The organism is Pseudomonas pseudonitroreducens, assembly GCF_021603645.1.
GTDB lineage: Bacteria > Pseudomonadota > Gammaproteobacteria > Pseudomonadales > Pseudomonadaceae > Pseudomonas > Pseudomonas pseudonitroreducens.
The window spans coordinates 168,533-226,203 of the sequence record NZ_BQHJ01000008.1 but is presented as its reverse complement, the minus strand read 5'-3'; the positions used below and the strand labels follow the sequence as shown (position 1 = coordinate 226,203).

The 57,671-nt window shown below is 61.8% G+C and carries 45 protein-coding genes and 2 pseudogenes (2 of these 47 running past the window's edge); 25 read left to right on the top strand and 22 right to left on the bottom strand.

Annotated features, from left to right (window positions below):
* Together L6D89_RS20505 and L6D89_RS20500 are read left to right on the top strand one after the other, a co-directional pair.
* Window positions 1-467 carry the 3' portion of an SDR family oxidoreductase gene (locus L6D89_RS20505; protein WP_236200991.1) on the top strand. The gene continues 328 nt to the left of window position 1, outside the view, so only the last 467 of its 795 coding nucleotides appear in the window; its start codon lies beyond the left edge, outside the window; its stop codon occupies window positions 465-467.
* Between the two features lie 23 nt (window positions 468-490).
* Window positions 491-2,032 carry a class I adenylate-forming enzyme family protein gene (locus L6D89_RS20500; protein WP_236200990.1) on the top strand — a complete coding sequence of 514 codons (1,542 nt, stop codon included), beginning with the start codon at window positions 491-493 and terminating at the stop codon, window positions 2,030-2,032.
* 37 nt (window positions 2,033-2,069) lie between these two features.
* Here L6D89_RS20500 and L6D89_RS20495 read toward each other — a convergent pair whose 3' ends face one another.
* Entirely contained in the window at window positions 2,070-2,681 is a 612-nt protein-coding gene (locus tag L6D89_RS20495; protein ID WP_236200989.1) for a cysteine hydrolase family protein, read from the bottom strand.
* Window positions 2,682-2,811: 130 nt separating this feature from the next.
* Here L6D89_RS20495 and L6D89_RS20490 point away from each other — a divergent pair, with 130 nt between their 5' ends.
* The 3 genes from L6D89_RS20490 to L6D89_RS20480 all read left to right on the top strand — a co-directional run bounded on the left by L6D89_RS20490 (window position 2,812) and on the right by L6D89_RS20480 (window position 7,157).
* The gene (locus tag L6D89_RS20490) at window positions 2,812-5,151 is read left to right on the top strand and encodes an acyl-CoA dehydrogenase family protein (protein ID WP_236200988.1); all 2,340 of its coding nucleotides are present in this window, start codon (window positions 2,812-2,814) and stop codon (window positions 5,149-5,151) included.
* 18 nt (window positions 5,152-5,169) lie between these two features.
* The gene (locus tag L6D89_RS20485; protein ID WP_236200987.1) at window positions 5,170-6,354 is read left to right on the top strand and encodes an acetyl-CoA C-acyltransferase; all 1,185 of its coding nucleotides are present in this window, start codon (window positions 5,170-5,172) and stop codon (window positions 6,352-6,354) included.
* 68 nt (window positions 6,355-6,422) lie between these two features.
* Entirely contained in the window at window positions 6,423-7,157 is a 735-nt protein-coding gene (locus L6D89_RS20480; RefSeq protein ID WP_236200986.1) for an alpha/beta fold hydrolase, read from the top strand.
* 94 nt (window positions 7,158-7,251) lie between these two features.
* Here L6D89_RS20480 and L6D89_RS20475 read toward each other — a convergent pair whose 3' ends face one another.
* The 5 genes from L6D89_RS20475 to L6D89_RS20455 all read right to left on the bottom strand — a co-directional run bounded on the left by L6D89_RS20475 (window position 7,252) and on the right by L6D89_RS20455 (window position 12,415).
* Complete coding sequence (locus L6D89_RS20475) at window positions 7,252-8,400, bottom strand: acyl-CoA dehydrogenase family protein (protein ID WP_236200985.1); 1,149 nt, start codon at window positions 8,398-8,400, stop codon at window positions 7,252-7,254.
* A gap of 5 nt (window positions 8,401-8,405) precedes the next feature.
* Entirely contained in the window at window positions 8,406-9,605 is a 1,200-nt protein-coding gene (locus L6D89_RS20470) for an acyl-CoA dehydrogenase family protein (RefSeq protein WP_236200984.1), read from the bottom strand.
* Between the two features lie 76 nt (window positions 9,606-9,681).
* Complete coding sequence (locus L6D89_RS20465) at window positions 9,682-10,884, bottom strand: acyl-CoA dehydrogenase family protein (RefSeq protein WP_236200983.1); 1,203 nt, start codon at window positions 10,882-10,884, stop codon at window positions 9,682-9,684.
* 6 nt (window positions 10,885-10,890) lie between these two features.
* Window positions 10,891-11,997, bottom strand: coding sequence for an acyl-CoA dehydrogenase family protein (locus L6D89_RS20460; RefSeq protein WP_236200982.1), 1,107 nt, complete (start codon window positions 11,995-11,997; stop codon window positions 10,891-10,893).
* 10 nt (window positions 11,998-12,007) lie between these two features.
* Window positions 12,008-12,415, bottom strand: a complete 408-nt coding sequence (locus tag L6D89_RS20455) for a Zn-ribbon domain-containing OB-fold protein (protein ID WP_236200981.1) — start codon at window positions 12,413-12,415, stop codon at window positions 12,008-12,010.
* A 248-nt stretch (window positions 12,416-12,663) separates the two neighbouring features.
* Here L6D89_RS20455 and L6D89_RS20450 point away from each other — a divergent pair, with 248 nt between their 5' ends.
* A complete protein-coding gene (locus tag L6D89_RS20450) occupies window positions 12,664-13,359 on the top strand; it encodes an SDR family oxidoreductase (RefSeq protein ID WP_236200980.1) in 696 nt (231 codons plus the stop codon).
* An 889-nt stretch (window positions 13,360-14,248) separates the two neighbouring features.
* Here the strand turns inward: L6D89_RS20450 and L6D89_RS20445 are convergent.
* The 3 genes from L6D89_RS20445 to L6D89_RS20435 form a co-directional block, all read right to left on the bottom strand.
* The gene (locus L6D89_RS20445) at window positions 14,249-14,536 is read right to left on the bottom strand and encodes a hypothetical protein (protein WP_236200979.1); all 288 of its coding nucleotides are present in this window, start codon (window positions 14,534-14,536) and stop codon (window positions 14,249-14,251) included.
* 160 nt (window positions 14,537-14,696) lie between these two features.
* Window positions 14,697-15,797 (bottom strand): NAD(P)/FAD-dependent oxidoreductase, encoded by a 1,101-nt coding sequence (locus L6D89_RS20440; protein WP_373874981.1) that lies wholly within the window; start codon window positions 15,795-15,797, stop codon window positions 14,697-14,699.
* 26 nt (window positions 15,798-15,823) lie between these two features.
* Window positions 15,824-16,639: a helix-turn-helix domain-containing protein gene (locus L6D89_RS20435; RefSeq protein WP_236200978.1), complete on the bottom strand. Its 816-nt coding sequence runs from the start codon at window positions 16,637-16,639 to the stop codon at window positions 15,824-15,826.
* Window positions 16,640-16,746: 107 nt separating this feature from the next.
* Between L6D89_RS20435 and L6D89_RS20430 the strand changes: the two genes are divergently transcribed.
* Entirely contained in the window at window positions 16,747-17,073 is a 327-nt protein-coding gene (locus L6D89_RS20430; RefSeq protein WP_236200977.1) for a DUF2834 domain-containing protein, read from the top strand.
* Window positions 17,074-17,190: 117 nt separating this feature from the next.
* Here the strand turns inward: L6D89_RS20430 and L6D89_RS20425 are convergent, their stop codons facing one another.
* Window positions 17,191-18,906: a response regulator gene (locus L6D89_RS20425; RefSeq protein ID WP_236200976.1), complete on the bottom strand. Its 1,716-nt coding sequence runs from the start codon at window positions 18,904-18,906 to the stop codon at window positions 17,191-17,193.
* A gap of 763 nt (window positions 18,907-19,669) precedes the next feature.
* Between L6D89_RS20425 and L6D89_RS20420 the strand changes: the two genes are divergently transcribed.
* Both L6D89_RS20420 and L6D89_RS20415 read left to right on the top strand, forming a co-directional pair.
* Window positions 19,670-23,050 (top strand): YadA-like family protein, encoded by a 3,381-nt coding sequence (locus tag L6D89_RS20420; RefSeq protein WP_276574819.1) that lies wholly within the window; start codon window positions 19,670-19,672, stop codon window positions 23,048-23,050.
* 50 nt (window positions 23,051-23,100) lie between these two features.
* Window positions 23,101-23,523 carry an outer membrane protein assembly factor BamE gene (locus L6D89_RS20415; RefSeq protein WP_236200974.1) on the top strand — a complete coding sequence of 141 codons (423 nt, stop codon included), beginning with the start codon at window positions 23,101-23,103 and terminating at the stop codon, window positions 23,521-23,523.
* Window positions 23,524-23,796: 273 nt separating this feature from the next.
* Here the strand turns inward: L6D89_RS20415 and L6D89_RS20410 are convergent, their stop codons facing one another.
* Window positions 23,797-25,233: an IS1182 family transposase gene (locus L6D89_RS20410; protein WP_236200973.1), complete on the bottom strand. Its 1,437-nt coding sequence runs from the start codon at window positions 25,231-25,233 to the stop codon at window positions 23,797-23,799.
* A 448-nt stretch (window positions 25,234-25,681) separates the two neighbouring features.
* On the opposite strand from L6D89_RS20410, the gene L6D89_RS20405 reads away from it, so the two are divergent.
* From L6D89_RS20405 to L6D89_RS20370, 9 genes and pseudogenes are all read left to right on the top strand, one after another.
* Window positions 25,682-28,501, top strand: a complete 2,820-nt coding sequence (locus L6D89_RS20405; RefSeq protein WP_236200972.1) for a TrlF family AAA-like ATPase — start codon at window positions 25,682-25,684, stop codon at window positions 28,499-28,501.
* A gap of 280 nt (window positions 28,502-28,781) precedes the next feature.
* Window positions 28,782-28,868: pseudogene (locus L6D89_RS20400) on the top strand (cupin domain-containing protein); the annotation flags it as partial.
* Between the two features lie 338 nt (window positions 28,869-29,206).
* Entirely contained in the window at window positions 29,207-30,109 is a 903-nt protein-coding gene (locus tag L6D89_RS20395; RefSeq protein ID WP_236200971.1) for a hypothetical protein, read from the top strand.
* A 254-nt stretch (window positions 30,110-30,363) separates the two neighbouring features.
* A complete protein-coding gene (locus L6D89_RS20390) occupies window positions 30,364-30,798 on the top strand; it encodes a hypothetical protein (RefSeq protein ID WP_236200970.1) in 435 nt (144 codons plus the stop codon).
* A 94-nt stretch (window positions 30,799-30,892) separates the two neighbouring features.
* A pseudogene (locus tag L6D89_RS32825) lies at window positions 30,893-31,033 on the top strand (ESPR domain-containing protein); the annotation flags it as partial.
* Between the two features lie 282 nt (window positions 31,034-31,315).
* Entirely contained in the window at window positions 31,316-34,291 is a 2,976-nt protein-coding gene (locus L6D89_RS20385; RefSeq protein ID WP_236200969.1) for a YadA-like family protein, read from the top strand.
* 64 nt (window positions 34,292-34,355) lie between these two features.
* Window positions 34,356-35,177 carry an OmpA family protein gene (locus L6D89_RS20380; protein WP_236200968.1) on the top strand — a complete coding sequence of 274 codons (822 nt, stop codon included), beginning with the start codon at window positions 34,356-34,358 and terminating at the stop codon, window positions 35,175-35,177.
* 73 nt (window positions 35,178-35,250) lie between these two features.
* Entirely contained in the window at window positions 35,251-36,147 is an 897-nt protein-coding gene (locus tag L6D89_RS20375; RefSeq protein WP_236200967.1) for a hypothetical protein, read from the top strand.
* Between the two features lie 260 nt (window positions 36,148-36,407).
* Entirely contained in the window at window positions 36,408-37,967 is a 1,560-nt protein-coding gene (locus L6D89_RS20370) for a class I SAM-dependent methyltransferase (RefSeq protein ID WP_236200966.1), read from the top strand.
* A gap of 134 nt (window positions 37,968-38,101) precedes the next feature.
* Here the strand turns inward: L6D89_RS20370 and L6D89_RS20365 are convergent, their stop codons facing one another.
* The 3 genes from L6D89_RS20365 to L6D89_RS20355 are packed head-to-tail and all read right to left on the bottom strand — an operon-like array spanning window position 38,102 to window position 43,830.
* Window positions 38,102-39,514, bottom strand: coding sequence for an efflux transporter outer membrane subunit (locus L6D89_RS20365; protein WP_373874980.1), 1,413 nt, complete (start codon window positions 39,512-39,514; stop codon window positions 38,102-38,104).
* 5 nt (window positions 39,515-39,519) lie between these two features.
* Window positions 39,520-42,651 (bottom strand): efflux RND transporter permease subunit, encoded by a 3,132-nt coding sequence (locus L6D89_RS20360; RefSeq protein ID WP_236200964.1) that lies wholly within the window; start codon window positions 42,649-42,651, stop codon window positions 39,520-39,522.
* A gap of 27 nt (window positions 42,652-42,678) precedes the next feature.
* Window positions 42,679-43,830, bottom strand: a complete 1,152-nt coding sequence (locus tag L6D89_RS20355) for a MexC family multidrug efflux RND transporter periplasmic adaptor subunit (protein WP_236200963.1) — start codon at window positions 43,828-43,830, stop codon at window positions 42,679-42,681.
* A 172-nt stretch (window positions 43,831-44,002) separates the two neighbouring features.
* On the opposite strand from L6D89_RS20355, the gene L6D89_RS20350 reads away from it, so the two are divergent.
* Both L6D89_RS20350 and L6D89_RS20345 read left to right on the top strand, forming a co-directional pair.
* Complete coding sequence (locus L6D89_RS20350) at window positions 44,003-44,566, top strand: TetR/AcrR family transcriptional regulator (protein ID WP_236174103.1); 564 nt, start codon at window positions 44,003-44,005, stop codon at window positions 44,564-44,566.
* 100 nt (window positions 44,567-44,666) lie between these two features.
* On the top strand, window positions 44,667-46,112 hold the full coding sequence (locus L6D89_RS20345) for a SulP family inorganic anion transporter (RefSeq protein WP_236174102.1): 1,446 nt from the start codon (window positions 44,667-44,669) through the stop codon (window positions 46,110-46,112).
* 112 nt (window positions 46,113-46,224) lie between these two features.
* Here the strand turns inward: L6D89_RS20345 and L6D89_RS20340 are convergent, their stop codons facing one another.
* From L6D89_RS20340 to L6D89_RS20320, 5 genes are all read right to left on the bottom strand, one after another.
* On the bottom strand, window positions 46,225-47,922 hold the full coding sequence (locus L6D89_RS20340) for a response regulator (protein WP_236200962.1): 1,698 nt from the start codon (window positions 47,920-47,922) through the stop codon (window positions 46,225-46,227).
* A gap of 51 nt (window positions 47,923-47,973) precedes the next feature.
* Complete coding sequence (locus tag L6D89_RS20335; protein ID WP_236200961.1) at window positions 47,974-48,486, bottom strand: DUF2938 domain-containing protein; 513 nt, start codon at window positions 48,484-48,486, stop codon at window positions 47,974-47,976.
* A 58-nt stretch (window positions 48,487-48,544) separates the two neighbouring features.
* Window positions 48,545-49,738 (bottom strand): MFS transporter, encoded by a 1,194-nt coding sequence (locus tag L6D89_RS20330; RefSeq protein ID WP_236200960.1) that lies wholly within the window; start codon window positions 49,736-49,738, stop codon window positions 48,545-48,547.
* A gap of 110 nt (window positions 49,739-49,848) precedes the next feature.
* A complete protein-coding gene (locus L6D89_RS20325) occupies window positions 49,849-50,064 on the bottom strand; it encodes a tautomerase family protein (RefSeq protein WP_045207268.1) in 216 nt (71 codons plus the stop codon).
* Between the two features lie 30 nt (window positions 50,065-50,094).
* Window positions 50,095-50,829, bottom strand: coding sequence for an SDR family NAD(P)-dependent oxidoreductase (locus tag L6D89_RS20320; protein WP_236174098.1), 735 nt, complete (start codon window positions 50,827-50,829; stop codon window positions 50,095-50,097).
* A gap of 132 nt (window positions 50,830-50,961) precedes the next feature.
* Between L6D89_RS20320 and L6D89_RS20315 the strand changes: the two genes are divergently transcribed.
* On the top strand, window positions 50,962-51,870 hold the full coding sequence (locus L6D89_RS20315; RefSeq protein ID WP_236200959.1) for a LysR family transcriptional regulator: 909 nt from the start codon (window positions 50,962-50,964) through the stop codon (window positions 51,868-51,870).
* A gap of 311 nt (window positions 51,871-52,181) precedes the next feature.
* Window positions 52,182-54,587 carry a TonB-dependent siderophore receptor gene (locus tag L6D89_RS20310; protein ID WP_236200958.1) on the top strand — a complete coding sequence of 802 codons (2,406 nt, stop codon included), beginning with the start codon at window positions 52,182-52,184 and terminating at the stop codon, window positions 54,585-54,587.
* A 311-nt stretch (window positions 54,588-54,898) separates the two neighbouring features.
* Here L6D89_RS20310 and L6D89_RS20305 read toward each other — a convergent pair whose 3' ends face one another.
* The 3 genes from L6D89_RS20305 to L6D89_RS20295 form a co-directional block, all read right to left on the bottom strand.
* Complete coding sequence (locus L6D89_RS20305; protein WP_236200957.1) at window positions 54,899-55,411, bottom strand: thioredoxin family protein; 513 nt, start codon at window positions 55,409-55,411, stop codon at window positions 54,899-54,901.
* Window positions 55,412-55,470: 59 nt separating this feature from the next.
* Window positions 55,471-55,914: a nuclear transport factor 2 family protein gene (locus L6D89_RS20300; RefSeq protein WP_236174094.1), complete on the bottom strand. Its 444-nt coding sequence runs from the start codon at window positions 55,912-55,914 to the stop codon at window positions 55,471-55,473.
* A gap of 107 nt (window positions 55,915-56,021) precedes the next feature.
* On the bottom strand, window positions 56,022-56,525 hold the full coding sequence (locus L6D89_RS20295; RefSeq protein WP_236174093.1) for a GNAT family N-acetyltransferase: 504 nt from the start codon (window positions 56,523-56,525) through the stop codon (window positions 56,022-56,024).
* A 143-nt stretch (window positions 56,526-56,668) separates the two neighbouring features.
* Between L6D89_RS20295 and L6D89_RS20290 the strand changes: the two genes are divergently transcribed.
* The 3 genes from L6D89_RS20290 to L6D89_RS20280 all read left to right on the top strand — a co-directional run.
* A complete protein-coding gene (locus L6D89_RS20290; RefSeq protein ID WP_236200956.1) occupies window positions 56,669-57,100 on the top strand; it encodes an Rrf2 family transcriptional regulator in 432 nt (143 codons plus the stop codon).
* A 104-nt stretch (window positions 57,101-57,204) separates the two neighbouring features.
* Complete coding sequence (locus tag L6D89_RS20285) at window positions 57,205-57,591, top strand: DUF1360 domain-containing protein (RefSeq protein ID WP_236174091.1); 387 nt, start codon at window positions 57,205-57,207, stop codon at window positions 57,589-57,591.
* Window positions 57,592-57,607: 16 nt separating this feature from the next.
* Window positions 57,608-57,671: the start of a class I SAM-dependent methyltransferase gene (locus L6D89_RS20280; RefSeq protein WP_236200955.1), read on the top strand. 626 nt of this gene lie beyond the right edge of the window; 64 of the gene's 690 nt are visible here — the first part of the coding sequence; its start codon is at window positions 57,608-57,610; its stop codon lies off the right edge, out of view.

Here is a 57,671-nt window from a genome sequence, read left to right as displayed (position 1 = left end):
ACTCTTTCCAGGGGCTGGTGATGAGCGTGGTGCACCTGGCGCGCGCGACCCTGCCGCATATGCGTGAGCAACGCTGGGGCCGCCTGTTGACAATCGGCACCGCCGCTGCAAAGGAGCCAGCCCCCGGTTTGCGCCTTATGGCGGCCAATACTGCGCGTGCAGGTGTTGTGACCTTGAACAAATCGCTGGCCGACGAGTTCGCCGCGTTCGGGATCACCGTCAATACCCTGGCCACCGGCTGGATCGCCACCGAGCATATGCGTGAGCAGGTAGGGATGATGGCATCGGCTCGGGGAATGCCAATCGACGACCTGTTACAACGACTCAGCCGGGGTGTGCCGGTACAACGCATGGGGCGGCCCGAGGAAATCGCGTCCCTGGCGGTTTACCTGTGTTCTGAACTGGGCGGTTACCTCACGGGTTGCCTGATTCCCGTGGATGGTGGTGCCCATCGGGCTGCCTGGTAAGCGCGTATCTCACGAGGACGACAATGAGCGCTCAATTGCTCGAAGCGACGACGTTGTGGGGCTTGCTCGAGGTTCGCGCAGCCTTGACCCCCGAGGCCCCTATGCTCATCGACGGCCAACGTGGCCTGCGCATGACCTTCCGCCAGGCTCGGGAAATCTCCGAACGCCTGGCTGCTGGCCTGCTCGGGCGCGGCATTGTTCCCGGCAGCATCGTCACCTGGCAACTACCGACCGGACTGACTGCAGTGATGACCGCCCTGGCGCTCGCCCGACTGGGAGCGGTGCAGAATCCGATTATCTCTTTATACGGCGAACGTGAAGTGGCGGCGCTGCTGGCGCGCAACGGCTCGGATTTCTACCTGATTCCTGGGGCTGGCGAGCGTGACTACCCGGCTATGGCCGAAGGTCTTTGTGCTGGCCTGGCGCGGCCGCCGCAGCGGATCGTCTTGGCGGGTGATCTTCCGCAGGGCGCACCTTCGAGTCTGCCGCGGGCGCCGGTGGACGGCGATGCGGTGCGCTGGGTCTATTACACCTCCGGAACAACCTCGGAGCCCAAAGGCGCGCGCCATACCGATCGCACGCTTTTGCTCGGCGGGCTGAACCTCGCACGGGCGATGCGGGTCACTTCGACCGATATCGGTACGCTGGCGTTTCCCTATGCCCACATCGGCGGTGCCATGTACACCGCCATGCTGCTAGCCAGCGGGATGTCAGCGGTGTTGCTCGAGCGGTTTCAGGCGGAACAGGCGGCGGAAATCTTCCGCCGCCACCGTGTGACCACCACTGGCGGTAGCACAGCACACTATGAGGCTCTGCTCGCCGAGCAGCTGCGCCAGCCGGAGCAACCGTTGATTCCCAGTCTGCGCCTGCTGTGCGGAGGTGGGGCGGCGAAACCGGCAGCGTTGTACTACCAGGTGAAAAGGGCGATCCGCTGCGCTCTGACTCATAACTACGGAATGACCGAAGTGCCACTGATCTGCGCGGGATCTCCTGATCATCCCGACGAGGCGCTTGCCTGTTCCGAAGGATTGCCAGTCGCTGGGATTGAACTGCGCATTGTGCGCCTGGATGGTCAACTGGCCGCACCTGGTGAAACGGGCGAGGTGCGGGTGCGTGGGGAGGGGGTATTCAAGGGATATACCGATACTCAGCTGGACAGCGAGGCGTTCGACTCCGACGGCTTCTTCCGCACCGGCGACCTGGGCCTGTTGCGCGACGATGGCCGGGTGACGCTGACCGGTCGCCTCAAGGACGTGATCATTCGTAAGGGCGAGAATATTTCGGCGAAGGAAATCGAAGACCTGCTCTATGCCCACCCCAAGGTAGCTGCCGTCGCGGTCATTGGCCTGCCCGATAGCGAGCGTGGCGAGCGCGTCTGCGCCGTGATTGAGGCGAAGGAAGGGCTGGCACCGTTGCAGTTTGCGGAAATGGTGGCTTACTTCGAGCAGGCTCGGGTGATGCGCCAGAAGATTCCCGAGCAATTGGAGGTGGTCGAACGCCTGCCGCGCAGCGAGAGCCTTAACAAAGTTCTCAAGAGCGTCCTGCGAGAGCGCTTCAAGCACTGACCACTGCCGTGGCCAGGGCCGCGGCAGTGGTGCTCCCTTAGCGTATCGCCTGAATCACCGAGTCACTGTCGCTCAGCGTGCTGTACAACGGCAGCAAATTGGCGACGATGAACTCGTGGCTTTCCGCCGTGGCGCCGGCGATGCAGTCTTCGGGGACTACCACCTGGTAGCCCAGATCGGAGGCACACAGGGACATCCCGGAGATCGCCACGTTGGTTGACACACCAACCGGGACCACTGTTTGTACTCCCATGTTGCGCAGGATCGCGTCCAAATCGGTACCGTGGAATGCAACCAGACTAAAGCTACGCGAATGGAGGATGTCACCCTCCTGTGGTTGCAAATTCGCGACTGCCTCGACATCCCGGCTGCCAGCAATCATCCGGTTCTGTTTGGTCGAGCCGGCGATGATGGCACTGGTTCTCGGTAGGTCGATGTAACCGGGGCGGTGAGCGACGTGTAAATGAATGACAGGCAGTTTTGCATCCCGAAAAGCCTGTGCCAGGCGAGCGATGCGGGAGACGATGCCTCGTTTGGCAACCTGTTCGGCAAGCCCCTGAAACAATGCCAGAGACGGGTCTAGCACCGCCATTTGGCATTCGCTGATCAGCAGCGCTGCGCGCTGCCCCTTATCAAATCCTCTGAGCATGAAGCTTCTCTCTCCAATCGATGGGGAATTCGAAAGCCTTGCACGCTGCCTTGTCAGTGATTGACAAGTTGCAGTGTCCGGGCATTATAGCTGATAGTTTATCAGTTATTAACCGATGGATAGCTGGCATATGAACAATGAAGCAGGAGTTGTCGAGCTGCTCGTGGACTCCGCGAACGACTTTCTGGCCGGTTCCCACGATCCGGCCAGGCTTCGCGGCTGGATTGGTCGGGTTCGGCCGGTGGAGAGGGCTCTGTGGCGCGGGATGGCCGAACTCGGCTGGACTGCCGTGATGTTAGCCGAAGAGCTGGGAGGTACCGGTCTGGGATTGCCTGAGGCTTGTGCGCTTAGTGAAGTGATGGGAGAGCGCATTCTCGCGGAGCCCTTTGTCGCCTGCTGCGTCATACCGTCGGTACTGCTGGGCGCTAGTGGGCCGGAGGCGGCCAATGAGCGGGAGCAACTGGCTCAGTGGCTGCAGTCCGGCGAGCGCTTGTTGAGTTTTGCTTGGCAGGAAAAAGCCGGGCAGTTGGATGTCGGCCAGAGCGCCTGCCGGGTCGAACAGGGGCGCCTTAGTGGCGACAAAATGTTCGTCAGTGCCTGCGAGGCTGACTCGGTTTTGTTGGTATACGCCCAATTGGACGGTGAACCAGTGGTGGTGGCCGTGGCCGCCAACGCGCCAGGTATCCGCTTCGAGCATTTCGCAGCGGGGGTGGCTACACAGGCGCATGTGCATTTTGATCAGACCCCACTGCTATTTGCCTCGCCTCTTTTGCGTGGTGAGGCTGCGGAGCGAGCTGCCGAGCAGGCTCTGACTGCAGGGCGAATTGCACTTTCGGCAGAACTATCAGGACAGGCGGCCGGCTGCCTGCGCCAGACCATCGCCTATGTCAGTCAACGCGTGCAGTTCGAGCGGCCAATCGGCTCTTTCCAGACCGTACAGCATCGCTGCGTGGACCTGCACATCGACGGATTGCTGGCCAATGCCTCCTGGCGGAATGCTTTGCGGCTCTATGAGGACGATCCGCAGTCCGCGCAAACTCTGGCCGCTGTCAGCGCTGCTAAGGCGCGCTGTGGCGCCGTTGCAGTGAATACCGGGCGTCAGGCTGTGCAGTTGCACGGTGCCATGGGGTTTGCCGAAGAGGTAGATATCGGCCTTTACCTACGTGCAGCGATCTTCGGTGCCGCCTGGCTGGGGTCGGTGGCGGCACATCGGCGCCGTTTTGCCAGCCACTATCCGCAATTACGTCGCGAAGCGCTGGATGAGGACACGCAGCACAGCGTCGTCTTCAGCAGCTCCGACGATCCTCGGGAGTGGAGCGACGAAGACTTCCGCTTGCGCCTGCGCGGCTGGCTCGACAAGCATTACCCCGATCATCTGCGCCAGAACGACCGGCGGCCGTTCCTCCGGCTGCGCGGTGACGATCTGACAGGTTGGCTGCGCCTGCTCGACGACCACGGCTGGCGAGCTCCTGCCTGGCCGCGGGAGTACGGCGGCATGGGTATCTCGTTTGCCAAGCAGATGATCTACCAGGAGGAAATGGAACGCGCCGGGGTGGGGCGGATCATCGATAACGGCGAGACTCAGCTCGGCCCAACGCTGATGAAGTGGGGCAGTGACGCGCAGCGTGCTTATTACCTGCCACGCATCCTGCGTTGCGAGGATGTCTGGTGCCAGGGGTACTCCGAGCCGGGCGCCGGTTCTGACCTGGCTAGCTTGCGTACTCAGGCGTTGCGCGATGGCGATGAGTTCGTGGTCAACGGCCAGAAAATCTGGAGCACTCACGCAACCGACTGCACGCATATCTTCACGCTGGTACGCACCGGCAAGTTCGAGAAAAAGCAGCAAGGTATCAGCTTCCTGCTGATTGACCTGAAGGCACCGGGGGTCAGCATCCGCCCGATCGCTAACATCGCGGGTGAGAACGAGTTCTGCGAAGTGTTCTTCGACAATGTCCGCGTACCCGCGCAGAACCTGGTGGGTGAGCTGCACCAGGGCTGGAGTGTGGCCAAGGCGTTGCTCGGACACGAGCGAATCTGGCTGGGCAGTTCGGCGATGGCGGGTACGGCGCTGGACCTGGCCGAGCGCCTGGTCGAGGAGCGCCGGCTTGATGCGGATCGTGGGGTGCTGGATCGTCTCGCCGAGTTGCAGGCAGACCTGCACGATTACCGTCTGCTCTACGCTCGCGTTTGCGACGATATTGCCCACCAAGGTGCGCAGCCAGGCGCCGAGGCCTCGGTGCTGAAAGTCTATGTCTCCGAGCTGCTGCAGCGCATCACCGAGTTCAACGTGGCGGTATGCGTCGAGCATGGCGGTGTGGTCGGCGATATCCAGCTAGGCGATCTGCACACCGACCTGCACTGGCCTTTGATGATGGCGCGGCCGGTAACTATCTACGCCGGCGCCAACGAAATCCAGCGCGACATCCTGGCCAAGGCCGTCCTTAACCTCCCTATCGCTGCGCGCGCCTGAGGCCGCCTGGAGTTCCCTATGAGAGAAGCTGTCATCGTTTCCACTGCGCGTACCCCCATCGGCAAGGCTCATCGCGGTGCACTGAACAACATCAAGTCTCCCAGCATGACTGCGCACGTTCTGTTGCAGGCTGCATTGCGCAAGGGCATAGAGCCGGGTGAGGTCGAGGACGTGATCATTGGTGCGGCCATGCCGGCCGGTACTGCCGGGCGCAACCTGGCACGTGCCGCTGCGCTGCGTGCAGGGCTGGGGGTGGAGGTCGGCGGCTCGACAGTCGATCGCCAGTGCGCCTCCGGGCTGATGGCGATCGCCATTGCTGCCAAGCAGGTAATGGTCGATCAAATGGATATCGTTATCGGCGGTGGCTCGGAAAACGTCAGCGCGTTGACCCCGAGCTATCTGGAGTCGGCCATTCGGGAGAAAGACGATGCCCTCTCAGACTTGGTGCCGCACGCTTATATGCCGATGATCGAGACTGCCGAGTTTGTGGCGAAGAAATACGGTATCAGTCGCGAGGCCCAGGACGAGTACGCTCTGCTCGCGCACCAGCGCGCCGCAGCAGCCCAGGCTGCTGGCAAGTTCAATGACGAAATCGTGCCGCTGCTGGTCCGGCAAAAGCTGGTGGACAAGCAGACCAAGGAAGTCAGTTTCAACGAGTTCATCTTTACAGAGGACGAGTGTCTGCGACCGGATACCAACGCCGCGGGACTCGCCAACCTGAAACCTGTAGTTGAAGGTGGCAGCGTTACTGCCGGCAACGCCAGTCAATTGTCGGATGGTGCTTCGGCCTGCCTGTTGATGGAGGCGCGCCTCGCTGAGCAGCGTGGACTCCAGCCGTTAGGGGCGTACCGCGGTTTCATGGTGACAGGCTGTGCGCCAGAGGAGATGGGGATCGGTCCTGTAACGGCCATCCCGCAGCTACTCAAAAAACATGGTCTGACTGTGGCTGATATCGATTTGTGGGAGCTGAACGAGGCCTTCGCCTGCCAGACTTTATACTGCCGCGATCGCCTGGGCATCGATCCCGAACGCTTCAACGTCAACGGTGGTGGTATTGCCCTGGGGCACCCCTTCGGTATGACCGGCTCGCGTTTGGTCGGAAGCGCGTTGCTCGAGGGACGCCGGCGCGGTGCGCGTTACGTAGTGGTGAGCATGTGCGTGGGCGGTGGCATGGGTGCTGCTGGCCTGTTTGAAGTTTATTGACAGCTGCATTTGCAACCAGCACCCGGCCCTATGGTCGGGTGTCTTTTTTTGCGATGAGGATTGCTGCAATGGCGGATTTGATCTTATTGCACGGGGGGCAGCACGGTTCCTGGTGCTGGGAACCACTGCTGAAAGTGTTTGCAGCGGAGGGCAATCCTTTTGATCGCGTGATTGCTCTGGATATGCCCGGCTGTGGTGGCAAGCGTGAGCGCAATCCCGATGGCGTTAGCCTTGCGGAGATCACGCGTGAGCTCAACGATGAATTGCGGGCAGCCAAGGTCAAGGACGGTGTGCTACTGGGACATTCCATTGCTGGAGTGCTACTGCCCATGATGGTCCTCGAGGACCCGGCCTTGTTTGCACGACTGGTTCACCTGGCGACATCTGCTCCAGAAGAGGGACAAACCATCATGCAAATGCTCGGTACCTCACGGCAGGGCGAGGATCCCAATGAGGTCGGTTGGCCGGTGGATATGCAAAACACTCAGCCAGATGCCTTGGCTGTGGCATTTTTTGGCCGTGACTTGAATCCGCAACAACTCGCTTGGCTGCTGACTGAGGTTAGCCAGGATCGTACCCCGCCTGCTGCCCAATTTGAGCCAGTGTCGCGCCAAGGCTATGCGCAGTTGGGTGTTTACGCCACTTACATCCTGACAATGCGCGACGACATCCTGCCGCCGGAGTGGCAACGTCGTTTTGCTCAGCGTCTGGAATGCTCAAAAGTAGTTGAGATAGATACGCCCCATGAACCCTTCGTTTCCCATCCTGAGCTCTTGGCAAGCGTGTTGCGCACCCTGGCCTGAGCCGACGCATGACACAGGGAGCAGGGGAAGCCTGATAAAAAAGGCGCTAGCCCGTCCTTGGGCTGCGCCAGCGGCTACCACATTTTGCCGACTCTCAAGCTGTGGCTCGGTATTGCCGCTCGCCCGCGGCAAGCTGTTCGAAGTGGTACAGGCTGGTCCCCAGCGTCTGATTGATCATGGTCATTCGCTTGAAGTAGTGACCGATAACGTATTCCTCGGTTACGCCGATGCCACCGTGCAATTGGATTGCCTGGCCGCAAACGAAATGGCCGCTCTTGCCGATATGTGCCTTGGCGGCCGCCAAAGCGCGATTTCGTGCCGGTGCATCCAGGTCGAGCGCCGATAGCGCGTAGTGCAGCATCCCCCGGGAAAGCTCCAGTTCGATCAGCATTTCGCTCATACGGTGCTGCAGGCTCTGGAAGTCACTGAGTGGTTGGCCGAACTGCTTGCGAATCTTCAAGTAGTCGCGGGTAATCCACAGTGCCTGCTCCATCACCCCAACAGCCTCAGCGCAGAGAGCGACCAATGCGTGCTCCTGCCCCTGACGCAGGGCCTCCAGGCCGTGTCCGGCTCGACCCAGCAGGTTCTTGGGGCCCAGTTCGACGCCGCGTAGCTTCAGGTGGCTCGCCCAACGGTTGTCGATCAGGCGCAGGTCACGCCGCTCGACACCGCTGGCTTTGGGATCCACCAGGAAGAGGCTGATACCGAACTCATCAGCGTCGTGCCCGGCTGTACGGGCGGAAACAATCAGCAGTTCCGCGACATTTCCAGCGACCACCGCGACCTTCTCGCCATCAAGGCGCCACCGACCGTCCCCCATGTCAGTGGCGGTGGTTTGAACGAAGGCTGGATTGCCGCGTGCAGCCGCTTCCTCATGAGCGAGGACTGGCAGCAATTCGCCCAGGCAGAATGCTTGCAGCAAAGGGAATGCCTTGGCGTCATTGCTGGCCTGCAGCGTACGGGCGGCAAGGACGGCAACGGCCCAATAGGGCTCTACACAGAGTGACCGGCCGATTTCCTCCATGATCAGGGCGGTTTCCAGCGCAGAACAGTTCATCCCGCCAAACTCTTCAGGTACTGCCAAGCCTAGAAGTCCCAGTTCCGCCATCTGTTGCCAGTGACCACCATTGAAGGAGCCTTTTTCCACCACGTCAGAACGCTTGTCGAAGGCACAGTTGTCCTGCATGAAGCGGCGGACGCTGTCCTTGAGCATGTTCTGCTCTTCGTTGAGTTGGAAATCCATGATGATCAGAGCTCCAGAAAAGATCGGGCGATAATGGTGCGTTGCACTTCATTGGCGCCGCCATAGATAGTGGTGGCGCGACGATAGAAGTAGTCAGCCATGACGCCGGGGGCGTAGTCCGGCCCTGGGCCCCAGCTGGCCTCTGCCTGGGTATCGCCCAGCGGGTCCGGATAAACGTAGCCGGCGTAGCAACCGAGCGCCTCTACCTGCAGTTCGCCGATCTTTTGCAGCAACTCCGAGCCGCGAATTTTCAACAGTGAGCCCACGGGCAGGCGAGTCTGACCCCCCGCCTTTTCGTAGAGAGCCCGAAGAGACAGCCAGCGCAGCGCAAGCAGGTCGGTTTCCAGCTGTGCCAACCGTGAGGCGAAGCCGGGCAGTTCAATCAGCCGACGGCCATCGGCTTGCACTAGGTTGAGGAACTTGCGCAGGCGCGCCAAGTTGGCGTTGTTGCGCGGCCATTCGGCACTGAAGGCGCGCTCGTTCTCCAACAGGAATTTGGCGTAGCTCCATCCTTTGCCTTCTTCGCCGACCAAGTTGCTCACCGGCACCCGGACATCGTCGAAGAACACTTCGTTGAGGCTGTGGCTCTCGCCAATGTCATAGATCGGGCGGATGGTCACTCCGGGCGCCTTGCGGTCGACGAGGATCATCGAGATGCCACGCTGGCGAGCTTCCGGGTCCGTCTTGGCGAGCAGGAAAATCATCTCCGCGGTTTCCACGAACGACGTCCAGATCTTCCGACCGTTGATCACGTACTCGTCACCCACTCGCTCCGCACGGGTACTCAACGATCCTAGATCGGAACCGGCGTTTGGCTCGGAAAAGCCTTGGCCCCAGTAGACATCGCCACTGAGAATCCGTGGGCCGTATTCCTCCTTCATAGCGTCGCTACCAAAGGTCATGATGACCGGTCCGATCATCTTGAAACCAGCGGTATCTACTGGCGGTGCTCCGGCCAGGAAACACTCCTCATCGAAGATGAACTGGCGTACAGGCGACCAGCCGGTCCCCCCCCAGTGCTTTGGCCAGTTGCCCCCTGACCAGCCCTGGCGATGCAGGATCTTGGTCCATTGGCGGATATCCTCGCGCAATGGGTGGTAGCCGCGGCGATTGCGCTCGGCAAGATCTGCCGGAAGGTTGCTCGCGAGGAACGCGCGGACCTCCTGGCGGAAGTTCTCGTCTTCCTGATCGAGGGTGAAATGCATGGGCGAATCCTGTCAGTACGAGCGGTTTTGCCCGCCCTTGTTAGCGTTGTGAATTGCTGGAGCTGATGAACCGCCCCTACTTTGGGGCAGCGTTGAAGGGGATGCCCTTGTCCGGACGGTGATCCTGCGGGAGACCGAGCACTCGCTCGGCCAGAGTGTTGAGCAACAGTTCGTCAGTACCCCCGGCGATGCGCAAACTCGGATCGAGCCAGGCCCTGGCAAAATCGTTAGTTGCATGTCCATGTGGCTTAAGCTGCGCGCCATCTGCACCGAGCAGGTTCATGGCCAGCGCGGCCAGCGATTGCCGAGTGCGTCCCAGCAGTAGTTTGCGGATTGCCCCTTCTGGTCCGGGGGCCTGGCCTTTGGCGAAGGCATCTAGAGCACGCCGATGAATGGCGCGTAGACCTTGCCGTTCGACGAAGACCTGAGCGATCCGCGCACGAACCTCGCCGTCCTCCAGCGCGCTGCGTCCATTCAGACGGGCGCGTCCGGCGAGCTCGATGAAGCTTTCCAGGGTCGGTGCGTAGCCTGATTCGTCGGTGACGGCATAGCGCTCGATCATCAGTGTCTCAACTGCGACTTTGAAGCCGCCGTTTACTTCACCTAGACGCTGCTCGTCGGGTACGAACACCTCGTCAAAGAACACTTCATTGAGGTCTTTTTCCTCGCCCAGTCGGCGAATCGGCTGCACCGTCACTCCGGGCGATTTCATGTCGAGGAAGAAGTAGGTCAGGCCCGCATGTTTGGGCAGAGTCGGATCTGTACGCGCCACCACCACGCCCCAGTCAGCGATCTGTGCCCAGCTGGTCCAGACTTTTTGGCCGCTGAGCAGCCAGCCGCCCTCGGTAGGGACCGCCTTGAGTCGCAGTGAGGCGAGATCCGAACCCGCCGAAGGTTCGGAGAACAGTTGGCACCAGATCAACTCACCTCGCACCGTCGCCGGGCCGAGTTTGCGTTTCCAGTGCTCCGGCGCATAACGCAGGAAGATTGGCAGCGGATTGTTCAGGCTGATGCTGAAGTACACCAGCGGCACGTCGTAACGCATCTCCTCTTCGCAGAAGATGACCTTTTCCAGCTCGCTGCCGCCGGCACCGCCATACTCCTGCGGCAGGGTGATGCAGGCATAGCCATGCTCCACCTTGTGCGCCTGCCAGGCTCTGGCCAACGCCAGGTCGTCGGCAAAGTCCAGGCCTTGCCGGGCGCTACCGGAGTATCGCGGGGCGTGTTCTGCCAGCCATGCTCGGGCACGTTCGCGATAGAGTTTCAGATCGTCATTCATGATGATTCACCCAGCCAGCCCGGTTGCGGATTCGAATCCGAGTTCGCATAGCAGTCGTTCGCGCCAGTAGCTGAGGCTGCCGAGTTCCAGGGCCAGACTGCGCGAACGACGGTAAAAGTGATGGGGCATTGCCTCCCAGGTGACGCCCATGCCGCCGTGCACATGCAGGCATTCCTGAGCGGCGTAGTCGTAAGCACGAGTTGCGCCCAGACGCGCGGTGGCGACCAGTGCCTGCCGAGACGGCAAGTTCTCTTCCCAGGCGTCTAGTGCGTCGTTCGTACAGCCGCGAGCGATCTCCAGCTGGCAGTACATTTCTGCCAGCTTGTGCTTGATACCTTGGAAGCCACCGATTGCCTGGCCGAATGCCTTGCGCTCGAGGGCATAGCTGCACGCGAGGTCCAGGCATGCCTGGGCGCCCCCGAGCTGCTCGAAGGCTGTGGCGAGGGCCGCCAGAGCAGTGATATCCGCCAGGGCTTCCTGGCCGCCCAGACGAACAGCGGGTACTTCATCGAAGCTGAGGGTGGCACTGGCCCGAGCATTATCAAATCCCTCGACTGGGCGACGTTTCACGTCAACCTGGTCCAGGTAGACGAGATACAAACCCGGCCCTTGTTCGTCGAGAGCTTGTACCAGCGCGCACTCCGCGATATTGGCAAAGGCAGTCAGCGCCTTGTTACCACTGAGGCGACCATTCCGGACACGCGCCGAGGTACTGGCGCTGAGACCACTATCGTCCGGGTCGGCGAGTGCCAGGCAGGCAATGCCATCGCCACTGGCGAGTGCCTGGATGCAGGCTGCGTGGAGCTTTGAGTCGGCTTGCAACAGTGCTCGAACCGCAAGGCTGTTGGCGATCAAGGGAATAGAGGCAGTGGAGCGGCCGAGTTCTTCGCATAGCAGGCCCAGACCGCGTTGTCCGAGCCCCAGGCCGTCGGCCTCCGGCGGTACAGCGACGCCGGCCCAACCCTGTTCCACGGTGCCTCGCCAGAGGTCGTGGTCGAAATTTCCTGGCCGCTCGAGCAGCATTTTCAGGTGCTCCGGGGTGGCCTGGTCATCCAGGAAGCGTCGCGCCTGGTCACGGATCGTGGCGAGCTCTTCGGCGTTCTCGGCTTGCATGCTGGCTCTCTCAGCTAGGGGTGAAGAAAGGGAGGTACACATCGTCCTGGTGCTCGAACACCACTCTTACCCGCTGGCCGATATGAGCCTGCAAGGGATCGCAACCTACGATATTGGTGGTTAGCTGCAGGCCGTCCTGCTCATCGAGGCTGACTATGGCGATGGCGTAGGGCACCGCTTGCCCTGGCGTCCAAGGCTGGTGATTAACCGTCAGCGCCTCAATGGTGCCGAGCCCGCTTACAGCTTCGGTGCCTAGGTTGCGGCTCATGCACTGAGCGCAGACGATGCCGGCAGGGTGTAACCAGTGCCGGCAATCCACGCAGCGCTGGATCAGCAGTTCCCCCCGCGCGCCGCCAGTCCAGAAGGCACGGTTCAAGTCGTTAAGCTCGGGAAGAGGGCGCATCGGTGTCTCGCTCATCGGAAATCTCCAGGTAAAGGAATCACCAGCATCATGCGCCAGTCCTCCCTTGGCCTGCCATGGGAGCGTGTTCGAGATTAAAACTAACACAATGTTATTTTTAATGTATAGTTCGAGACGAAGCAAGTGCTGCTTTCACTACCTGTGGATTCTGAAGATGAGCAGTTGGTTGGCGTGATTTCGCTCTTCTGTTAGTGAGCAGGTAGATGACTATTGATCACTTATATAAGGCTGCAGGAGGTTCCTGAATGTCCGGACTTGTGGTGGTAACAGGTGCTGCCGGCGCCCTCGGGCGCGCCGTGGCGCAGGCTTTCATCGATCAAGGCAGCCCGGTGCTGCTGGTTGACTACAACGAACAGCTACTACATGACGCCTACGCTAGCGCGGTGGGTGATAGGCATTTCCTAGTCGCTGATCTGACCGACGAGAAGGCCTGCCAGGCGGCTTTCGCTGAGGCACTGGATGCCCAGGGGCCAGCTGCGGTGCTGTGCAACATCGCTGGTGGTTTTGCCATGGGGACAGATGTTCACGATGCAGATGCCACCACCTGGCATCGCATGCTGGACATGAATGTGAACACCCTACTGAACGCATGCCGCGCTGTGGTGCCGGGTATGCAGAAAGTTGGGCAGGGTAAGGTGATTAACGTGGCTGCAGCTTCGGCCGTAAGCGGAAAGGCGAGTATGGGAGCCTACTGCGCCTCGAAAAGTGCGGTAGCGCGCATCACCGAATCAATGGCTCTCGAGCTGCGTGAGCAAGGAATCAACGTTAACGCGGTTGCACCGAGCATCATCGACACCCCGGCCAATCGCGGTGCGATGCCTGACGCTGACCCGTCGAAGTGGGTCGCACCGAAGCAGTTAGCCGACGTGATGCGCTTCCTCGCCTCCGAGCAGGCAAGTGCAATTCATGGTGCAGTGATTCCAGTGGTTGGCCTGTCCTAGTCACGAGGTATTGGCGACTAAGTAACGTGATGGCTGGATGCAGCCATCACTTGCTCCAGTTTCTTGTCACCGCTGGACTTGCACTCTATCAATTGATCAAGCGCAGATGACCGATGGGTTCTCTGAAGCGAACGCTCCCGGCCGATAGTTGCCAAGTTAATAGCTCCAGTAATAAAAGTCGGCTTCTGGCCGATTTCTGCCTGCGACGTGGGCAGCTACCGACCCATAGCGGTCGTTCGTAAATGCCGTTATCGGCCTGAGCATTCGCTCCAGGGCAGAAACCCCTGAGGCGTATCTTCAAATCAGGCGAGATACCCAAGTGCGGCCGAATTCCTGGAGTTTGGATTGTTCAATCCAGGCAAAGGTTTTTCGAATGCTCAGTGGGGTTAGCCCAGTGGGTGAAAGCCTCACACGGCCTTCTTTGTCGGGACTGCTGCACGACAGGTAGGCCCAAGAAAACCTACCGGGTTTCCACCGAACGGTGCTACCGGCGCGCGCTTCGCACAGGAAGCTAGCCACCTGTAACGCACATTGGTGCGGGACTTTCAATTGCCAGTTGCCAGACGTGCTGATCTCGATAGAAAGCAGATAGCCACTTGGGGCGCTTTGCACGCACATGTATGTCGGGAACCATTTCCCTGCACTGCATACAGTGACCAAAGCTGGTGACGTCTCCATCTTAACCCCCATCCCTAGTGGTACCTGCAGAGTAGCTAGTCGCAGCGAGCGACCAATCCTTCAATTCCGGCTAATGAGAACGTGGTGACTCACCTGGTGTGTGAGCTTCTGATGGGCAACTACCGACCCATAGCGGACGTCAGTAGGCCGAATCGTGGCGGCCAGTTGCAGGCGCACAACGGCCGCTACGGGACTCCTGTTTCGAAGCTGTCTAGCCGAGCAGCTTCAATAGTTCCGCTGGGGGTGGTCGTCGCCTATTCTGCGCAAGATCGGCGCGGTACAGCTCAATCACCTGCTTTGCGTACTCCATAGGCCGAATACCTGCTCGCGTGGCCGCATGGGATAGCTCCGACCAAGCCTTATGACGAAAAAGCGCACCGGCTTCCTCACGAGGCATTGATGCAGGAATTAATAGTTTGATTTGTTCGCGGAGCGAGGGGGTCAACTCAAGGAACGCGAGGGTCGCGAGTTCCATTGTTTCAAGATCGATCTCTTCCATGGCTGCTGTCCGAAGGCAAAAATGAAAGTTAAGCGATTGTTTTGGCTGGTCTTCCACGGTTGCGGCGTTCACAACGACCAGAGCCTTTCTCAACATAGCTCAGCATCGAAAAACCACCACCGGTCTATTCCGCAGAAGATGCTACTCACAATACGACTTGCTATGTTTGGAAGAATCGGTCTGGCCGGCATGGGCAAAGAGCACTGGACGCCTTCCCGTCGATGATTTCTTCGCTGGCAAGACGTCCCACTATCGCCGCCAATGTAATTCCAGGGTGCATCGCACAAACATAGATGCCGTCCATTTTCGGTAGATGACCGATGATGGGAATGCCATCGGCCGGCATGGGCCTGAGTCCGACGCAAGCCAATTCCGGCTCTACGGAAACAGCCCCATGGAGCTCATTCTGGATAGCTTTGGCAGTTCGGAGTGCTATCGCTTCTGGCTGATTTTCCGCGGTGTCGTCCAGGTAGTCTTCTGCCGCCACCAACGCGCCATAAGCGGTTTGCCTCACTTCCATTTCCGAGCTGGAGATGAGAGTGCGCACGAGGTTGGGTTGTGCCTTGTAACGGATGAAGATGGCAGGCGAGGAATCTATGGGAAGGGGCACTTCAAGCCTATCTGTCAGCTTCGAGATACCAGTCCCGGCTGCCACCACGACAACATCTGCCTCAAGGATGCCCAATGTTGTTTTGACTCCGGCCACCTTTTCACGCCGGATAACAAAACCAAGAGCAGGCGTCTGGGTGAGAATTTTCGCCCCATGGGCCTTGGCACCCTCAATCAATGCGTACGTAGCTGCCACTGCGTCCAGCGCCCCTTCGGCTGCCGCATAGAAAGCAGATTCAGGAGGGTTCTTGAGATTGGGTTCAAGCTCGCAAATCTGTGATCGAGACACCCTGTTTACCGAAGTCGAGTTACCCGAGGCCGGCTCAGCTCCACTCGGCATTCCGCTGTAAGACAAGGCGCCCGTCCACCGTACTTCCAAGCCAGGAAGCTGCGTCTCGAGTTGGCGGTACGCCTCGATTGCTGCACCGCGCAATTGCGCAATGGGGTCAGGTTCGGTGTGTGAGGTATTTATCCATGCGAATGAACTGCTGGTCACTCCCGACGCTATACCTTCCGCCTCGACCACGGTGACATTCGCGCCTCTGCGAGCCAGGTTAAAGGCCAGTGATGCACCCACGATGCCTGCACCAATGACAACGACTCGTTTCACCATATCAACTTCCATTCTGTCGACATGTTGATGGTACGGCAGCTGGGGAATTTCTTGAGGCCAGACGCTCAAGATTTCCCTTGGCACTGCTCGAACGCTGCACTCATTCTTTGCCAGGTCAGGGTATCGGCGGGAATCAGGTGCTCGATTCGCAGCGACTCCACGGTGATGTCCTGCGGCATCCCGAAGGTGGTAAAGGTGGAAAGGAATCTCAGCTCACCATCCCGGGTGTTTACCCGGGTCAACAGCAGGGGTGTGGGCTCGACTTCCGGCAGTATGGCAGCCGGCGCGGGAAGCTCCTTCAGGAACCGGCTGAGTTTCGGGCTGCTGGCGGCTTCAGTGGCGGCTCGTCGCCAGGCTACCGCGCGGATTTCCTGCGCATTGGCCAAGTGATCCCCCAGGCCGCCGGGGCAGAGCAATGTTTCAAGCAGGTTGAAGCCGGAGATCGTCTCTCCTGCCACTCCCGCAATAGCAAAGAGTAAACCTGCACTGACATTGGCTGCGGTGACATCCCAATTGCTGTCGATGACGATCGCAGGAGCCGGGTTGTTCGCCTGCAGGATGTGCTCGATGGCGCCGTGCACCATCTCCAGGGCTGGGGCTTCGAGGGGGATGGCGCTGTAACGCGGAGCGTAACCGGCCGCGAGGAAGACCGCATTGCAGTGATCCAGCGGTGCGCCTAGGGCAGAGAGGATGGCGTGCAGGGTGCTTGGACTGGCCTTCGCGCGTCCAGTCTCCACGCAACTGAGATGGCGCTGCGAAACGCCGGCGAGGTGCGACAAATCAAGCTGGCTGACGCCTGCCTGCCTGCGCAAGTGGCGTAAATGTTGGCCTGCCGATGTGCCCGGCGCGGGATTCAGGCGGTGGAAAGTGGGCTGGATCATGCGTTGACTCTGACCATCCTTGTGCGCAGTGTCCATGACCTCTCAGGTCATTGAGAGCGGGCAACCCTATCACTACTGTGCCGAGAGACCCTACCCAGGAGAGGATGATGGGAGCGCGTTTCACCGCACTGGCGTTGCTGGTGTCGTTTGCACTGTATACCGGGTGGACGATGTCGATCGCCGATCAATCCCTGGTTGCCTTCGGGCTTGAGCTGATATCACGACCGGACACAGCCCAGGTCGTAATTGACCTCTACCTGATGGCGGGGCTTGCCGCTGTATGGATGGTAAAAGACGCCCGGTCGCGAGGCGACTCTTCTTCCAGCGTGCTGCCCTATCTACTGTTGACGCTGGTGTTTGTTTCGCTGGGCCCGCTGCTGTACATCGTGGTCAAAGGCAGCAAGCGTAAAGGTGGAGGGTTTATCAAGCAGTGAAGGTCCCACAACCCATAGTGGACGTCAGAAGGCAGTTAGTTGCGGGTGACTGAACTCACTTGGCCATTCATTCTTAGTGGGGTTCTCAGATCTACATTAGTGACGTGCAACCACTCCTCAGCTTTCCAGAGCCAGTGGAACATCGATGTAAATCTGCAGCGCCACCGGTATCTCATCGTTAGGTTCGGATTCAACCGAGTAAGCGCTCAATGCACCCAAAGCTCGCTGCACCCGCGCTTGGCTCCATTTGAAAGTTCTCTTGGCATCGATAGGGATGAACGGCGGCCAAGGCGAAAGCTCCAGGGACATACGCAAGTACCCCTTGAGATGAGGGCGAATCTCGACACGCAGCGACAAGTGAGTTGGCGGCTGAAGCTGAACATGATCAAACAGGCTTTCCAGCAGGTACTTGTACTGGGCGACACTGATCCAGGCAGTTTTCAGATTGCTCAAGCCCAGGTCCAACTCCAATGAGTAACCTGCTGCGGCAAGCCGCTGTCGAATAGGAACCAGGAGGCTGGATGTGAGCGGCCCGAGCTTGCGGGCTTCGCGTTGCCTGGTGGCATCTTCATATTCCAGAGCCAGCAACTCTTCGATTCGAGACGACATAATCCCAAGCTGAGCGATACAGGACTCCAGCTCACGCGAGGCCGCAGACGGAACAATCATATCGCTGTGGTCGTGCAGGCTCTGAAGTTGTTCGTCCAGGTCCTCCTTGATCAATTGCAGAATACTATTCTTCTGCTGGCTCCTGAATTGCGCTACAAGGCTTTCATGGCGCAGTTCAGCCAGCATGCTGTCGCGCTCATTGAGCGGTCTGACGCCACCAACCATGGCAATCATCTCGCCCGACTTGGTGCGATGCGGGAGGCCCCAGACGTAGTACGTGCCTGATACATCTTGCTGCTCCAGGGCTATTTCGAAGATGAACGGTTCCTGCTGCTGGACCGCCTCGTAAAAACGATTGGCGGTCTGTTCGCGAAGTTCCTGCGGAATCCACAGAGCCTCCTCGATCCGCGTTCCGCGAAGCTCTTCGAAACTGCTTTGAGTCCGTTTGAGGAAGGCCTGATTGCATAGAAGCAGGCGGCCTTCGAGATCGCGGACGAACATTGAGGTAGGGGTTGAGTCGAGCATTGCACGCAGCAGCTCCAGATCCTCGTGCTGCTCTTCCAAAAAGCCACCGCCACTTGTAGAGGGGTCAACGACACCCTCCAGCCCATGAACTCGCGCCACTTTGATCAGTTGGAAATCGCTACTTACGCCAAGTTTCTGGTGAAGCCGCCCTTTGTAGGTGCTGACGGTCTTGTAGCTAAGCTTCAGATGATCAGATATATCCTTGTTACTCAGCCCCTGGCAGAGCATCTGCAGTACCGTCAGTTCTCGGGCGGATAAGCCACGCAGCTCATCCTTCAACTCTTTCGCCAGGCTTGTTGCGGTCTGAGGATTCGAGGTCTGACGAGGGAAATAGGTGCGCCCATGGACGATCGCGGCGATAGCCTTTTCCAGTTCGACAACCGGGTCGAACTTGCTGACAAATGCGTCGGCACCTTCCTGTTGAGAGCGACTGGCGTAGATCTCGCTTTCCTGATGACTGAACACCAGCAAGCGGATTTCCGGCGCACTCGCTCTTAATCGACGTAACACGTCAAGGCCACCCAGGCGCGGGATCGCCAGTTCAAGGATGACAACTTCCGGCTGCAGCTCACGGCACATCCGCAGCGCGTCCTGGCCATTGTCTGCCTCACCGACCACCTGGTGACCTGATGCCGTTACCCGCTCGCGCAATCCCTGGCGGGTAATGGGCTGGTTCTCGACGAGCAGAACCGTGCTCATAGCTGTTCCCTATCCTGCAATCCCGCCTTTAGCGTAGATCAGTGGCGCCCATGGGTATGACTCCTACAGGGACAACGAAATACTCCTACAGCAGCGGGAAACATTTTTGCCGAGACTGCCAATCCCTCAAAGGCGCTGCGCCGCAATCTGCATCGACGAGCTGACGCTTTGTCATACGCCACCTCCCTGCCCGGCCGCCCCATCCCAGGTGGCTGACGCGCCTGGAGCTGCGTGGCTCGTCCGCACCACACTGCTTCGCCAGCGCACCTGACTTGCCAATGCCCTGTGTAACGCGGAAAGGGCCGGCCCTCCACCAGCGTGATGGCGAGCGCCGCGAAATCCCCCTCATGCGTTAGGCCCCATCGTCACTTCAGGCGGCCTTACACCTCTAGAACGACTCCTACAAGCAGCCCCGGACGACTCTGAGTTTTCTCTGCGCCTTTCATTCCTAGCATGACTGCAACTTAAAACCTGTCTGGAGTTGCAGCCATGTTCTCCCCAGTCAAGCCCCGCCTAAGCCGGTCCTCCCTGACCGCCAGGCACACCCCGCGAGATGAGGCCGGAGTCTTTGCTGGCGGCTATTTCGAGTACGCCCACCAAGACCGCACCAGCATCCCGTACCTCTCCCGGCGCGCTATCCCGCAATCGCGGCAGACGGCCATGCAGCACCCGCCGCTGAGTCGGCCCGTGCGCGCCATGTTGCGGCTTGCCCTTTGATTTCCCTTCCTGAGCCCAGGGAGAGCCTCCCTGGGAGGAGATTCCCATGAACAAGGTCTATCGGTTGATATGGAGCACCGCGCATAACGCGTGGGTAGCAGTGTGCGAGTTTGCCCGGGCCAAAGGCAGGCAATCGAGCGGGAAGCGTGCCGTGCATACCGGCACCAGCGGAGTTGCAGTCGCCTTGGCGCTGTTGGCAATTCCTGCTGGGGTGGTTATTGCCAGAGAGATCGGCGAAGCCACAGGGACGGATACCAAGGCAGTTGCTGCGGCAACAGTTGAGGAAAACAAAGGTGTCGAAAGCGCCGGTTCGGTCGCGGTACTCGCGACACCGAACCCAGGCCCGGACCTGCACTACTACAGCATAAACAGCAGTGCGACCGGGGCTGGCAGCAACTATGCCAACGACGGCGCCACAGGTGAAAACTCGATGGCCGCTGGCGCCGGTGCGTCGGCGAGCGGCATACAGAGCACAGCCATCGGCAACGGTGCGCAAGCGACTGGCGACTACACCACGACCGTGGGCATGGGAGCGCAGGCGACGGTGATCTACAGCACCGCCGTCGGACAGGGCGCAAGCGCGACAAACATCGGCAGCACGGCGCTGGGATATATGGCGCAGGCTCCGGGCCGCAGTGGGACCGCGCTAGGGATGAGTGCCACCGCCGGCGGTGACTACGGTACTGCGGTGGGCCAGAACGCTCGTGCGAATGGCTACAACGGCAGTGCATTGGGCTTCACGTCCGAGGCCAACGGCGACCTGAGTACCGCAGTCGGAAGCTTTGCCAAGGCCTACGGCGAGAACTCCACCAGCGTTGGTTACTTCAGCGTCGTCAACGGCGTCACGGCGGGCGCCCTTGGGTTCGAGAATCTGGTCAATTCGCGCAACAGCTATGCGATTGGCAACTTCAGCCAGCTCACGGATGCAAACCAGAGTGATGTGTTTGCCCTGGGCAACCAGATATCCCAGACCATCAGCAACTCAGTCGCCCTGGGCAGCAAGTCGGCCATGAATGCCGACCTGACGGCTCAGAGTGCGGGCATGACGATCTACAACAGCCAAACCATCAACGGAACCACCACCAACGTCGCAGGCGGTGAACCGGTCGGCGTGGTGAGTGTGGGCGGCGTAGGCAGCGAACGGCGCATTCAGAATGTGGCCGCAGGGCTGGTAAGTGCGGATAGCACCGATGCCGTGAATGGCAGCCAGCTCAATGCGGTGGCCACCGACGCGCTGATGTGGGACCCCAGTGTGGGCGCCTACAGTGCCAACCACGGTGGCAATGGGCCGAACAAAATCGTCAACGTGGCAGCCGGTGACATCTCCGCCAACAGTACCGATGCGATCAACGGTTCGCAGCTGAATGCCACCAACCAGCAGGTCGACCAGAACACCACCAACATCACCAACATCAGCAACAACATCGACAACGGCACGCTCGGCCCGGTGCAGCGCACGGGTACGGATCAGCTGTCGCTGATTGCCGCTGGCGGCGATGCCACCGCCCCAGGCGCCGCGCAGGTGCTGACCAACGTGGCAGACGGCGCCATCACGCCCACCTCCACCGACGCCATCAACGGCTCCCAGCTCCACGAGACCAACCAGAACGTTACCAACGTCGATAATCGCGTCAGCAACGTCTTCGGTGACGACAGCGTCGCCAACGTCCAGCAGAACGGCCGAGGCATCCGCTACGTGCGCACTAACGACAACGGCCTGCCGGTCGAGGACGCCTATGCTCAAGGGCAGGGTTCCACCGCCGTGGGCTATCAAGCGACGGCGACGGGGGACAGCGCTCTCGCCCTGGGCCGCAATGCCAATGCTTCGGCGGACAACAGTGTTGCCCTGGGTACCAATAGCACCACCACCTCAGACCTGGCTCAACCAGCCTATGCCCCCAATGGCGCCGTCGTTGCAGGCGTGGCCAGCGGCGAAGTTTCGGTCGGCTCAGCCGGTGCCGAGAGACGCGTGACCAACGTCGCCGCTGGCGCAGCGGACACCGATGCAGTCAACGTCTCGCAGCTCAAGGGCCTTGCCGGCCGTACCGACCAGTTGACCCAGGATGCCCTGCAGTGGGACCCGACCGCCAATGGCGGGCTGGGTGCCTACAGCGCCAACCATGGTGGCAGCGGCCCGAACAAGATCACCCATGTCGCCGCGGGTGACATCTCTGCGTCCTCCACCGATGCAGTCAACGGTGCGCAACTGTTCGACGTAACCAATCAGATCAACAACATCACCCTGGGTGCCACCAAGTATTTCCACGCCTCCTCGACCAAGGCCGACTCCGTCGCCAGCGGCACCGACTCCGTCGCGGTTGGCCCGGCCGCCCAGGCCTCGGGAACTTCGTCCATCGCCATGGGCGACGGCGCCAATGCCAGCGGCACCAACGCCAGCGCCATCGGCAGTAATGCCAGCGCCAGTGGCAGCGGCGCCACGGCGACCGGTAACGGTGCCAGCGCCAGCGGCGCCTCGTCGGTGGCCATGGGCGACGGCGCCTCGGCCAGTGGCGAGCGCAGCGCAGCTATCGGCGCCGGCGCGGACGCCCAGGCCGACAACAGCGTGGCGCTGGGCGCCGGCTCGCTGGCTGATCGCGACAACAGCGTTTCGGTGGGCAGCGTCGGCAACGAGCGGCAGATCACCAACGTCAAGGCCGGCGAAGCCGACACCGACGCGGTGAACGTCGCACAGCTGCGCGCACAGGGCGACACCATCAGCAACGTCGACAACCGGGTCAACCAAGCAGCTACCGACATCACTCATCTGCAGAACGGAACCGATGGCATGTTCCAGGTGAACAACAGCAGCAACCTGCCCAAGCCACGCGCCCGAGGGGTCGACTCAGTGGCCGGTGGGGCGGGGGCCGAGGCCTCGGGCAACAACAGCGCAGCCATCGGCACTCGCTCGCGTGCCAGTGGCAGCAACGCCACTGCCCTTGGTAACGGCTCCAATGCCCAGGGCTCCAACTCAGTGGCCCTGGGAGCAAACTCGGTGGCAGACCGCGCCAACAGCGTTTCGGTGGGCAGCGCGGGCAACGAGCGGCAGATCACCAACGTCGCGGCGGGTACCGCGCCGACCGACGCCGTGAACGTCAGCCAGCTGCAGAAGAGCATCGGCGACATCTCCAGCCAGTACTACGACTACGCCGACTCCCACTACAACGCGCTGCGTCATGATCTGAAGAAGCAGGACGACATGCTCAGTGCCGGGATCGCCGGGGCCATGGCAATGGCGACACTGCCGCAGCCCTACTCGCCGGGAGCCAGCATGGCCACTGTCGGTGTGGGCAATTATCGCGGCCAGGGGGCGCTGGCGGTCGGCGTATCGAAGATCTCCGACAACGGCAAATGGATCACCAAGCTGGAGGGCACAACCAGTAGCCAGGGTGATACCGGCCTAGCGGTTGGTGTCGGTTACCAGTGGTGAGTCTTTCCATCCGAGCCCGGCTTCGGCCGGGCCTTCTCCCGGAGGTCAAAATGAACATTCAAACATCCCGAATCGCCAGGTTCTTCGCCCTCGGTTGCGCCGCCCTGCTGCTGGCGGCCTGCGGCAGCTACAGTGCGGTAGACGAGCAAGGCCACAGTGCCAACCCAAGATTTCCACCGATCAGCGACGCCTACCGCCCGCAAGGCAGCTACGTAAACCTGGAGAATCTAGGAAAGGTGCACGCAGGCATGAACAAGGCGCAGCTCTACGAACTGCTCGGTACCCCGCACTTCAACGAAGGCCTGCTCGACGTGCATGAATGGGACTACATCCTGCGCTTTCGTCGCGGAGGCCGAGACGACCTGATCTGCCAGTACAAAGTGCTGTTCGACAAGGACATGCAGGCCCAAAGCCTCTTGTTCTTGCCGGCCGACTGTCTTGATGAGGTCAAGTCTGTCGCCTCGGAGCAATAGCGGTCGATTGTCCAGCCCAATTGTCGGAAACGCTTCATGGCTTCGGGGAGCCAGTTTCAGTGGCTGCTTCTGGCCGATTGCTGCCTCTGAGGAGAGGCAGCTACCGATCCAGGCTGTGTGAAAACGTCGAAGTACTTACATCAGAACCGCATTTGGAATTGGGCCCCGAAGGAGCGTGCGACTGGATCGACCACAGGCTGTTAGCCGCTGCCAGTACCTGCTGAGGCGATCTGCAGCGGTTTGTGGTGGAGAGACGCCGGAAAATGGCCGGCCTCAGGCCCGCATTGCCTCCATTGCACTGGTGACGCCAAAGATGCTCATCAGCCGCTTGAGGTTGTAGGCCAGCACATGCAGGCTCATTTCCGTGCTGACTCGGGGGAGTGTTCGGGTCAGGAAGTGCGTCGCGCCCATCCAATGTTTGAGTGTGCCAAACGGGTGCTCCACGGTCTGGCGGCGCACGCTCATCATCTCTGGTTCGCGATCCAGCCGCTGCTGCATGGCCTCCAGCACCACCTCATGCCGCCAGCGTTTGAGTCGGCGATAACTGCTCGTGGTGCAGCTGCTGCGTATCGGGCAGCTCGGGCAGGCAGAACTCCAGTAAGCATCCAACTCGAGGCCATCTTCCACCGTCGAGAAGCGCTTGATTGCACGCTGCCCAGCAGGACATTGGTACTCATCATCAGCGGCTATGTAGACGAAGTCCTGTTTACCAAAACGCCCTTCAGCCTTGCTGCTGGAGGTCATCGGCTTGGGCACGAAGGGAGTAATGCCCGCCTGATCGCACGCGAGGATTTCCACCCCGCTGAAGTAGCCTCGATCGGCAACAACACTAAGTCTTTCAGACCCGGTGGCCTCTCGAGCCTGCTCGGCCATCGAGGCGAGCGCCGCACGGTCATGGCCGACGTTGGTGACTTCGTGCGCAACGATCAGGTGGTGCCGGGTATCGACCGCAGTCTGCACGTTGTAGCCGACTACGCCGGTGCCTTTGCCGCTGGTAGCCATGGAGCGTGCATCCGGATCGGTGAGCGAGACTTGCCCATCCGGTGCTTCACGTAGCTGCTGCTCCATCTCCTTGAGCGCCTGCATCTGCTGGCGGAGTTTCTCGATTTTGTCCTGGAGGCGACTGGCCTTGGCTTCGTCGACATCGGATTGAGTTCGGTCGGCGGTGTCCATCGCTGCTAGGTAGCGGTCGATGCTTTTTTCAATCTGCTCCATCCGGGCGCGCAACTTGCCGTGGGTGAAGTTGCGATCACGGTTGTTGACCGCTTTGAACTTGCTGCCGTCGATGGCCACGAGCGACTGGGAGAACAAATCGAGTTGGCGACACAGCACGACGAACTGCCGGCAGACATTGCGAATGGCTTTGCCGTTGTCGCGCCGGAAGTCGGCAATGGTTTTGAAGTCCGGAGCCAGTCGCCCAGTCAGCCACATCAGTTCGAGGTTGCGCTGGCATTCGCGCTCCAGGCGACGGCTGGATTGAATGCGGTTGAGGTAACCGTAGATGTAGATCTTCAGCAGTACGGCGGGGTGATAGGACGGTCGCCCAGTTACGGCAGGAGTGACCCCATCGAACTCCAGGGCCACCAGATCGAGTTGCTCGACGAAGGCTTCGACCACGCGGATCGGGTTGTCTTCGGCGACGAAGTCATCCAGGCATTCGGGAAGCAAGCTGACTTGTGCCCGGCTCGTCTCTTCGATGAATCGCTTCATACGCCGCCCCGCTGAGGTTGCTCCAGCAACTCTAGGCGAGGACGACGTTTTCACACAGCCTGGACCCATAGCGGACGTCAGCCCTCAGGAGAGCATTCGCTGGGGGATTAGAGGCGAATCTGAATGCAGTTTGTGGCAACCCATGAGCCCGGGGGAAATGTAGTTCAGGTGACGAATGGTGGGCTCTCACAGGGCTGTGCACTGACTCGGTTGCCTGAACAGAAGGGCGGTGAGCAACGGCCAAATTTCCCTGCGACAGCTAGAGCCAGCAGTCGCTTCTGTCACGTGAGCGCGAGTTACCGCAGTCTCACTTCGACCAGTGGCAATCCTGAGACCGGTATTTGGATTGTCCTTTGCAAGATCCTCGCCCAGCAAAAGGTCTCGGCGATCTGATATAGAGTTAGTGAAGATCTGAATGATCAACGCTGTTGGGGCACAGGAGACAGGGATGAGCGAATACCAGGGGATGCGCTGGTTCAAAACGGACTTTCAGGTTCAAACTCCAGAGGACAATAGGCATTGGGCTGACGACGATCTACGCCTATTAAGCCCGCGCCGCCCGATGCAAGACGGAATACCGAGCGAGGACGATATCCAGGAGAAGGCCAAGCGCTTTCTGTATCGGTGCCACAAGTTAGAACTGGAAGTCATTGGTATAACGGATCACAACTTTTCTGAGAAGACGGAGCCCCGTGACTGGTTCCTCACCCACCTAATTGAGCAAAACACGACCGTTGCACGAGAGCTGGGGCGTCCACCTCTTTATATCCTGCCGGGTTTTGAGGTGGACATTGGCTACCACGTTCTGTGCCTGTTTGAGCCGGCCACGAAGGTAAGCCATCTACGGCGCGTCAACATGATTCTCATCAAATTTGGGTTGGCAGAAAATCAGCGGTTCCGTGCTGGCATGCCCTCAGCATTGCGTCGTGGTGATGAGACGGTCAGTCTCAAAACGTTGCTGGAAACGGTGCAGAAGGAGCACGGCGGTATTGTGATTGCGGCCCATGCTGACCAGCAGGACGGGCTGTTGTCGGCGCCCCGCAATATTGATGAATACAAGCTACCTGGGCTTCTGGCTATCGAGCTTACGGGCTATCCAATGTCTGAGCGATATCGTTCGATCTTGGAGGGGCGCAATAAAGACTGGTCGCGCACCGGGAGGCAGCCCGCTTACGTACAATCCTCTGATGCGAAATCACTGAAGGTCGACGCGGAAGGGCGTCCCGGCCAGAATTCGCTGGGCTACCGTTATACTTGGGTGAAATCCTCGAAGCCCTCGATCAGCTCGCTTCGCCAGGCTTTTCTCGATGGTAAGTCCAGGCTGCGGCTACAGACAGCACGACCTTCTGACGAGCAGTCCCATCCGAGGATTGTTTTCCTTAAGTGCAGAGGTCTCAAATTTCTTGCCGATCAAGAGATCCATTTTTCGCCGAACCTCAATACTTTGATTGGAGGGCGAGGGACAGGAAAGTCTACCGCACTAGAGCTATTGCGATTCGCATTTGGTCGCGATCAAGGCGACGCGATTTCTGACTCTACCCGTGCGAAGTTCGAGCGGGTCAAGGCGACCTTTACTGAGAATGCGGAGATCCAGGTCGGTTGGGAGAGCCTTCCTGGTCAAGTGGATGTTATTTCGCTCAAGCCACAGGACAGCCGTGCCTTAATCCAGGGCGAAGCTCATGACCTCGAGGTCTTCCTTAGGCAGCTTCCAGTGCAGTTCTATAGCCAACAGCAACTCAGCGAGCTGACAGACGTCCATAGTGGCGGCAGTCTGTTAGCGATGATCGATGAAGCTTGCTCTGCAGAGCTCCAAGGGTTGAAAGGCCAAGAGGATACGTTGCGAGCGGAAATCCAGCAGCTTTTCGCGGCAATGGATCAACTGAGCGCCTTGAGCGAGGAGGTTAAGGTACTCAAGCAGGAGATCCAGGAACTCAATCGACAATGGCAGGCCCGTCGAGAGGTTCAAGAGGAAGCACAGCAGTATCAGAGGGCGGAAGCAGCCCGGCGTTACTTCGAGCAGGTTCGTACTCAGATTAATGAGGATATCAATCGATTTGCTTTGTTGGCTGAGGATATGTCGTCTCGAGGTCAACTTAACGAGGGGCAGGTGACGATCTGGCCACGCTCAGAGTGGTTCAATGAGCTGACTCTGAGAGCCGCCAAACTGCGAGAAACGTATCAAGAGCAAGCAACCAACTTGGCAGCTCAGTTGCGGAATGATTCAGTTGAGCTCTTCGCACATGGAGATGGTTGGGATCATGTTTCCCGGGAGTTGGAGGGCACCAAGGATGCATTTCTGCTGGCTTGCCGTGAGCGAGGGTTGCAGCCTCAGGATGTTGCGAGATTGCAGGAGATTGACAAATCACGTCAGGCCAAGTTGCAGTTGCTGCAGGAGAAGGAGGAGCGCCTCAATGTCCTTGATCCACAACGTGAGCGATTAAACAACGCGCTAGTTGATATGAACACGCTGTGGAGACGACAGTGCGCTCTTCGGCAGAGAACGGCAGCTGAAATTAGCGAAAGGGCAGGAGGCTCAATTCGCGTGTTCATACAGCAGATGGCGGACACCGCAGGTTTTCTTCAGGCATGGGATCAAATGGCTCCAGATGGCCGTAGTCGCTTGGGCCGGGCATGGGAGCATATTGGCAAGAAACTGTTCGAAAATTTCTTGCAGTATCAGCAGGAGATTCAACCGGAGGCGGATTCTCCGTGGCTGCACATCCGAGAGGTGATCGCGGAGCGACGTGGCCTGCCGCAAGCGCTGCTGGAGTACAGACAGGAGCTGAAAGACGTCTTCTCTGAGCGCGTTGACTCGTGGCGTATTGCGCGCCTGACCCGAGTCGAGGAGCGTGTCGACATCGAGTTGTTCCGGGCTGACGGGACATTGGTCGGTAATGTACAGAGCCAAGAGTTATCGGAAGGACAGCGCAACACAGCTGTGCTGAATCTGCTCTTGGCAAAGGGGGAGGGGCCAATTGTCATTGACCAGCCGGAAGACGAGTTGGATTCCAACTTCATTTACCGAGAGCTGGTGCCGTTACTGCGCAAGGTTAAGAACCAGCGTCAGCTGATCCTGGCTACGCATAACGCGAATCTCCCTGTGAATGCAGACACTGACCTTGTTTACGCCCTTGAGGTGGCGAAGGGCCGAGGTGTCAAGCTAGCGGCAGGCGGGCTAGATCGCTCTGATACGGCTATGGCGGTGCTGGATATCATGGAGGGATCTGCAGAAGCCTTTAAGCGCCGATTTGATAAGTACCACTTCTAAGGTAAGGCCCCCAGGCAACCGTAACAGCGGTTGTGTACAGGGGCCTTGTATTTCTCCCTTCCTATTTCAGCTATCTATCAGATAGCTGACGCGTCCCTGCGTCGCCCCAATTTTCTAGTCACTCCAGCACCCTAAGTCGCTAGGGCTCAATGGTCTTGCCCGTACATCAGGCCACCCTGAGGTGGCCGAGCCGTCGTCCTCCCCAGGACGGCGGCTCTGCACCGTCTCGGTGCATTCGTTTCACTTTGAAATGAAAAGATTTCAATTCATCGTGAAAAATGACGGCGATGTATTCGTCATCGAACCGGGCATGAAGGGCACCTGGGAAGTGGTGGAGACGGTGCGCAAGTATTTCGTCTTCGCCTGAGCCTGCATGGGGAGAAAAAAGGGAGCCGATGGGCTCCCTTTTTCATGTCGCAATTTCAGGTTGTGGACTACTTCGTCAGCGATGCTGATCGCTCCACGGGCTGTCGGGGATCAGCGGACCAGTCACTCCTTGATTCGATTGACGGTACTTGATCCAGCCGTGTCCTCAATTCGCTGCTAGGTCGGAAACAGTCGGCTCAAGTATTGGAGATTTCTGACGGGGTATTCAGGGCTGGAACACCGCCACCATCGCGATAGCTTTCTAGAATTGGTCTCCCTCGGCGGTCAGTCGTTCAGACGCGTCGGACGATCCACTCAATTCGGCGAAAAGGCCCAAGAATGAACTTCAAGATAGTCGTAGTCTCTCTCTTCATCGGTGGCGCACTGATGGGGTGCGATCAGGTAAACAAGGCACACAGTCCCGCGAACTGGCTCAGCGTGCCGACATTGCCGATCATTCAGGATGCGATTATCACCATGGCGCCGACCTTCAATGGGCAGCGCAATAGTGTGTTGAGTGAGCAGATCTGTGCGCTGGCCTCGGGGCAGACCTCCCAGGCACAGGTGAACGAGCAATTGAGAAGGATGAACATCGAACCATCCCGTCTTCCGCTGGATGGCCAGGATGCCGTTGGGCTGTTGGTCAATGGCAACCGCGCAGGCCAGACCGTTGCCTGTGCTGCGTACCAGGCGACCGAAGTGCTGCGCCCGGTCGACATTCGGGAGTTTGCCAAGCCTGTTGCCGCGACGACGAAACCGGAAGGGCGCAAGCGCGACGACAAGTCGACTGAGGAACACGACAAGGCCGCTGCGCCCGAAATCGATGCGGTACGTTTTTCCCAAACATTGCCGCTTCGTGTGGCCAGGGCGCGAGCCGACGCTGATGTCTTCTCGCTGATTGCGGAGCAGTTGCAGCGAACGCCGGGCCTGACCGTACAGGAGTACCGGAACAAAGCCAGGGACCTATTTATTCGTTTGGCACCAACCTACCTAGAGCGTGTTCGCCTGCAGATGCCTCCGTCGAATGCCAGCTATCAGATAGTACAGATGGATGGAAGTCACCTGGTGTTCAGCAACAATGTCGGTACGCGTTTCAACTATTCCGTTGATAACGGTTTGATCCTTACCCAGAACGGGCTGATCTGGTATGGCAAAGGGCATCTTCTGGGAGAGGCGTACCGATTGAAGGTTGCGTATTTTCCCGCAGATGTCAGCAAACTTCTGACCGCCAAGAGTCCGTGAGTCTTCGATCTCCAGGAGAGTTACAAGGTTTCTTTTAAATTCCGTAAATTTCTTTCCTGCAGGATAGGAATTGGAATTACGAAATTAATAATCCCGGCCTGGTGCCGGGATTTTTTATCTCGTGAAACAGTATTTCCGTCAGATAAATGACGGGAGTGGCCGGTAAATTCCTACGGGTCAATCAGTTTGGGTTGATGTTTTATCGATTCGACGCTCATTAAGATCAATTTCGTCATGGTTTGTGGCGATTTTTCATGGAATTGGGCATCAAACTTAAAGTGAATTCTAGCTTTTTGACTGAGTGCAAACGGCTATGCCGACTGCCTGCTCGGTTGCGCTCGACAAGCTGCACGAGGCTGTTCTCCAAGCGCGTCGAAAAGCTGGTTCCCGGCGTGCTGGCCGTGCCTTGCGCGCCAGTTGCCATGGCATTTCATGCTTGCTGCGCTGGTTCTTCTGCATTTTTCCGCTCGTTCTCCGAGTTGCAACAGCGCGTTCTCAATCAGTTGCTGAATTGGTCAGGTTGCGTAGTTCGGGAACATTCTGGAAGTTGCTGCTTCCTTGTGCAAGTGCGCCGGAAAGCTTCGCTGCGTTTCTTTTTCTCATTCGAGACGGTCATTCCGTATCTATGCCATCCAGCGGCGTTTGGCTGCCCGCCAAACAACCGTGCGGATAACTTTTTCTTCGTGTGATCCCCACATATCCCCTGCAAGGAATGAATGCTCTCCGCATGGATGAGCATCCAACGCGATTAGCGTCATCCTGGGTTTCGGCCCATCTGGAGTAATGATGAACAAGGTGTACCGTCTGGTTTGGAACGCGGCCCTCAACGCATGGGTGGTGGCCTGTGAGTTCGCCATCGCCAAGGGCAAAGGTAAAAATGGTGCTCGCCGCAAAAAGGCGAAGTCCGCAGGCCTGGCTGTGGCGTCGCTGGCTTTGGCCATTGGAGTGTCACAACCCGCCTGGGCCTCGGCCATCGACAGTGATCAGGATGCGGGTATCACCGTGTCCTCCGTTGCCATGGGGAGCGAGGCCGGCGAAGCAGCTGGTTCTTCTTCTGCACAGCTCGCTTACGCGACGGCACTGGGTTCGTATGGAACGGCGACCCAGTCGAACTCCGATACACTGGGCAGCACGAGTTACTCCGTCCCGGCAACAGGTTCCGACAGTACCTCGAGCACCACGCAGCGCAGTCTGGGTGCTTCGGCTGTGTTGAAGAACTCTGCCGGTAGTGTGGAATCGCACTACTTCAGTATCAACGACAACAACACCCAGGCTGCGAACTACACCAACGATGGCGCGACCGGGCAGAACTCCATGGCGGCTGGTGTTGCGGCGAAGACTTCCGGCGCGCGAGCAACGGCGGTCGGTTATAGCGCCAGCGCCGGGGCCATAGACAGCCTGGCAGTAGGCTCCGGTTCGAAAACCCTCGCCATTCGCAGCATGGCACTGGGCAGCAATGCCACGGCCGCTGGCGTCGGCTCCATTGCTCAGGGTGATGGCGCAAGCGCCACTCCCAACGACTCCATCGCCATCGGCACGAATTCGCAGACCCTGGCCAACGACGCCAGCATCGCCATCGGCAAGGACTCCGTCTCGCAGTCCATCCTGGGCCCAGCCTCCGTTGCCCTTGGCAATGAAGCCAAGGCGTTGACCAGCGGCAGTGTCGCCATCGGTTATCAGGCCGTGGCCGACGAGGTCAATCCGCCCAGTGTCTTCTCCGGTAACGTTGCCATCGGCCGGATGGCCCATGCCACCAACTCGCTGAGCGATCCGAGCGAAGCCTCCACCGCCCTGGGGAATGAGGCGTTTGCGGACAAGGGCGGTGTCGCGGTGGGTGAGCGTTCCAACGCTACCGGTAAACTCAGCACCGCGCTGGGCAACTCTGCCTCGGCAACCATGGACAATTCGGTGGCCGTGGGGGCGAAGGCCAAGGCCCTGGCTCTCGATGCCGTTGCGATCGGCAACGGTGCCACGGCGCAACAGGCGCGTTCCGTGGCTCTGGGTGTGGGCTCCTCGACCAGCGCCGCGGTAGCGACCACGGGCATTCAGATCGGCGACACGACTTACGCCTTCGCCGGTGTTGCACCGACCAGTACCGTGAGCATCGGTAATGTGGGTAACGAGCGTACGCTGACCAACGTCGCCGCCGGTCGCATCAGCCAGACCAGCACCGACGCCATCAACGGCTCCCAGTTTTATGCGGTCACGCAGTCGATCGACGACATTGCCTCGAGTCCGATCACCTTCGCGGGCAACACCGGTAGCACCGCCAAGCTCCTGGGCGATACTCTCAGGATCCAGGGCACGGGCAGTACCCCCGGCAGTTACAGTGGTGCGAACCTGAAGACCCAGGTGGATGCCAACGGCAATCTCAATCTGCTAATGGCCGATAATCCGTCTTTCGCCAGCGTCACCGCCGGTGGTACCACCACGCTGAATGGCTCTGGGCTGGTCATTACCAACGGGCCGAGCGTGACCACTGCCGGTATCGATGCCGGCGCGAAGCAGATTACCAATCTCGCGGAAGGTACCGCCGGTACCGATGCCGTCAACGTCGACCAACTGAACGACACCATCAATCGATCGGCCAAGACCCACTACTTCAGCGTCAACGACAACGGCGTGCAGGGCGGCAACTACAACAACGACGGTGCTACCGGTGTGAATGCGCTGGCCGCTGGCGTGGGCGCCAAGGCCGCGCAGGATGGCGCCGTTGCGCTGGGCGCAGGCTCGGTCACCGCTGCTGCCGTTGCTACCACCAGCACTACCATTGCGGGCACCGACTACGCCTTCGCCGGTGCTGCGCCGACCAGCACCCTGAGCGTCGGCGATGTGGGCAGCGAGCGCACCATCACTAACGTTGCCGCCGGCCGCCTGAACGCAACCAGCACCGATGCGGTCAACGGCTCGCAGCTGTTCGCTACCAACTCGGCCATCGAGAAGGTTGATGCTGGCGCGGTGAAGTACGACGTCAACACCGACGGCACGGTGAACTTCAACAGCATCACGCTAGGCGGCGACACCTACCGGGTCAAAGACAACGGTGATATCGACTACAACGTTGTTGACCTGGGTGGCGACGCCTATGACAAGGGTTCTCGCAGTGGCGGGACGCGAATCAGTAACCTCGCCGCCGGTATCGATGGCAGCGATGCGGTCAACGTCGACCAGTTGAACATCGCCATGTCCAACGCCGAGTCGCATTACTACAGCGTGAATGATACTGGCCAGCCGGGCGGCAACTATGCCAACGATGGCGCCCAGGGCAAGAACTCCGTGGCTGCAGGCGTCAACGCCAGCGCAACCTCGGAGGCCGGCGTGGCGTTGGGTAGTGACTCGGTGGCGGCCCGGGATGCCGGTACAGCGGGTTATGTCCCGGCCAGCGCCAGCGACGAGCAGGCCCAGGCGATTGCCGCGACCACCAGTACTCGCGGTGCGGTGAGCGTGGGCGACGCGGCGAATGGCGTCTATCGCCAGGTCACCGGCGTGGCGGCGGGTTCCGAGGATAGCGACGCGGTCAACGTGGCCCAGCTCAAAGGCGTGGTCAGTTCGACAAACACCGACATCTCGAACATCACCGACGGCAAGGACGGCATGTTCCAGGTGAACAACACCAGCGGCCTGGCCAAGCCGAAGGTCACCGGCAAGGACGCGGTTGCCGGTGGTGCTGGCGCCGTGGCTTCGGGCGACAACGCGGTTGCCATCGGTACGCGCTCCAAGGCGACTGCCAGCAACTCCGTCGCCTTGGGCAATGACTCCATTGCCGACCGTGACAACTCCGTGTCGGTGGGCAGTGCCGGTGCAGAGCGCCAGATCACCAACCTGGCGGCCGGTACGGCAGATACCGATGGTGTCAACGTTGCTCAGTTGAACAAGGCCACCGGCGATCTGAACAACAGCATCAACAACGTCTATTCCGACCTGAAGCATGACCTGAAGAAGCAGGACGACACCCTCAGTGCCGGTATCGCCGGTGCGCTGGCGGCTGCGTCACTGCCACAGCCGTATGTGCCTGGCGCAAGCATGGCCTCCATCGGCGGCGGCAACTATCGCGGCCAGAATGCACTGGCGGTTGGTGTGTCGCGCATCTCCGACAACGGCAAGTGGGTGACCAAGCTTTCCGGGAACACCGATAGCCAAGGCCAGTTCGGCGTATCGGTCGGCGTTGGTTACCAGTGGTAAGCCACTCCTAATCGAAAGGCCCGGCGCAAGCCGGGCCATCCGTGCACTATTCGAGGTTAAAGTGATGTTCGAGCAACTCAATCTGCGCAGCTTGAAGCTCGCTGTTGCCCTTTCGGCGCTCACTGCAGTGGCCGCCTGTACCAGTACGGTCAGCGACGTGGACAGTGCTGGGCATACCCAGGAGCCAGTGTTCCCCGCGATGAGCGATGCGACGGTGGCCGAGGGCACCTATGTGAATCTGGAGAATCTGGGCAAGATGCGCGCGGGAATGAGCAAGTACCAGGTACAGGACCTGCTTGGCCACCCACAGTTCTCTGAAGGTATGTTCCGTGTGCGGGAATGGGATTACATCTTCAAGTTCCGCCAGGCTGAAGGACAACCGGACAAGGTTTGCCAATACAAGGTGCTGTATGACTCTGACCTGATTGCGCAGTCGTTCTATTTCCATCCAGCGGACTGCGCACAACCAGCGCCTGCACCAGCGCCGGCGCTCACCCCGGTACCGGCAGCACCAGCCAAGTCACGGACTCTGAACCTGGGTGCAGATGCTTCCTTTGCCTTCGGTAGCGCGGTTCTGCGTCCGGAAGGAAAGGCGAAGCTGGACGAACTGGCAGATGGGCTGCGCGATGCCAATGTCCTGTCGGTCAGCATCGTTGGCTACACCGACCGTATCGGGAGCGTGCAGAACAACGTTCGCTTGTCGCAGGCGCGCGCCAACGCAGTGCGTGCCTATCTGGTACAACGTGGGGTCTCTGGCTCCGTGATGTATGCAGAAGGTCGCGGGCCGGCGGAGCCGCTGGTTGCCTGTCCGGGGGCATCGACTCCTGAGGTGATCGCTTGCCTGGCGCCAAACCGTCGAACCACGGTCTCAGTACAGGCTAATTGATCCAGCCAGAAGGCGCGGCCAGGAGCCGCGCCTTTTTTCGTCGTAAGTCTCTCCCGTCCTGGCAATTCGTCAAATGACCTATCGGCACCTCTTCATCACTCTGATTCTGGGCTCTCTGGGGCTGGCCGGCTGCAACGAGCAGCATCAAGCGGCCGCGCCGAAGCCCGCTGCCGTCCACCGTAACTGGCTGGATATGCCCGCGTTGCCCTTGCTGCAGGAAGCAGTCCTGTCGATGGCCCCGAAGCTGGAGGATGGCCTGACCGCCGAGCTCATGAACCAGATCTGCGGTCTGGCACGCGGCGACCTGTCCCAGGATAGCGTCACCCGGTTCGTGACAGGGAAGGGCATCGACGCAGGTGTGCTGCTGCATCAGAGTGGCCCGTTGGCGCTACTGGTAAATGGTGACAAGCCAGGGCAGGCCGCGGCCTGCGCGGCTCATCTGGTAAGCGGCGCTTTCTCGACGGAAGATCTTGAAGCGACGATGGCTTTGTTACCCGAACAATTCGATGGACGCGACATTGCGCAAGGGCAGGGAGTTGATAAGGAAAGTCTGTCGATCCTGCTTCCGGTGCGATTGGCCGTTGCTCGCGCTAATGCCGATGTTTTCGCGCTGATCGCTGCAGAGCTGCAACGACGCCGGGGACTTAATCCCATGCAAATTCGCGAACAGTCCCAGCAGCTCTTCAGCCGACTGGCGCCAACCTACCTTGCGCGCATCAAGGCGCAGTTCCCGGCGCCGGGCACGACGTTCCGCGTGCTGCACCTGCGCAAAGGGCAACTCGATTTTGTTTCCTCTGACGGCGCCTCGTTTACGCTTCACGGAGCGCAGATCAATCTCCAGCAGAACGGCTCGATGTGGTACGGCGATGGAAAACTGCTGGGTGAGAACCGCACCCTGCAAGTTGCCTACTTCAATGACGATACTGCGGTGCTGCTGGCGCCCGATGAACACTCTGATGGCGAGCCCTGACCAAGACCACCGACCGTCTGGCGCTCATTGACGTACCTCTTGGCCTTGGTTGGCAAGACTCACCCTCGGAGTTTTGCTCCGCATGGAGCGGAGCAAGGAAGTCCTTCAAAGTTTTGTGGGATGCGGGCGGATACCTCTGTGGGAAGTTTCCCTAGATGGATCTCGGTGGCGCTGCCGCACGCCATGAGGCGGCAGAATGCGTCGGACTCTTGCCAACTCTGCCGGCAAGGACGCAACTTGAACTTATAGGCAACCCCTCCGTGTCCAAAACCGCCAACTCGCTCCAGCGAACTGATGTTCGTTCCCGCCGCACTTCACGCTGCTACCCGCAGTCCGCTCCGGAAAATCTTGCCGTCCTGGCCTGGTTATTCGGTTTGAAAGCGCCGAAAGTCGAGACAGCTCGAGTCCTCGAACTGGGATGTGCCGATGGCGGCAACCTGATCCCCTTTGCAACCCGTCATCGCCGAGCAACCGCAGTGGGCGTCGATCTGTCACCGGAGTCCGTCGAAGATGGACTGGAGCGAATCGAGCACCTCGGGCTGGGAAACATCCGATTGCAAGCCGCGGCGCTCACGGATATCGGCGCCAAGCTTGGCGAGTTCGACTACATCATCTGTCATGGCCTTTACAGCTACGTCACACCTCAGGAGCGGCAGGCAATAGCGCGTATCTGCAAGGAGCATCTGTCCGCCAACGGCGTCGCCTATGTCAGCTCCAATACCTACCCGGGCTGGAAGGGCCGAGAGCTGGTGCGGGACGCGATGCTCCTGCGCCTCAGCGGGCGCAGCAAGGAGGGGTATGCGGCGGCCGAGGCGCGGGGTATGTTCGATTTCCTGAAGCAATGGAAAGGCCTTGGCGATGGAGTGCTGGAGGGCGCGTTGAAAGAGTGCGAGCCGCTTTGCGCGGATGATTACCGGCTCAGCGCATTCCTCGATCCGAGCAACGTTCCGTGTTACTTCAGCGATTTTATCCAGCGCTTCGAAGCGCAAGGCATGACCTATCTGGCCGAGGCATATCCGGCAGGCATGTTCATCAGCAACTATCCTGCGGGGGTGCAGAAGGCGCTTCTCGGTGAATGCGGCCATAGCCAGGTGGCCTTGGAGCAGTATCTGGATATTCTCACCAACCGCAGTTCCCGCCAGACCCTGCTGGTGCACGCCGATCGGGCCAATTCCATTCGGTATCGGATTTCTCCCGAGCGGCTGGCAAAGTTGCATGTTTCAGCCCGCTTCGAATGCGAGGAAGCCGTCAGGCTGGAGGATGGCGAGCAATACTTTCTGGTCGCTGATGGCCGCCGCATCGGTTTGCACAACGCCGTCATGAAGGTTGCAGCCTATCGGTTGAACGAGGTATGGCCGCGTACCCAGAACCTGCCGGCCTTGCGGACGTTCGTCGAGCAGCAACTGGGCGAACTACCCGAGGGGGCCGAGGCCCAGCTCATCGATCTGTTTGAACATATTGTGGTGACCGGCCTGGGGCGCTACCGGCTTTCGGCGGTGGTTGGCGGCCCCGGCGCTCAGGGTATGCCGAGGGTTGATCCGGAAGTCATCGCTTACGCGCAGTTGAATGGCGATGAGCATGGCGGCATCACCTTCAACCCATGGCACGAGCAGGTGACGCTCGATCCGTTTTCGGCGCTGCTGCTGCCGCATCTGGACGGCTGTCATACGCAGGACGAACTGCTCGAAGTTATTGCCGACGGCATCGCCGAGGAGCGCCTGGGGTTCCTGCGCGAGGGGCAGCCCATCACCGACCAAGAGGAACTGGGCCGGACAGGTGTGCTGCATCTGCACCGGGTTCTGGAATCTCTTCTGGCCTGATCCCACTCGCCGGTTTCCCAAGCCTTCCCGACGATACTTGCGAGGGTTTGCCTCTCCGCCTGCGAGGCTCAACCGCGGCGACCGGTACGTGACCGGCCACTGCGGTGATTTGCAGGCCTATCCGGACATTCCCGTCAGCGGTTTACCGCGCTGTTGCTGCCGCTCCAGCCACCGCCCAGTGCGCGGAACAGGTCGACCAGGGCGATCTGTCGCTGGGTGCTGGTCTCGATGTAGGCCGACTCGTTGACGAAGTTGCTGCGCTGCGCGTCGAGATAGCGCAGGTGGCTGTCCACGCCGCCTTCGTAGCGCGCCTTGGCCAGCTTCAGCGTCTCGTTGGTGGTGTTGGCCAGCGCGCGGCGCGCGGCTTCCTCGCGGCGCAGGGTATCGGTCGCGGCGAGCGCATCGGCGACTTCGCGGAAGGCGGTCTGGATGGTGCCTTCGTAGGCGGCCACGGCGGAGTCCTTGCGCACCTTGGCGAGGTCGAGATTGGCGCTGTTGCGCCCCGCGTCGAAGATCGGCAGCGACAGCGTCGGCACGAAGCTCCAGGAGCGCGAACCGCCGTCGAACAACCCGGACATTTCCGCGCTGGAGGTACCGAAACTGCCGGTCAGGCTGATGCGCGGGAAGAACGCCGCGCGGGCCGCGCCGATGTCGGCATTGCGCGACTTCAGCCGATGCTCGGCGGCGAGGATATCCGGGCGCCGCTCGATCAGCTCCGATGGGGTGCCCGGAGCGATGTCCTGGATCAGCATCGGTTTGTCCTGCGGTACCTGCGGGATGCGCTTGGCCGCATCGGCAGTGCCGAGCAGCAGCACCAGGGCGTTGAGCGCCTGCTGCTTCTGCCGGGCGTTGCTTTCCAGCTCCGCACGGGACTGTTCAACCAGCCCCAGGGCTTCCTGATAGTCCAGCGCGGTGGCCGCGCCGGCGCTGCGTCGCTGGCTGATCAGGCTGAGCGAATCCTCGCGGCTGGCCAGGGTCTGCTCGGTGAGCAGCAGGCGGCGCTGGGCACCGTCGTAGGTGAGATAGGCCTGGCTGACTTCGGCGATCAGTGCGATGCGCGCGCTGCGAGCGGCCTCCTCGGTGGCGAGGTACTGCTCCAGTGCGGCGTCGGTCAGGCTCTTCACCCGGCCGAACAGGTCCAGTTCGTACTCGGGCAGCGCCAGGCCAACCTGGTAGCTGCTGCTCACTGCCGAGCCGCCGCTATTGGACAGGTCCGCCGGCAGCCGCTGGCGATTGCCGTTGGCCGCGGCGTTCAGCCCCGGTACGCGGTCGGCGCGCTGGATGCGGTACTGCGCGCGGGCCTGCTCGATATCCAGCAGGGTCTGGCGCAGCGAGCGGTTATTGTCCAGGGCGGTGCTGACCAGGCCGCGCAGTTCGCTGTCGACGATGAAGGTCTGCCAGTCGAGGTTGCTGGCGGCCTCGCCGGTCTTCGCGGCCGGGCTGTTCCAGCTCGACGCCACCGGTGCTTCGGGGCGTTCGTAGGTGGGCGCCATCGAGCAGCCGGCCAGGCTCAGCGCCAGCAGCAAGGCGCAGGCGGGTTTATGCAGGGCGGTCATTGCGCGACCTCCGAAGCTTGTTGCGCAGGTTTAGGTTGGCGACGCAGCAGTGACAGCAGCCAGACGAAGCAGATGGGCACGAAGATCACCCCGAGCAGCGTGGCGCTGAGCATCCCGCCGATCACCCCGGTGCCGATGGCGCGCTGGCTGGCGGCGCCGGCGCCGCTGGCGATCACCAGCGGCACGACGCCGAGGATGAACGCCATGGAGGTCATGATGATCGGGCGGAAGCGCAGGCGCGCGGCCTGGATCGCGGCGTCGCGCAGGCTGTGGCCCTGTTCCCAGAGCTCCTTGGCGAACTCGACGATGAGGATCGCGTTCTTCGCCGCCAGGCCGATGATGGTGATCAGGCCGACCTTGAAGTACACGTCGTTGGGCAGCCCGGTGACCGTCACCGCGAGCACCGCGCCGAGGGCGCCGATGGGTACGATGAGCATCACCGACAGCGGGATCGCCCAGCTCTCGTAGAGCGCCACCAGCAGCAGGAACACCACGAGGATGGCCAGGGCGAACAGCTGGGTGGCCTGGCCGCTGGCGACCTTCTCCTGGTAGGAGAGGCCGGTCCACTCGTAGCCGATGCCCGCCGGCAGCTCGCTCACCAGACGCTGCATTTCGGCCATGGCCTCGCCGGTGCTGACGCCAGGGGCGGCGTCGCCGGAGATGCGGATCGACGGGTAGCCGTTATAGCGCGCCAGCTGCACCGGGCCTTCTTCCCAGCGCGTGCTGACGAAGGCGGACAGCGGCACCAGCTCCCCGGCGCTATTGGGCACGTAGAGCTTGAGCACGGCTTCCGGGGTCATGCGGTCGCCCTGTTCGGCCTGCACCACCACGCGTTGCTGGCGGCCGGCGTTGGCGAAGTCGTTGATCACCGAGGAGCCGAAGGCAGTGGACAGTGCGCTGCTGATGGACTCGAAACTGACGCCCAGGGTGCGCGCCTTCTCGCGGTCGATATCGAGGCGCAGCTGGGGTGCCTCGGCGAGGCCCTCCATCATGGCGTAGAGGATTTTCGGATTGCCGTTGGCCTCGCCGAGCAACTGGTCGCGGGCCGCCAGCAGCGCGTCGCGGCCGAGGCCGGCGCGGTCCTGCAGGCGCAGCGAGAAGCCGCCGGAGTTGCCCAGGCCATCGATCGGCGGCGGGGTGACGGCCATGATCGCGCCGTCGCTGATGCCGGCGAAGCGCTCGTTCACCGCGGCGGTTTCCGCTTCGGCCGACTGCGACTTGTCACGCACGGACCAGTCCTTCAGGGTCGGGAAGGCCAGCGCGGCGTTCTCGCCCATGCCGGAGAAGCTGAAGCCCATCACCAGGAAGGACGAGGCCACGGCCTCGCGGGATTTCAGGAACTGCTCCAGCTCCTGGCCGGTGACATCGGCGCGCGCACGGGTGGCGCCCGGCGGCAGCTGGATGTCGACGATCATGTAGCCCTGGTCTTCCACCGGCACGAAGGATTCCGGCAGGCGCAGGTAGCTGTAGCCGAGCAGCGCAACGATGCCGGCGTAGATCAGCATGTAGCGCCCGGCACGCTTCACCAGCGCCGTGTTGAGCAGGGTGTAGCGCTCGGTCAGGCGGTTGAAGCCACGGTTGAAGGCGCCGAAGAAGCCGCGCTTCTCATGGTGGCCTGCGGGGATCGGCTTGAGCAGCGTGGCGCACAGCGCCGGGGTGAAGGTCAGGGCGAGGAAGCCGGAGAACAGGATCGACACCGCCAGCGACAGCGAGAATTGCTGGTAGATCACGCCCACCGAACCGGCCATGAACGCCAGTGGCAGGAACACTGCCGAGAGCACCAGGGTGATACCGATGATCGCGCCGGACACCTGGCCCATCGCCTTGACGGTGGCGGCAGGTGGGGAGAGGCCTTCCTCGGCCATGATCCGCTCGACGTTCTCCACCACCACGATGGCGTCGTCCACCAGGATGCCGATGGCCAGCACCATGCCGAACATGGTCATCATGTTCACCGAGAAGCCCAGCAGGTACATCGCCGTCAGCGTGCCGAGCAGGCACACCGGCACCACGATGGCCGGGATCAGGGTGTAGCGCACGTTCTGCAGGAACAGGAACATCACCAGGAACACCAGCACCATGGCTTCGAGCAGGGTATGGATGACCTTCTCGATGGCCACGTCGACGAAGCGCGAGGTGTCGTAGGGCACCGAGTACTCGACGTCGTCGGGGAAGTTCACCGACAGCTCGGCCAGGCGTTCCTTCACCAGCGCGGCGGTCTGCAGGGCGTTGGCCCCGGGCGACAGCTGGATGGCGCCGGCCACGGTCGGCTTGCCGTCCAGGCGCGCGGTGAAGTTGTAGCTTTCGCTGCCCACTTCCAGGCGCGCGACGTCGGCCAGCTTCACGGTGGAGCCGTCCGGGTTGGCGCGCAGGACGATGCGACCGAATTCTGCCGGGTCGTCCAGGGTGCCTTTCACCGCGAGGGTAGCCGTCAGCTCCTGCTCGGTGCTGCCGGGGGAAGCGCCGAAGCTGCCGGCCGGCACCTGCACGTTCTGCCCGCGAATGGCGTTGCCCACGTCATCGATGGAGAGGCCATAGCCGACCAGCTTTTGCGGGTCGATCCACACGCGCATGGCCGCTTCGGAGGAGAAGAACTGCAGCTTGCCGACGCCTTGCACGCGGCGCAGCTCGTTGTTGATGTTGCGCGCGGCGTAGTCGCCCAGGGCGGTGGTATCGGTGCGCGCGGAACCTTCCTTGTAGTTGAGCGCGTAGATCAACAGGAAGCCGGCGCTGGTCTGCTCGACTTCCAGGCCCTGCGTCAATACGGCCTGGGGCATGCGCGCCTCGGCCTTCTTCAGGCGGTTCTGCACGTCCACCTGGGCCAGCTCCGGGTTGGTGCCGGGCTGGAAGGTGACCACCACTTCGGCCATGCCATTGGAGTTGCTGGTGGATTCGAAGTAGAGCAGGCCCTTGGCGCCGTTGAGCTCTTCCTCGATCACGCTGGTGACCGAGTCCACCAGCACCTGCGCCGAGGCGCCGGGGTAGGTGGCGGTGACGGTGATCTGCGGCGGCGCCACGCTGGGATACTGGGCGACCGGCAGCAGCGGAATCGCCAGCAGGCCGGCCAGGGAAATGAACAGCGCCACCACCCACGCGAAGTTGGGGCGCTTGATGAAGAACAGTGACATGGGGAATTCCTCGCGGCGATGCTCGCCTTACTGACGCGACGCCTGCTGTTGCTCAGGGGCGTGACGGGCCTCGACCTTGGCGCCGGGCTGCAGGCCGGTCAGGCCGCCGACGATGACCTGGTCGCCACTGGCCAGGCCCTGGCTGATCTGCCAGCGCGAGCCCTGCATGGCGCCGGTCTGAACCTGGCGCGTCTCGACACGGTTCTCGGCACCGATCACCAGCACGTGAGCGGTGCCGTCGGTGGCACGCTGCACGGCGCGCTGCGGCACCAGAATGGCCTTGGCATCGGTACCCTGCGGGGCGGTGACACGCACGTACATCCCTGGCAGCAGCAGGCCGTCGGCATTGTCGAACTTGCCGCGCAGCGAAACCTGGCCGGTGCCGCGATCCACCGAGATATCGGTGAACAGCAGCTCGCCCTTGCGCTCGTATGGGGTGCCTTCGACGCGCAGGCTCAGCGCCTGGCTCTGGCCGGCGGGGAGGTTGCCGCTCTTCAGCGCTTCCCGCAGGCGCAGGGCGTCGGCCACCGGCTGGGTGAAGTCGGCGTAGATCGGGTCGAGTTGCTGGATGCGCGCCATCAGCGTCGCGTCACCCTGGCCGACCAGCGCACCTTCAGTCACCAGGGCGCGACCGATGCGCCCGGAGATCGGCGCCTTGACCGAGGCGTAGCCCAGGTTCAGGCGCGCGGTTTCCAGGTCCGCCTGGGCCGAACGCACGGAGGCCTGGGCACTGCGCAGGTCGGCGGTGGCGGTGTCGAAGTCCTGCTGGCTGACCGCTTCGATCTTCACCAGCGGCTCGTAGCGCTTCACCCTGGCCTGGGCTTCCTGCTGCGCTGCCTGGGCGCGCGCCAGGTCGCCTTCGGCGCGCGACACGGCGGCCTTGAGCGGCGCCGGATCGATCTGGAACAGCAGGTCGCCGGCCTTGACGTCGGCGCCTTCCTCGAAGCGCTTCTGCAGGATGATCCCCGCCACCCGCGCTCGCACTTCGGCCACGCGCATCGGCTCGATGCGCCCCGGCAGCTCCGAAGTCAGGGTGAGCGGTTCGGTCGCGACCGCCACCACATCCACCGGGCGCGCCGTCTCGGCGGCGGCCTGGGGCTCGGCGGATTGTCCGCAACCCGCCAGCACCAACGCCGTCACCAGCGCACTGATTGTCCCTACTGCACGCAACCTGCCCATGTTTCACCCGGGGTCTGTCTAACTGGAAAGGTGCGTATGATCCTTTCAAAGCCAAAATGAGTCAAGAATGTCTCATTTGCTTCTGTGGTGTATAAAATGTGTCATGACCTTTCAAAAGGAAGGTCTTTTTCTGCACAATGAGACGATCCGCCACCTGACACGAGGCCCCCGAATGACACTTTCCGCCCATGATGAACGTCTGCTCAAGGCGCTGGCCGTCGCCATCGTCGACCGCCCACGGGCGACGCTGAAAGAGCTGGCGGAATCGGCGGGGGTGAGCAAGGCGACGCTACACCGCTTCTGCGGTACCCGCGATGGGCTGATGGCGATGCTGGAGGACTACGGCCATGTGGTGATCCGGCAGATTCTCGAAGCCGCCGGGCTGCAGCAGGCCGAGCCGCTGGAGGCGCTGCGAGGGCTGATCGCCGAGCACCTCAAGCACCGCGACATGCTGAACTTCCTGCTGTTCCAGTACCGCGCCGAGAACCTCGACATGGAGGCCACCGCCGAGCGCTGGGGCTACTACACCGAAGCGGTGGATGCCTTCTTCCTGCGCGGCCAGCAGAGCGGCGTGCTGCGCATCGACATCACCGCCGCGGTGTTCACCGAACTGTTCCTCTCGATGCTCTACGGCATGGTCGACGCCGAGCGATATGGCCGCGCGGCCAGCTCCAGCTCTGCCCACGTGCTGGAGCAACTGTTCCTCCACGGGGCGCTGGTCCAGCGCCAGGGCTGAACCTGACCGGCACTGCGGCCTGCGGGAATGGCGGGTGGCCGGGCAGGGCGGTTTTCCGTACCATTGCCGGCCCTTCGAAGTCCCCGTTCCGAGTAGAAAAATGAAACCCGCCCGCCTGCGTGCCGATGTCCTGGCCGGACTGACCACGTCCTTTGCGCTGGTGCCCGAGTGCATCGCCTTTGCCCTGGTCGCCCACCTCAACCCGCTGATGGGGCTGTACGGCGCCTTCATCCTCTGCACCCTCACCGCGCTGTTCGGCGGCCGCCCCGGCATGGTCTCCGGCGCTGCCGGTTCGATGGCGGTGGTGATCGTCGCGCTGGTCGTGCAGCACGGCGTGCAGTACCTGCTGGCGACCGTTCTGCTGGGCGGGGTGGTGATGCTCCTGTTCGGCCTGCTGCGCCTGGGCAAGCTGGTGCGCATGGTGCCGCACCCGGTGATGCTGGGCTTCGTCAACGGCCTGGCGATCGTCATTGCCTTGGCCCAGCTCGAACACTTCAAGGACGGCGAGCATTGGCTCAGCGGTAACCCGCTGTACGTCATGCTGGGCCTGGTGGCGCTGACCATGGCGGTGGTCTACGGGCTGCCGAAGCTGACTCGCGCGGTGCCGCCGGCGCTGGTGGCGATCCTCGGCGTGGGCTTGCTGGTCTATCTGCTGAACCTGCCGACGCGCACTCTCGGCGACATGGCGCACATTGCCGGCGGCCTGCCGCCATTCGCCTTGCCGCAGGTTCCGTGGACCCTGGAAACCCTCGGAATCATCGCCCCCTACGCCTTCCTCATGGCCATGGTCGGTATCCTGGAAACCCTGCTGACCCTCAACCTCACTGACGAGATCACCGAGACCCGTGGCTTCCCGGACCGCGAATGCGTTGCCCTGGGCGGCGCCAATATCGTCTCGGGGCTGTTCGGCGGCATGGGCGGTTGCGCGATGATCGGGCAGACCGTGATCAACTTGAGTTCCGGCGGCCGTGGCCGGCTCTCCGGTGTGGTGGCCGGGGTGATGATCCTGCTCTTCGTGCTGTTCCTCTCGCCGCTGATCGAACGCATCCCGCTGGCGGCGCTGGTGGGCGTGATGTTCGTGGTGTCGCAGCAGACCTTCGCCTGGGCTTCGCTGCGGGTGCTGAACAAGGTGCCGCTGAGCGACGTGCTGGTGATCATCGCGGTGACCGCCATCACGGTTGCCACCGACCTCGCCATGGCCGTGTTCTGCGGCATCATCCTGGCGGCGCTGGACTTCGCCTGGAAGCACGCCCGCGAGCTGTACGCGGACATCCACGACGAGGCCGACGGCAGCAAGCTGTACCGTGTTCACGGCACGCTGTTCTTCGCTTCCACCACGCCGTTCCTCAACCAGTTCGACCCGGCGAATGACCCGCAGCAGGTGACCCTGGATTGCGCGCACCTGAGCTTCGTCGACTATTCGGCCATCACCGCGCTGATGACCCTGCGCGAACGCTACACCAAGGCCGGCAAGCATTTGCGCGTGGTGCACCTGTCCGAGCGCTGCAAGCAGTTGCTCAAGCGCGCCGGGATGCAGCACGCCTGAGCTTCGGCAGTCATTTGCCTGAGCAAGTCACTCCCGCGCTTCGCGTCAGTGGCGTGCTCCAGCAGGCTGCGGGCGCCGCTGCCGGGTGCCCGACAGGGTTGTAGTGTGCGGGCTAGAAGCGCGGGCTGCCTTTGGCAAGCTTGAGCCGAATCCGTGCCGCGACAGCGGCATCGACCGCGCTGCCCAGGGTGAGTTCTCCACCGAGCAGGCGGCACAACCAGTGCGCGAGCTGGATGCGCGCCTGTTGCTCGATGTCGACCAGGTTCGACTGCACGTCCTCCGCCTGCACCGCGCGGAATGTCAGTTGCCAGTGCAGCTCGCCGTGGGGCAGGGGCTGGCAGTCGGCCGTGACCTCCAGTGGCGGCAGGCCGGCCTTGTCGAAGCTGCGTAGCAGCACCTGATTCAGCCGCAGGTAGCGGTTGGCGTCGATCCATCCCCAGGGCGCATCAGCACAAGGGTGCAACGGTAACGGCGGGTCGACGGCGTGCAGCGCCTGGAGCGTCAGTTCGTTGAGATTCTCCGATTGCGGGATGGTCAACACATTGCCCTGTTCCAGGCGAGTCAGTTCCAGGAGCACTTCGATCTTGTCGCGCATCTTGCCCATGTGCGCGCTGGACTGGTTCAGGGCCGCATCCTCCGGATGCCGGGCGCGGCTCGCGACAAGCAGCGCCTCCAGCGAGTCCAGCTCGGCGAGCAGGTCCCGGCCCGAGGTCAGGAGGAATCCTGTGCGGCTGCTGTAGCGCGATTCGAGGTAGGCCTTGGACTCCTGCAGTTGCTCTACGTAGCGCTCGTGTTCGGTGATGTCGACCGAGGAGATCAGGATGCCGATGGGGTTGCCCGACTCTTCCTTCATGGGGACGCCGATCAGGCGGACGATGCGTTGCTCCGCATCGTTGTGCGCGTTGACGATCAGTGTGAACGGCTCGCTCGAAGCGGCGCCCTTGAAAAACTCCCTGCGTGCCTGCTGGATGTGTTGCGAGTCGACCAGGCCCATGGAAAAGATGCTGGCGCCCAGCATCTCTGCTTCGCTCTTGGCGTAGAACTCGGCGAACCGCGGATTGCAGGCCAGCAGGGTGCCTTCGAGGCTCCACAGGCTGACCGGGTTGGGAAGGATCTCCAGCAGTTGGGCCAGTCGCCCGGGCGTCTGCGGTTGCGGGCCGGGGACGCGGACGAGGTCGCGGATCACACCGTCGTCCAGCAGGCCGCGCTGCCTGGCGGCTTGTACCAGATCGATCAGCGAATCGGTCTGGGTCTTCTCCAGCAGGCGGGTCTTGTAGGTGCTGACGGTGCGGTCGCTGATCGCCAGTTGCTCGGCGATGTCCTTGACCCGGTAGCCTTGTGCCAGGTACTGCAGCACGGTCAGTTCCCGGGGGGTGATGCTCTCGGCCGTGCCGCCGGCGCTTTCGTGGTCGCCCAGGTCCGCCGGCAGGCGCGCGGGAAATACCTTGCGCCCGCTGAGCACGAGCTTCACGGCTTCATCGAGCTCCTCGGGCAGGTCGCTCTTGTGGACGAACCCCGAGGCGCCGGCATTCAGGCACAGGCCCTGGTAATAGGCTCCGGAGAGATGGGTGAATACCAGCGTCTTCTGCCGCGGGGAAATGCTGCGGAAGCGTCGCAGCATTTCCAGCCCGCCCAGGCGCGGCAGGTCCAGGTCGAGGATCAGCAGGTCCGGGTGCAGCTTCTGCACCAATCCCAGCGCATCGCGACCGTCCCCTGTTTCGCCGAGCACCTCGTGTCCGGCTGCGACGAGGCGCTGGCGCAGGGCAGCACGAATGAAGGGTTGTGGATCGGCAATGAGGATTCGGCTCATTCGCTGGCTTCCTGCGCGGCGTTGGGTTCGCTGCAAGGGTAGTCCGGCGATTCAGTTGGCGCAGGTCGCCGGTAACAGCAGGCCGATCTGCGCGGCCAGGTACAGCCCTGCGCCGAATATCAGGTGGGTCAGGACGCTGTGGAAGCGCGCCTTGCCGGGATGGGCCGTTTTCGCGGCGGCGATACCCAGGCCGAACGCCGGTTGCATCAGCAGGAAGGGCATCAGCACCGTCGCCAGACCGAACAGCAGGGCGGGCAGCGGCGTGGGTGCACACAGCCAGTCGCGGCCAGTGGCGCCGACCAGCAGCGCGGCGAACAGGACGCCGGTGAGGTAGTGCACGCTCCAGCCCAGTGCGCGCTCGCCGGCGATCGGCGCGGCCTTGCCAATGGCCGGGTGGCGAAAGCGCCCGCGCGGCATGTGGCCGACCCAGCGGCCGACCAGGGCATAGTCCAGCGAAGGCATGCCCAGCAGGTGTTTGCGCAGCAGCGCCCAGCCATCCATCAGCAGGGTGGCGCCGATACCGATGGCGGTGATGTGCAGCAGGGTGGCGATGAAGTGGGACATGCCGGGCTCCTCGAAAGTGTCGATGGAGCCCAGCATCCGGGTTCAACCGGACTTGAGGTCAAGCCCCGGTGGCGCGCTGGCTCAGGTTGGAGCCGATCACGTAGAACACGCCGCCGCCGACGATGAAGGCAGCGAGCATGACGAACACCCAGTGCGGCGCGAACAGCGTCAGGAAGCAACCCACCAGGATCGGCCCGAAGGCGCCGCCGAGGTTGGCCAGGTTCTGCGTGCCGTAGTAAACGCCGAGCAGGTGTGGCGGGGCGATGCGGTCGATGAACATGTACTCGGCGGGGATCACGATGATCTCGCCCAGGGTGAACACCACCATGGCCAGTCCCCAGTGCCAGAGGCTGTGGGACAGGCCGAAGCCGACGATGCCCAGCACGAACAGGCCGAGGCCGACGATCAGCCAGCGTTGCAGGTGCTGGTTGCCGATGCGCTTGCCCAGCAGGTACTGCAGGGCGATCACCGTTACCGCGTTGACTCCGAGCAGCGTCTGGATCACCCGGTAGGCGTATTCCGCCGTGCCGGTGGCCACCAGGTATTGCGAGAGGTAAGCGGAAAACTGACCGAACACCACGGCGGTGAGCACGCCGCCGATGGTGAAATACATCAGCCGGTGGTCCTTGGCCAGCACGCCCATGACGGCGATGAACGAGGGCGGCGCCACGCCTTCTGCCGGGCGCATGTCACGGTCGCCATAGCGCAGGAAGGCCAGCAGGAACAGGCCTCCCAGGGCTGCGGACAGCATGAAGGGAACATGCGTGTGCCACTGCGCCAGGGCGGCGCCGATGAAGGGGCCGATGGCGTAGGCGAGGTTGATCAGCGTGTAGCGGATGGAAAATGCGCGGCCCTGCTCGGCGGCGGGCAACAGGCGGCCGAAGATGGTCTTCACCACCACGTCGGTGACCGAATAGGCGAAGTTGAAGCCCAGCAGGAACAGGAAGAACAGCCACAGCTGGCTGGTCAGCAGCATGCCGGCGAAGGCCGCGACGAAGCAGCTGCCGAAACCGAGGATCAGGCGGAAGCCGGGCAGGCGGTCGATCAGGAAGCCGCCGTAGAGGCTGAGCAATGAGCCGCCGAACAGGGCGCCGCCCATGATCAGGCCGATGCGGCTGACGGGAAGGTCGAACGTGGTCGAGAGGTAGATCACCAGGTAGGGCAGGGTGATCGCCCGGCCCATGGTCAGCAGGAAGGTGCCGCTGAGCAGCAGGTTGACCTGTAGCGGATAACGCTTGAGCGCGGCGAGCATTCCATGCCTCGGCTGTCGGAGGGAGCGGGTGGGCTCCCGATCCTAGCAGCACCAGCTTGGTGCATGGCAAGCGCCGGAAGCCCTGGCGGGCCCCCGGCGTGCCCGCCGGGTCAGCTGCTGCCGTGCTTGCCTTGTGCCTTCAGCTCGGCGACGGTCTTGCCGCCCACGCCCCAGCTGTCGGTGGCGATTTCCTGGATCACCACGTAGGTGGTGGACGGCGGCTTGCGCAGTACGCGCTCGAGCAGTTCGGTAACGCCTTCGATGAGCTGGCGGCGCTCGTCGGCGGTGACGCCTTCATCGGTGACCTGGATGTTCACATAGGGCATTTCGCTTCTCCGTTGTTGTGCGATGGGGCCTTACCAGACGCCGGTGGTGGCGCCACCGTCGACGTTGAGGATGGTTCCGCTGACGAAGGTCGAGTCGGTCAGGTAGAGCACGGCGTCGACGATATCCTGCGGACTGCCGATCTTGCCACTGGGCGACAGACCACGGAGGAAGGCACGCACGCCTTCGTCATCGGCGTGCAGCGGGGTTTCGATGATCCCCGGCGCCACGGCATTGACCTGCACGTGGGAAGCCGCCAGCTCCAGGGCCAGCCCGCGCACCGCGCTGTTCAGGCCGCCCTTGATCAATACCGGCAGCAAGGCCGGGACTTTCACATTGGGCTGCATCGCGATGGACGCGGTGATGGTGACGATGTGCCCGGAACCCTTGGCTGACATATGCCGTGCGGCCGCCTGGGACGGGTAGAAGAAGCCCAGCAGGTTGGTGCCGACGATGGCGTTGACCTCTTCCTCGGTGTAATCGATGACCGGCTTGGGAGTGAAGATGCCGGCATTGTTGATCAGGATATCCACCTGGCCGAAGGCCTCGATGGCCTGGGCAAACAGGCGGCTGGCGGTATCCGCCTGGGCGATGTCGCCGGCCACGGCGAGGAAGTTGTGCGGGTTGCCCAGCTTGGCTGCGGCTTCCTCCAGGCGCGCCTGGGTACGGGCGTTACCGACCACGTTGTAGCCGCGTTCCAGGTAGGCGCTGGCGATGGCGAAGCCTAGGCCGCTGGAAGCGCCGGTGACGATGACGGTCTTGCTCATGGTGGATTCTCCGAGAGAGGAGCGGGGCGGTGTGCCCGCGTCTTGGAGGCCAATCTAGGCGGCATTCGCTGCTTGAAAAATGAGGCCCATGGCATTTGAATTGATACGCCATGTAATCAATCGAGCGGAGCCATGACTCGCCACTTCGACGACCTGCAACTGGGCAGCATCGAACTGTTCTGCCTCGCCGCGGAAACCGGCAGCTTCACCGCCGCTGCCAACCAGGCCGGCATCACCCCGGCGGCGGTCAGCCGCTCGGTGGCGCGGCTGGAGCAACGCCTGGGCGTTCGGCTGTTCGTGCGCACCACGCGGCAGATGCGCCTGACCGATGACGGCCGCAACTACTTCGAGCAATGCCGCCAGGCGCTGACTCAGCTGGTGGATGCCGAGCGCGCTGTCAGCGGCGGTCAGAGCATCGTTTCCGGGCGCTTGCGCATCAGCGTGCCCACGCCCTATGCGCACTATCGGTTGTTTCCGTTGCTGCCCGAGTTCCGCCGGCGCTTCCCGCAGGTGCTGGTGGATGTGCAGGTCAGCAACCGCAACATCGACTTTGCCAACGAGGGCTATGACCTGGCCATCCGTGGCCGCGACCCGGCGGACTCCAGCCTGGTGGCGCGGCGTCTGGAAGACGCGGAGAACGTGATTGTCGCCACGCCCGGGTACCTAGCACGCGCCGGTACGCCGCAGACGCCGGCGGACCTGGTTCATCACGAGTGCATCCAGTTCGAGTTGCCCAGTACCGGGCGGCGCGTGCCCTGGTCATTCCGGGTCGACGGCAAGCCTGTCGAGATCGAGACATCCGGCAGCCTCACGGTGCTGGAGGATTACCTGGCCACCGCCACCCTGGCCAAGTGCGGGGGAGGGTTGATGCAGGCCTATCGCTTCACTGTGCAGGAGGAGCTTGAGCGCGGCGAGCTGGTGGAAGTGCTGAAGGACTACGGCCAGACGACACGGCCATTCCTGCTGATCTACCCCCACGCGCGCCATGTGCCGTCGCGGGTGCGGGCGTTCATCGAGTTCATGCTTCAGGCCCGCGCGTAGGAGCGGACTTTGTCCGCGATCGATTCATCACATCCTCCGATATCGCGTGGAGCTGGGCAAACTCATCGCGGAAAGAGTCCGCTCCCACACCGTGCCCAGCCGCAGCGTTTTTGCATGATGGTGCAGCGTCGGACAAGGCGAAGATCAGGGGCTATCGATACGATTTAAGATACAAACAATTCGCATTTACAAAGAATTTACATCTGCATACACTTTGGCTCCCTCGCCGGCGTACCACCACGCTGGCATTCGCCAACCCGAGTCATTGCGCCGCCAGAGCGCAAAACCTCGCACCAAGGATCCTTCAGCAGATGAAAGACGTAGCGTCGGGAGCGCTCCTGCTCGGTCTCTCCAGCTTTGCTCTCTCCGCGGTCGCCGCCCCCGTGGCCATCGACCTGCCCAAGCAGCCCCTGGCCGCTTCCCTGGAGCAATTGCAGTCCGCAAGTGGAATGCGGATTTCCTATGATCGTGCCCAGATCGCCAAGGTTGGCGCGCCGGCACTCAAGGGCAACATGGAGCCGAGCCAGGCACTCGACCGTCTGCTGGCGGACAGCGGCCTGCAGGGCACGGTCGACGGCAACAGCGCGCAGGTTGGCGGTACCGTGCGCAGCGGTGTAGCAGGCAATGACAGCGTCGATCTGGGCGCCACCGAAATCGTCGGCGCCGCCAGCGTGGCGCCGGGTACCACCGAAGGCACCGGTTCCTACACCACCGGTGTGATGCAGACTTCCACCAAGCTGAACATGACCGTCCGCGAGACGCCGCAGTCGGTCAGCGTGGTCACCCGCCAGCAGATGGAAGACCAGAACATGCAGGACCTCGACGACGCGATCCGCGGCGTCACCGGCATGACCGTGCAGCAGTACGGGCCGGCGCGGGTGAGCTACGCCGCGCGCGGATTCGACGTCGACAACATCATGTACGACGGCCTCGCCACCAGCATTTCCACCTACACCCAGGACGTGATTTCAGCGGCGGACCTGGCGATGTTCGACCGCGTCGAAGTGGTGCGCGGCGCCACCGGCCTGATGCAGGGCGCCGGCAACCCGGCCGCCGCGGTGAACATGGTGCGCAAGCGCCCGACCCAGGACTTCCACATGAGCCTGGAAGGCAGCGCCGGCACCTGGGACCGCTACCGCAGCCAGGTCGACGTCTCCGGCCCGCTGAACAGCGAAGGCACCCTGCGCGGCCGCGCGGTGGCCGCCTACGAGACCCGCGACAGCTTCCAGGACGTGGTCAGCGGTGAACGCGGCGTGCTCTATGGCATCACCGAAGCCGACCTGAACCCGGACACCACCCTGACCCTGGGTGCGTCCTACCAGAACGACAACAAGAACGACAACTGGGTGGGCCTGCCGGCACCGCTGGGCGGTCGCCACCTGGACCTCAAGCGCTCCGATTATTACGGCGCCGACTGGTCCTACTGGGATACCACCACCACCCACCTGTTCGGTGACGTGGTGCACCGCTTCGACAACGGCTGGCAGATGAAGGTGGCCGCCGACAAGCTGTGGGCGCGCATCGACATGCTCGGCCTGTACAACAGCTGCTACTACACCGAAGGCTGCCCGAGCATGACCATGGGGCCGGGCAAGTACGCCTACACCGACGACCACCAGAGCTACGACGCCTTCGCCAACGGCCCGTTCCAGGCCTTCGGCCGCGAGCACGAACTGGTGTTCGGCGGCAGCTACCGCGAAGAACGCTTCGACGGCCACGGCGGCTGGGGCGACCTGAGCTACAACGATGGCTCGCCGGTGACCCCGTTCGACCCGACGAAGTGGGACCCGGGTTCGGTGCAGAAGCCGACCATCGACATGAATCTCTGGAACATGAAGCTCGACCAGGAGCAGAAGGGCGCCTATGTCACCACCCGCCTGAACCTCGCCGACCCGCTCAAGGTCATTCTCGGCGGGCGCCTGGACTGGTACGAGGCCGACCCGCACAACGATACCGGCACCCAGAAGGTCACCCGCAACGTCACCCGCTATGCCGGTGTGGTCTACGACCTGAACGATGTGTACTCGGTCTATGCCAGCTACACCGACATCTTCAAGCCGCAGAGCAGCTTCGATTCCAGTGGCAGCCTGCTTGACCCGATCACCGGCAAGAACTACGAGATCGGCCTCAAGGGTGAGCACTTCGGCGGTGCGCTGAACACCCAGCTGGCGATCTTCCAGATCGACCAGGAAAACCGCGCCACCGACGACACCAGCGGCCCCTCGCCGTGCCCCAGCTCGCCAACCTCGATCTACTGCTCGCGCGCCTCGGGCAAGGTGCGCAGCCAGGGCGTGGACATGGAAGTCAGCGGCGCGATCACCGAGAACTGGCAGGCCATGGCCGGCTACACCTACGTCGACGCCAAGTACAAGCACGACAGCAACGAGGATAACGTCGGCAAGCAATTCGACCCGAGCAAGCCACGCCACCTGTTCAAGCTCGCCACCAGCTACACCCTGCCGGGCGAGCTGCACCAATGGCGCGTCGGCGGCAACCTGGTGACCCAGAGCCAGACCGAGGACACCACCACCGGCTTCCAGCAGGGCGGCTACACGGTGACCAACGCCATGCTCGGCTACAAGGTCAACGAGAACATCGACACCCGGGTGAACTTCAACAACATCTTCGACAAGTACTATTACAGCGGCATCAGCTTCGGCAACCTGAACTACGGTGAGCCACGCAACCTGATGTTCACGGTGAAGTACTCGATGTGAGCCGCCTGGCCTGAACGAAAAAGCCCCGCATCGCGGGGCTTTTTCTTGCCTTCGATTTCACAGCGAGGTCACAGGTCTTCACTGTTTTCGTAGGATGGGTGGAGCGAAGCGATACCCATCGATTTACCGGCAACTCCGTTGATGGGTATCGCTTCGCTCCACCCATCCTACAATGGCATTTCCATGTTTATTTCAAGGCGGGCTGGCGGCTTCAGGGTTGTAGGGCGCATAACGCGCCAGCGTTATCCGCCGCGAAGTGCCGACGGATAACCTGTCCCAGGTTATGCGCCCTACGTATGCCCAAGGCTCGCTCAGGCGCGGCCTTCGGCTTTTTCGAACAGCTCCAGCAGGTCCGTCAGCGTGCTCTCCAGATATTCACCCGCGCGGTAGGCCGGCTTCAGCGCATCACCGCCGGCCACCACCTCCTGCGGCCGTTCGATGAATTGTCCCACCGGCTGGAAATCGCTATCCAGCACCAGGACGACGGGAATCAGGATACGCTCCAGCGCCATGCGCTCGCGCAGGTCATCCTCGGCGCGGCCCTTGCTGATCACGGCCAGTTCCACGCGTGGCTGCAGGCGCTGCAGGTGGTCCATCACGGTGACGTTGATCTGGCAATCCGGGCACCACATCTCGCCGGCGATCAGCAGGCGGTAGCGACCCTGGATGGCCTGGATGCGGCGCAGGGTATCGGCACCGATCGTGCCGGGCTCGGCCAGTTGCTGGCGGACCTTGCGCACGCCGGCGATCTCGTCGGGCAGGCCGTGGGCGACGAAGGCATCGAAGCTTTCGCCGATGGAGAACAGTTCCTCATAGGAGGCCATGGGGGATTTCCTTGATGCGGGTGATGGCTCATCCCAGCAGAAATCCCCCGGTCGGGCAATCAGCTCTTGGCGGCCTGCGCCTTGGCTGCCGCCAGGTAGGGCGCCAGGCGGCGACCCATTTCCTCGCCCAGTGCCTGCAGGCCGCTGAGTGGGCGGACCATCACCTCGAACTCGATGATCTTGCCGTCTTCGTCGAAGCGGATCATGTCGATGCCCTTGAGTTCCTTGCCGCTGACCGTGGCGCTGAACTCCAGCACGACGTTCAGGCCGTCACCGGTGGCCAGTTCGCGGTGGTAGGTGAAGTTCTCGAACACCTGCAGCACGGTGTTGAGGATGGTCGAGACCACGGGTGCGCCGGGGTAGGGCGTGTGCGCCATGGGCGAGCGGAACAGCGCGTTGGGCGCCAGCAGTTGCGGCAGGTTGGAGAGGTTCTTGGCAGCCACCATCTGGTGCCAGCTGGCCAGCGAAGCGGCGGCCTTGGGGTGCAGGTTCAGTGCGGTCACGGGAGTAGCTCCTGAGCTTCTTGTTGTTCGCTCAGGACGATACGGCCGGGCCGGCGGGTCGCTCAATGATCGGAAATGACAGAAGACTGATCCTGAAGAACAGGCCTTCAGTGGGCGACCGGGCTGATCAGGTAGCTCACCAATTGTGGGTCGTCCCCCGGCTCTATGCTCTGTACCGGGCGCGGCAGGTCGGCGAACACGGCTTTCCAGAAGGCCGCCGCCACCTCGTCCTGGGCGTAGAAACGCACCAGCCAGGGGCCGGGATTGCCCAGCAGTACCTGGTTGGCCAGGGCGCGGCCGATACCCAGGCGGCGATACTTCTTCAGCACGAACAGGTCCGACAGCTCCAGCGCGTCGATGCCCGGCAGCTCACTGCCTTCCACCAGCAGGAAGCCGGCAATGAAGCCGTCGGCGAGGATCAGGTTGGCGCTCCACTCCGGTTCGCTCCAGTAGCGCGCGAGATGCTCCTCGTGCACGTAGAAACGGCCATCGACCTCCACGTCCTCGTCTTCCCAGTCCGACGACTCGTAGGCGTAGTACTGGTAGAGGTTGCGGATCAGGTCCTGGTGTTCAGGACCGGTCTGCACCAGCTGGATGGAAAGATCATTCATGGTCGGGAGGCTCGCGGCGCGGCGGAGAGGGTGGGTGACCGCCATTGTCGCCCATTCCCGTGGCAATTCCAGTGGCAGGCGGGTTTGAACCGCGCGGTGGCAGGGTGCGATGATGCAGGCGCATTTCCCTTCGAGACCCCGCCGTGCGAACCGACAGCCGCCTCTCGCGCATGCTCCACGTGCTGCTGCACATGGCCCGCGACGACCAGCCCGTGACCTCCGAGCGCATCGCCCAGATGCTCGGCACCAACCCGGCCGTGGTGCGGCGGACCATGGGCGGCCTGCGCGAAGCGGGCTACGTGCGCTCGGAGAAGGGCCATGGCGGCGGCTGGACGCTAGACTGCGACCTCGCCCAGGTCACGCTGCTGGATGTCTACCGCGCGGTGGGCAGCGAGCGGTTGTTCGCCATGGGCTTCGACAATGTGCACCCCGATTGCCTGGTGGAAAAGGTGGTCAACGCTGCGCTGCAGGACGCCATGCAGCAGGCCACCACGATCCTTCTGGAACGCCTGGGCGCGGTTTCCCTGGCCGATCTCGCCGAGCGCTTCACCGCGCTGTACCCCACAGACCGCTGACCCCGGGTCGATGAGCACCGTCCGCTGATCGGCGTTGACCCTGTGTGGATAATCAAGTTACTTTAAAAGTAACGAAAGATTCGACACCCACCAGGAACCCTCCCATGATCGATCTCCTGAACTCACCGCTGGCCGGTGCGCTGTGGACCTGCCTGGCCCTGGCCATCGCCGCGTCGGCACTGTCCATGACCGTTACCCAGACCGAACTCTTCGCTCCGCTGCGGGCCCTGGCCTGGAAGGTGCACCCGCAGGTCGGCCACCTGTTCCAGTGCTTCTACTGCTTCAGCCACTGGGTGGTGATCGCCGGCACCCTGGTCTACCGTCCGGTAGTGATCGCCAGCGGCTGGGCGCCAGTCGACTGGCTGGTGGCGACCTTCTTCACCGTTGCCCTCACCGCGATGTTCTGCGGGCTATTGTTCAAGGTGTTTCTCACGGCCATGGCCAAGGCTGTGAGCGAGCGGGAATTGAAGAAGCTGTTCGCCGCCGACTGACCAGAAAGGACTCTGCATGACTCCCTCCGAACTGATGGCTCCATTCCACGACCCCGAAGCCGCCGCGCGCTATGCGGAAA

Coding starts and splice junctions, on each gene's coding strand:
- L6D89_RS20390 (WP_236200970.1), top strand. CDS start 30,364: ATGGAATTGGGCATCAAACTTAAAGTGAATTCTAGCTTTTTGACTGAG.
- L6D89_RS20485 (WP_236200987.1), top strand. CDS start 5,170: ATGAGAGAAGCTGTCATCGTTTCCACTGCGCGTACCCCCATCGGCAAG.
- L6D89_RS20380 (WP_236200968.1), top strand. CDS start 34,356: ATGTTCGAGCAACTCAATCTGCGCAGCTTGAAGCTCGCTGTTGCCCTT.
- L6D89_RS20420 (WP_276574819.1), top strand. CDS start 19,670: ATGAACAAGGTCTATCGGTTGATATGGAGCACCGCGCATAACGCGTGG.
- L6D89_RS20465 (WP_236200983.1), bottom strand. CDS start 10,884: ATGAATGACGATCTGAAACTCTATCGCGAACGTGCCCGAGCATGGCTG.
- L6D89_RS20435 (WP_236200978.1), bottom strand. CDS start 16,639: ATGATCCAGCCCACTTTCCACCGCCTGAATCCCGCGCCGGGCACATCG.
- L6D89_RS20330 (WP_236200960.1), bottom strand. CDS start 49,738: ATGCTCGCCGCGCTCAAGCGTTATCCGCTACAGGTCAACCTGCTGCTC.
- L6D89_RS20295 (WP_236174093.1), bottom strand. CDS start 56,525: ATGAATGATCTTTCCATCCAGCTGGTGCAGACCGGTCCTGAACACCAG.
- L6D89_RS20395 (WP_236200971.1), top strand. CDS start 29,207: ATGAACTTCAAGATAGTCGTAGTCTCTCTCTTCATCGGTGGCGCACTG.
- L6D89_RS20325 (WP_045207268.1), bottom strand. CDS start 50,064: ATGCCCTATGTGAACATCCAGGTCACCGATGAAGGCGTCACCGCCGAC.
- L6D89_RS20490 (WP_236200988.1), top strand. CDS start 2,812: ATGAACAATGAAGCAGGAGTTGTCGAGCTGCTCGTGGACTCCGCGAAC.
- L6D89_RS20430 (WP_236200977.1), top strand. CDS start 16,747: ATGGGAGCGCGTTTCACCGCACTGGCGTTGCTGGTGTCGTTTGCACTG.
- L6D89_RS20310 (WP_236200958.1), top strand. CDS start 52,182: ATGAAAGACGTAGCGTCGGGAGCGCTCCTGCTCGGTCTCTCCAGCTTT.
- L6D89_RS20495 (WP_236200989.1), bottom strand. CDS start 2,681: ATGCTCAGAGGATTTGATAAGGGGCAGCGCGCAGCGCTGCTGATCAGC.
- L6D89_RS20345 (WP_236174102.1), top strand. CDS start 44,667: ATGAAACCCGCCCGCCTGCGTGCCGATGTCCTGGCCGGACTGACCACG.
- L6D89_RS20375 (WP_236200967.1), top strand. CDS start 35,251: ATGACCTATCGGCACCTCTTCATCACTCTGATTCTGGGCTCTCTGGGG.
- L6D89_RS20315 (WP_236200959.1), top strand. CDS start 50,962: ATGACTCGCCACTTCGACGACCTGCAACTGGGCAGCATCGAACTGTTC.
- L6D89_RS20355 (WP_236200963.1), bottom strand. CDS start 43,830: ATGGGCAGGTTGCGTGCAGTAGGGACAATCAGTGCGCTGGTGACGGCG.
- L6D89_RS20340 (WP_236200962.1), bottom strand. CDS start 47,922: ATGAGCCGAATCCTCATTGCCGATCCACAACCCTTCATTCGTGCTGCC.
- L6D89_RS20480 (WP_236200986.1), top strand. CDS start 6,423: ATGGCGGATTTGATCTTATTGCACGGGGGGCAGCACGGTTCCTGGTGC.
- L6D89_RS20405 (WP_236200972.1), top strand. CDS start 25,682: ATGAGCGAATACCAGGGGATGCGCTGGTTCAAAACGGACTTTCAGGTT.
- L6D89_RS20500 (WP_236200990.1), top strand. CDS start 491: ATGAGCGCTCAATTGCTCGAAGCGACGACGTTGTGGGGCTTGCTCGAG.
- L6D89_RS20475 (WP_236200985.1), bottom strand. CDS start 8,400: ATGGATTTCCAACTCAACGAAGAGCAGAACATGCTCAAGGACAGCGTC.
- L6D89_RS20470 (WP_236200984.1), bottom strand. CDS start 9,605: ATGCATTTCACCCTCGATCAGGAAGACGAGAACTTCCGCCAGGAGGTC.
- L6D89_RS20335 (WP_236200961.1), bottom strand. CDS start 48,486: ATGTCCCACTTCATCGCCACCCTGCTGCACATCACCGCCATCGGTATC.
- L6D89_RS20460 (WP_236200982.1), bottom strand. CDS start 11,997: ATGCAAGCCGAGAACGCCGAAGAGCTCGCCACGATCCGTGACCAGGCG.
- L6D89_RS20285 (WP_236174091.1), top strand. CDS start 57,205: ATGATCGATCTCCTGAACTCACCGCTGGCCGGTGCGCTGTGGACCTGC.
- L6D89_RS20445 (WP_236200979.1), bottom strand. CDS start 14,536: ATGGAAGAGATCGATCTTGAAACAATGGAACTCGCGACCCTCGCGTTC.
- L6D89_RS20350 (WP_236174103.1), top strand. CDS start 44,003: ATGACACTTTCCGCCCATGATGAACGTCTGCTCAAGGCGCTGGCCGTC.
- L6D89_RS20455 (WP_236200981.1), bottom strand. CDS start 12,415: ATGAGCGAGACACCGATGCGCCCTCTTCCCGAGCTTAACGACTTGAAC.
- L6D89_RS20425 (WP_236200976.1), bottom strand. CDS start 18,906: ATGAGCACGGTTCTGCTCGTCGAGAACCAGCCCATTACCCGCCAGGGA.
- L6D89_RS20410 (WP_236200973.1), bottom strand. CDS start 25,233: ATGAAGCGATTCATCGAAGAGACGAGCCGGGCACAAGTCAGCTTGCTT.
- L6D89_RS20320 (WP_236174098.1), bottom strand. CDS start 50,829: ATGAGCAAGACCGTCATCGTCACCGGCGCTTCCAGCGGCCTAGGCTTC.
- L6D89_RS20450 (WP_236200980.1), top strand. CDS start 12,664: ATGTCCGGACTTGTGGTGGTAACAGGTGCTGCCGGCGCCCTCGGGCGC.
- L6D89_RS20360 (WP_236200964.1), bottom strand. CDS start 42,651: ATGTCACTGTTCTTCATCAAGCGCCCCAACTTCGCGTGGGTGGTGGCG.
- L6D89_RS20305 (WP_236200957.1), bottom strand. CDS start 55,411: ATGGCCTCCTATGAGGAACTGTTCTCCATCGGCGAAAGCTTCGATGCC.
- L6D89_RS20415 (WP_236200974.1), top strand. CDS start 23,101: ATGAACATTCAAACATCCCGAATCGCCAGGTTCTTCGCCCTCGGTTGC.